At 63.6% G+C, this 56,640-nt stretch carries 52 protein-coding genes and 1 pseudogene (1 of these 53 running past the window's edge); 22 read left to right on the forward strand and 31 right to left on the reverse strand.

From position 1 onward, the window contains the following. Nucleotides 1-279: 279 nt before the first annotated feature. From ABIE56_RS04010 to ABIE56_RS04035, 6 genes and pseudogenes are all read left to right on the forward strand, one after another. Complete coding sequence (locus ABIE56_RS04010) at nt 280-1,185, forward strand: hypothetical protein (protein WP_429242538.1); 906 nt, start codon at nt 280-282, stop codon at nt 1,183-1,185. Between the two features lie 86 nt (nt 1,186-1,271). Next, entirely contained in the window at nt 1,272-3,092 is a 1,821-nt protein-coding gene (locus tag ABIE56_RS04015) for a family 43 glycosylhydrolase (RefSeq protein ID WP_429242539.1), read from the forward strand. A gap of 25 nt (nt 3,093-3,117) precedes the next feature. Then, the gene (acpA, locus tag ABIE56_RS04020; RefSeq protein WP_429242540.1) at nt 3,118-4,791 is read left to right on the forward strand and encodes an acid phosphatase; all 1,674 of its coding nucleotides are present in this window, start codon (nt 3,118-3,120) and stop codon (nt 4,789-4,791) included. 564 nt (nt 4,792-5,355) lie between these two features. Continuing rightward, nucleotides 5,356-5,490 (forward strand): annotated as a pseudogene (locus ABIE56_RS04025) (AAA family ATPase); the annotation flags it as partial. Nucleotides 5,491-5,736: 246 nt separating this feature from the next. Beyond that, the gene (locus ABIE56_RS04030) at nt 5,737-6,642 is read left to right on the forward strand and encodes an AAA family ATPase (protein ID WP_429242607.1); all 906 of its coding nucleotides are present in this window, start codon (nt 5,737-5,739) and stop codon (nt 6,640-6,642) included. Then, nucleotides 6,639-7,277 carry an HNH endonuclease gene (locus ABIE56_RS04035; protein WP_429242541.1) on the forward strand — a complete coding sequence of 213 codons (639 nt, stop codon included), beginning with the start codon at nt 6,639-6,641 and terminating at the stop codon, nt 7,275-7,277. Before ABIE56_RS04030 ends, ABIE56_RS04035 begins: the two co-directional genes overlap by 4 nt. Before the next feature lie 33 nt (nt 7,278-7,310). On the opposite strand, the gene ABIE56_RS04040 is transcribed toward ABIE56_RS04035, so the two are convergent. From ABIE56_RS04040 to ABIE56_RS04050, 3 genes are read right to left on the reverse strand one after another with little or no spacing between them, the layout of a single operon-like run. Continuing rightward, entirely contained in the window at nt 7,311-8,861 is a 1,551-nt protein-coding gene (locus ABIE56_RS04040; protein ID WP_429242542.1) for a DHA2 family efflux MFS transporter permease subunit, read from the reverse strand. A 3-nt stretch (nt 8,862-8,864) separates the two neighbouring features. After that, entirely contained in the window at nt 8,865-10,319 is a 1,455-nt protein-coding gene (locus ABIE56_RS04045) for an efflux RND transporter periplasmic adaptor subunit (RefSeq protein WP_429242543.1), read from the reverse strand. Beyond that, on the reverse strand, nt 10,316-11,836 hold the full coding sequence (locus ABIE56_RS04050; protein ID WP_429242544.1) for an efflux transporter outer membrane subunit: 1,521 nt from the start codon (nt 11,834-11,836) through the stop codon (nt 10,316-10,318). The genes ABIE56_RS04045 and ABIE56_RS04050 overlap by 4 nt, the downstream gene beginning before the upstream one ends. Nucleotides 11,837-11,942: 106 nt before the next feature. Here ABIE56_RS04050 and ABIE56_RS04055 point away from each other — a divergent pair, with 106 nt between their 5' ends. Further along, nucleotides 11,943-12,788, forward strand: coding sequence for an undecaprenyl-diphosphate phosphatase (locus tag ABIE56_RS04055; protein ID WP_429242545.1), 846 nt, complete (start codon nt 11,943-11,945; stop codon nt 12,786-12,788). 13 nt (nt 12,789-12,801) lie between these two features. Next, entirely contained in the window at nt 12,802-14,388 is a 1,587-nt protein-coding gene (locus tag ABIE56_RS04060) for a winged helix-turn-helix domain-containing protein (RefSeq protein WP_429242546.1), read from the forward strand. A 30-nt stretch (nt 14,389-14,418) separates the two neighbouring features. On the opposite strand, the gene ABIE56_RS04065 is transcribed toward ABIE56_RS04060, so the two are convergent. Then, on the reverse strand, nt 14,419-15,534 hold the full coding sequence (locus ABIE56_RS04065) for a serine hydrolase domain-containing protein (protein ID WP_429242547.1): 1,116 nt from the start codon (nt 15,532-15,534) through the stop codon (nt 14,419-14,421). An 88-nt stretch (nt 15,535-15,622) separates the two neighbouring features. Continuing rightward, nucleotides 15,623-16,606: a LysR family transcriptional regulator gene (locus ABIE56_RS04070; RefSeq protein ID WP_429242548.1), complete on the reverse strand. Its 984-nt coding sequence runs from the start codon at nt 16,604-16,606 to the stop codon at nt 15,623-15,625. A gap of 198 nt (nt 16,607-16,804) precedes the next feature. On the opposite strand from ABIE56_RS04070, the gene ABIE56_RS04075 reads away from it, so the two are divergent. The 6 genes from ABIE56_RS04075 (at nt 16,805) to ABIE56_RS04100 (ending at nt 25,558) form a co-directional block, all read left to right on the forward strand. After that, entirely contained in the window at nt 16,805-18,004 is a 1,200-nt protein-coding gene (locus ABIE56_RS04075; RefSeq protein ID WP_429242549.1) for an efflux RND transporter periplasmic adaptor subunit, read from the forward strand. A gap of 6 nt (nt 18,005-18,010) precedes the next feature. Next, nucleotides 18,011-21,199, forward strand: a complete 3,189-nt coding sequence (locus ABIE56_RS04080; protein WP_429242550.1) for an efflux RND transporter permease subunit — start codon at nt 18,011-18,013, stop codon at nt 21,197-21,199. A gap of 3 nt (nt 21,200-21,202) precedes the next feature. Further along, a complete protein-coding gene (locus ABIE56_RS04085; RefSeq protein WP_429242551.1) occupies nt 21,203-22,636 on the forward strand; it encodes an efflux transporter outer membrane subunit in 1,434 nt (477 codons plus the stop codon). After that, nucleotides 22,633-23,406 carry an SDR family NAD(P)-dependent oxidoreductase gene (locus ABIE56_RS04090; protein WP_429242552.1) on the forward strand — a complete coding sequence of 258 codons (774 nt, stop codon included), beginning with the start codon at nt 22,633-22,635 and terminating at the stop codon, nt 23,404-23,406. Before ABIE56_RS04085 ends, ABIE56_RS04090 begins: the two co-directional genes overlap by 4 nt. A 118-nt stretch (nt 23,407-23,524) precedes the next feature. Further along, the gene (locus tag ABIE56_RS04095; protein ID WP_429242553.1) at nt 23,525-24,364 is read left to right on the forward strand and encodes a class I SAM-dependent methyltransferase; all 840 of its coding nucleotides are present in this window, start codon (nt 23,525-23,527) and stop codon (nt 24,362-24,364) included. Nucleotides 24,365-24,850: 486 nt separating this feature from the next. Beyond that, nucleotides 24,851-25,558 carry a hypothetical protein gene (locus ABIE56_RS04100; protein WP_429242554.1) on the forward strand — a complete coding sequence of 236 codons (708 nt, stop codon included), beginning with the start codon at nt 24,851-24,853 and terminating at the stop codon, nt 25,556-25,558. Between the two features lie 66 nt (nt 25,559-25,624). Here ABIE56_RS04100 and ABIE56_RS04105 read toward each other — a convergent pair whose 3' ends face one another. The 9 genes from ABIE56_RS04105 to ABIE56_RS04145 form a co-directional block, all read right to left on the reverse strand. Beyond that, complete coding sequence (locus ABIE56_RS04105) at nt 25,625-26,791, reverse strand: AI-2E family transporter (protein WP_429242555.1); 1,167 nt, start codon at nt 26,789-26,791, stop codon at nt 25,625-25,627. Continuing rightward, the gene (locus tag ABIE56_RS04110) at nt 26,788-27,105 is read right to left on the reverse strand and encodes a hypothetical protein (RefSeq protein ID WP_429242556.1); all 318 of its coding nucleotides are present in this window, start codon (nt 27,103-27,105) and stop codon (nt 26,788-26,790) included. The genes ABIE56_RS04105 and ABIE56_RS04110 overlap by 4 nt, the downstream gene beginning before the upstream one ends. 4 nt (nt 27,106-27,109) lie before the next feature. After that, nucleotides 27,110-27,595, reverse strand: a complete 486-nt coding sequence (locus tag ABIE56_RS04115) for an ABC transporter ATP-binding protein (RefSeq protein WP_429242557.1) — start codon at nt 27,593-27,595, stop codon at nt 27,110-27,112. Between the two features lie 24 nt (nt 27,596-27,619). Then, a complete protein-coding gene (locus tag ABIE56_RS04120) occupies nt 27,620-28,042 on the reverse strand; it encodes a DUF883 family protein (protein WP_429242558.1) in 423 nt (140 codons plus the stop codon). Between the two features lie 164 nt (nt 28,043-28,206). Continuing rightward, on the reverse strand, nt 28,207-28,365 hold the full coding sequence (locus ABIE56_RS04125; protein WP_247331038.1) for a DUF1328 domain-containing protein: 159 nt from the start codon (nt 28,363-28,365) through the stop codon (nt 28,207-28,209). A 190-nt stretch (nt 28,366-28,555) separates the two neighbouring features. Further along, nucleotides 28,556-29,209, reverse strand: coding sequence for a YbhB/YbcL family Raf kinase inhibitor-like protein (locus ABIE56_RS04130; RefSeq protein WP_429242559.1), 654 nt, complete (start codon nt 29,207-29,209; stop codon nt 28,556-28,558). 75 nt (nt 29,210-29,284) lie between these two features. Continuing rightward, complete coding sequence (locus tag ABIE56_RS04135; RefSeq protein ID WP_429242560.1) at nt 29,285-30,286, reverse strand: YheT family hydrolase; 1,002 nt, start codon at nt 30,284-30,286, stop codon at nt 29,285-29,287. Further along, nucleotides 30,283-31,083, reverse strand: coding sequence for a lysophospholipid acyltransferase family protein (locus ABIE56_RS04140; protein WP_429242561.1), 801 nt, complete (start codon nt 31,081-31,083; stop codon nt 30,283-30,285). Before ABIE56_RS04140 ends, ABIE56_RS04135 begins: the two co-directional genes overlap by 4 nt. A 137-nt stretch (nt 31,084-31,220) precedes the next feature. Then, nucleotides 31,221-31,703 (reverse strand): Lrp/AsnC family transcriptional regulator, encoded by a 483-nt coding sequence (locus ABIE56_RS04145; RefSeq protein ID WP_429242562.1) that lies wholly within the window; start codon nt 31,701-31,703, stop codon nt 31,221-31,223. A 138-nt stretch (nt 31,704-31,841) separates the two neighbouring features. On the opposite strand from ABIE56_RS04145, the gene phhA reads away from it, so the two are divergent. Beyond that, nucleotides 31,842-32,729 (forward strand): phenylalanine 4-monooxygenase, encoded by an 888-nt coding sequence (gene phhA, locus ABIE56_RS04150; RefSeq protein ID WP_429242563.1) that lies wholly within the window; start codon nt 31,842-31,844, stop codon nt 32,727-32,729. 34 nt (nt 32,730-32,763) lie between these two features. Beyond that, on the forward strand, nt 32,764-33,048 hold the full coding sequence (locus ABIE56_RS04155; RefSeq protein WP_429242564.1) for a hypothetical protein: 285 nt from the start codon (nt 32,764-32,766) through the stop codon (nt 33,046-33,048). 255 nt (nt 33,049-33,303) lie between these two features. On the opposite strand, the gene ABIE56_RS04160 is transcribed toward ABIE56_RS04155, so the two are convergent. The 7 genes from ABIE56_RS04160 to ABIE56_RS04190 all read right to left on the reverse strand — a co-directional run bounded on the left by ABIE56_RS04160 (nt 33,304) and on the right by ABIE56_RS04190 (nt 38,808). Beyond that, a complete protein-coding gene (locus ABIE56_RS04160) occupies nt 33,304-34,011 on the reverse strand; it encodes an SGNH/GDSL hydrolase family protein (protein WP_429242565.1) in 708 nt (235 codons plus the stop codon). 18 nt (nt 34,012-34,029) lie between these two features. Further along, a complete protein-coding gene (locus tag ABIE56_RS04165; RefSeq protein ID WP_429242566.1) occupies nt 34,030-34,731 on the reverse strand; it encodes an RES family NAD+ phosphorylase in 702 nt (233 codons plus the stop codon). Then, nucleotides 34,728-35,129: an MbcA/ParS/Xre antitoxin family protein gene (locus ABIE56_RS04170; RefSeq protein WP_429242567.1), complete on the reverse strand. Its 402-nt coding sequence runs from the start codon at nt 35,127-35,129 to the stop codon at nt 34,728-34,730. Before ABIE56_RS04170 ends, ABIE56_RS04165 begins: the two co-directional genes overlap by 4 nt. Before the next feature lie 73 nt (nt 35,130-35,202). Further along, nucleotides 35,203-36,933, reverse strand: coding sequence for a DUF885 domain-containing protein (locus ABIE56_RS04175; protein ID WP_429242568.1), 1,731 nt, complete (start codon nt 36,931-36,933; stop codon nt 35,203-35,205). 158 nt (nt 36,934-37,091) lie between these two features. Then, nucleotides 37,092-37,796: a helix-turn-helix transcriptional regulator gene (locus ABIE56_RS04180; RefSeq protein ID WP_429242569.1), complete on the reverse strand. Its 705-nt coding sequence runs from the start codon at nt 37,794-37,796 to the stop codon at nt 37,092-37,094. A 72-nt stretch (nt 37,797-37,868) separates the two neighbouring features. Beyond that, nucleotides 37,869-38,507, reverse strand: a complete 639-nt coding sequence (locus ABIE56_RS04185; protein ID WP_429242570.1) for a glutathione S-transferase family protein — start codon at nt 38,505-38,507, stop codon at nt 37,869-37,871. Between the two features lie 115 nt (nt 38,508-38,622). After that, nucleotides 38,623-38,808 (reverse strand): hypothetical protein, encoded by a 186-nt coding sequence (locus ABIE56_RS04190; RefSeq protein ID WP_429242571.1) that lies wholly within the window; start codon nt 38,806-38,808, stop codon nt 38,623-38,625. Nucleotides 38,809-38,942: 134 nt separating this feature from the next. Here ABIE56_RS04190 and ABIE56_RS04195 point away from each other — a divergent pair, with 134 nt between their 5' ends. Beyond that, nucleotides 38,943-39,968: a class 1 fructose-bisphosphatase gene (locus tag ABIE56_RS04195; protein WP_429242572.1), complete on the forward strand. Its 1,026-nt coding sequence runs from the start codon at nt 38,943-38,945 to the stop codon at nt 39,966-39,968. A gap of 22 nt (nt 39,969-39,990) precedes the next feature. Then, nucleotides 39,991-40,917 carry a patatin-like phospholipase family protein gene (locus ABIE56_RS04200; protein ID WP_429242573.1) on the forward strand — a complete coding sequence of 309 codons (927 nt, stop codon included), beginning with the start codon at nt 39,991-39,993 and terminating at the stop codon, nt 40,915-40,917. On the opposite strand, the gene ABIE56_RS04205 is transcribed toward ABIE56_RS04200, so the two are convergent. The 4 genes from ABIE56_RS04205 to ABIE56_RS04220 all read right to left on the reverse strand — a co-directional run bounded on the left by ABIE56_RS04205 (nt 40,918) and on the right by ABIE56_RS04220 (nt 45,648). Continuing rightward, entirely contained in the window at nt 40,918-41,502 is a 585-nt protein-coding gene (locus ABIE56_RS04205; RefSeq protein ID WP_429242574.1) for a TetR/AcrR family transcriptional regulator, read from the reverse strand. It lies immediately after the preceding gene. A gap of 92 nt (nt 41,503-41,594) precedes the next feature. Next, nucleotides 41,595-42,896 (reverse strand): c-type cytochrome, encoded by a 1,302-nt coding sequence (locus ABIE56_RS04210; protein ID WP_429242575.1) that lies wholly within the window; start codon nt 42,894-42,896, stop codon nt 41,595-41,597. Beyond that, complete coding sequence (locus ABIE56_RS04215; protein WP_429242576.1) at nt 42,893-45,157, reverse strand: molybdopterin cofactor-binding domain-containing protein; 2,265 nt, start codon at nt 45,155-45,157, stop codon at nt 42,893-42,895. The genes ABIE56_RS04210 and ABIE56_RS04215 overlap by 4 nt, the downstream gene beginning before the upstream one ends. Next, on the reverse strand, nt 45,154-45,648 hold the full coding sequence (locus ABIE56_RS04220) for a (2Fe-2S)-binding protein (RefSeq protein WP_429242577.1): 495 nt from the start codon (nt 45,646-45,648) through the stop codon (nt 45,154-45,156). Before ABIE56_RS04220 ends, ABIE56_RS04215 begins: the two co-directional genes overlap by 4 nt. A 329-nt stretch (nt 45,649-45,977) precedes the next feature. Here ABIE56_RS04220 and ABIE56_RS04225 point away from each other — a divergent pair, with 329 nt between their 5' ends. Next, nucleotides 45,978-47,405, forward strand: coding sequence for a glycoside hydrolase family 19 protein (locus ABIE56_RS04225; protein ID WP_429242578.1), 1,428 nt, complete (start codon nt 45,978-45,980; stop codon nt 47,403-47,405). On the opposite strand, the gene ABIE56_RS04230 is transcribed toward ABIE56_RS04225, so the two are convergent. Continuing rightward, the gene (locus tag ABIE56_RS04230) at nt 47,402-48,391 is read right to left on the reverse strand and encodes a glycoside hydrolase family 43 protein (protein WP_429242579.1); all 990 of its coding nucleotides are present in this window, start codon (nt 48,389-48,391) and stop codon (nt 47,402-47,404) included. The genes ABIE56_RS04225 and ABIE56_RS04230 overlap by 4 nt on opposite strands. Nucleotides 48,392-48,505: 114 nt before the next feature. Beyond that, entirely contained in the window at nt 48,506-50,695 is a 2,190-nt protein-coding gene (locus ABIE56_RS04235; protein ID WP_429242580.1) for a TonB-dependent siderophore receptor, read from the reverse strand. A 106-nt stretch (nt 50,696-50,801) separates the two neighbouring features. Here ABIE56_RS04235 and ABIE56_RS04240 point away from each other — a divergent pair, with 106 nt between their 5' ends. The 3 genes from ABIE56_RS04240 to ABIE56_RS04250 are packed head-to-tail and all read left to right on the forward strand — an operon-like array spanning nt 50,802 to nt 52,926. Next, complete coding sequence (locus tag ABIE56_RS04240) at nt 50,802-51,119, forward strand: DUF3649 domain-containing protein (RefSeq protein ID WP_429242581.1); 318 nt, start codon at nt 50,802-50,804, stop codon at nt 51,117-51,119. Beyond that, nucleotides 51,116-52,663, forward strand: a complete 1,548-nt coding sequence (locus ABIE56_RS04245) for a PepSY-associated TM helix domain-containing protein (protein ID WP_429242582.1) — start codon at nt 51,116-51,118, stop codon at nt 52,661-52,663. The genes ABIE56_RS04240 and ABIE56_RS04245 overlap by 4 nt, the downstream gene beginning before the upstream one ends. After that, nucleotides 52,660-52,926: a DUF3325 domain-containing protein gene (locus ABIE56_RS04250; protein WP_429242583.1), complete on the forward strand. Its 267-nt coding sequence runs from the start codon at nt 52,660-52,662 to the stop codon at nt 52,924-52,926. Before ABIE56_RS04245 ends, ABIE56_RS04250 begins: the two co-directional genes overlap by 4 nt. Here the strand turns inward: ABIE56_RS04250 and ABIE56_RS04255 are convergent. The 4 genes from ABIE56_RS04255 to ABIE56_RS04270 form a co-directional block, all read right to left on the reverse strand. Beyond that, the gene (locus ABIE56_RS04255) at nt 52,907-53,947 is read right to left on the reverse strand and encodes an alpha/beta hydrolase (protein WP_429242584.1); all 1,041 of its coding nucleotides are present in this window, start codon (nt 53,945-53,947) and stop codon (nt 52,907-52,909) included. The two genes, ABIE56_RS04250 and ABIE56_RS04255, sit on opposite strands and share 20 nt — an antisense overlap. A 57-nt stretch (nt 53,948-54,004) precedes the next feature. Further along, complete coding sequence (locus ABIE56_RS04260) at nt 54,005-54,664, reverse strand: M24 family metallopeptidase (protein WP_429242585.1); 660 nt, start codon at nt 54,662-54,664, stop codon at nt 54,005-54,007. 155 nt (nt 54,665-54,819) lie between these two features. Beyond that, nucleotides 54,820-56,289 (reverse strand): FRG domain-containing protein, encoded by a 1,470-nt coding sequence (locus tag ABIE56_RS04265; protein ID WP_429242586.1) that lies wholly within the window; start codon nt 56,287-56,289, stop codon nt 54,820-54,822. A gap of 113 nt (nt 56,290-56,402) precedes the next feature. Continuing rightward, nucleotides 56,403-56,640 carry the final stretch of a CDP-glycerol glycerophosphotransferase family protein gene (locus ABIE56_RS04270; RefSeq protein WP_429242587.1) on the reverse strand. 866 nt of this gene lie beyond the right edge of the window, so the window shows 238 of its 1,104 coding nt (coding positions 867-1,104); the start codon falls outside the window, past its right edge — the gene reads right to left on this strand; it ends in the stop codon at nt 56,403-56,405.

Here is a 56,640-nt window from a genome sequence, read left to right on the forward strand (position 1 = left end):
TATAGCAATCGCTATGCCAGCGGCTCCGCGGCGGCGGGGCGGCCTGGACCAAGCCCCGGCATCATAGAACGGCTAAATGACATGTGCAGGGTTGCACCATCGTGGTGCATGGCTTTGGCCGGTGCACCATTCCGGCCGATCAAAGGACAAGAGGCCGGATCATTCTGGGCCGACACCTCCAGCCAGCCCCTTGGCCTTGCCGACCCGTCTCTGGCGCAGGAAGATGCGGGTGCCGACTGGCGAGGGGCGCCGGGGCCAACAGGGATAGGGGGAAAATCGATGTTCATCCATAACGCACGCGCCGCGGGCGCGCTTGCTCTGGCCATGGTGTGCCTGGCGGCATGCTCCGGGGCACCGTCGACGAAGGCACCGTCCTCAACGGCGGCCGCGGCAACCAGGCCCGCCGCGACGGCCGCACCAGCGCCCGGCACTACGGTGGCGACGCCCGCCACCGGCACGACCGCGGGCATCCACCTGCTCGACGCCCGACCAGCAAAAGACAAGGTCTTCTCGATCCATTCGCTTTGGATCACCAGCTGCAACTACGGTGTTTACACTGTCGGCGACACACCCGGCAGTACGCCGCCCATGGACCTGCTCCGCGCGGACCTGGCGGCATTGCCTGATGGGGCGGCCAGCAGTCATGACGTCCGGGTCGATCATTACGCCATGTACTACAACCCAGCGCGCAAGTTGAAGGCCGGTGGTATCGGCGCTGCGGCTGGCGTCATCGGCGCCATGATCGCCAGCGCCGCGGCCGACTTAAAAAAGGGTTCAAGCTGCGCCCATGAAAAGATGGATCAAGGCGGGTGGTACGGCCCTAGCGAACTGACGACGGACTATCCACCACTGATCATCGAGACCGCGGGCATGATCGACGGCAAGCCATTCAAGTCGCGCACGGTGTATTCACCCTCCATGGAGACCGGCCCCAAGATGAAGAGCAGCCAGAGCCTCGTGGAGTTCGAAGCCGCCGTACATAAGGCTGACAAGGATCTGTTCGCTGCAGCGGGACTGGGCCATGCGAGCACGGGTGCTGCAATGGCTTCCGCCGCAGCGCCACAACCGCCAGCCAGCAACCCTCCGCCGATCGTCCATGCCGACGCTCGGCCGGAGCCGGCGGCGAAGCTGGCAGCCGACGACGATAGCGGTTGGATCAATACCAACCCGGCCAGCGCGCATTGAACGATCACACGGCTAATCGCTAGCCACGCGCGGCGTAACGCGTATTACGCTGGCAGCATGGGGGTACCGCCGAACCGGGTTCCCTCATGCCCCGCTTACCGCTATTCCTCGCCCTGACCGTTGCCGCCGCGCCCGCGGTTACGCTTGCCGCGCAACATACCTACGCCAACCCCCTCGATATCGACTACCGCTACAGCTGGGAGCAGATGAACGAGGCGATCTCGTACCGTACCGGCGCGGATCCCGCGGTGGTGCGTTATGGGGATGCTTACTATCTGTTCCAGACCCTGGCCGATGGTTACTGGATGTCGAAGGACCTGGTGCACTGGGCCTTCGTGAAACCGGATCACTGGCCTTACGACGGTCATGTCGCTCCGGCCACGCTGGTGGCCGACGGCAAGCTGTTCCTCATGCAATCGGCCTTCGGCCCACGACCGATGATGGTGTCCACAGACCCCGCACACGGACGTTGGACATTCTGGACCCGCAGCCTGCCGTTTATCCCGGGTGCAACGCAGTACGACGAATCAGGGAAGGTTCCGGTGAAGGGAAAACTGCCGCCGGGGCCGTGGGATCCCGGCCTGTTCCAGGACGATGACGGGAAGGTCTATCTCTACTGGGGCTCATCGGACACGTTGCCGCTCTACGGCGCGCAACTCGATATGAACTTCGGCTCGAACGAAGGCGAAGGCAAGCGGCTCGCGTTCGTCACGACGCCCAAGGCGTTCATCTACCTCGATCCGGCGAACCATGGCTGGGAGCGATTCGGCCCGGACCATACGATGGGCGACAAGCCGGCGTATATCGAAGGCTCGTGGATGAACAAGCATGGCGGGCGTTACTACTTTCAGTACGGAGGCCCCGGCACCGAGTACAACGTATACGGCACCGGCGTGTACGTGGGCTCGTCACCGCTTGGCCCGTTTGAATACGCACCTTACAACCCTGTTGGCTACAAGCCCGGTGGTTTCGTGACGGGGGCTGGCCACGGCTCGACGTTTGATGATGCCTATGGAAATACGTGGAACACCGGTACCGCGTGGCTCGGCGTGAACTGGAAGTTCGAACGGCGCGTCGACATGTTTCCCGCGGGTTGGCATGACGATGGGCAGATGTGGGTGGATACGCGGTTCGGTGATTTCCCGCAGCGCATACCCGACCACAAGCTACGCGACGGCGAAAGCACGTTTACAGGATGGATGCTGCTCTCATATCGAAAGAAGGCGACGGTCTCTTCGGCACTGGACGGTCACCCTGCGTCGAATTTAACGGATGAAGATCCGCGTACGTTCTGGGTAGCGAAAGAGAACCGCGCAGGCGAATCGGTGGTACTCGATCTTGGCGGTACGCCGATCGTGCGGGCGGTGCAGGTCAATTACGCCGATTACGAATCGGGCCGCTATGGCGACGCGCCCGACCTGGTCACGCAATTCGTCCTGGAAGGTTCCGTCGATGGAAAGGCGTGGTCGACACTCGCGGATCTCTCCGCCTCCGATCGAGACCGACCCAACGCCTACATCGAACTAGAGAAGCCGGCACGCTTTCGCTTCATCCGATATGTACACAAGCATGTCGGTGCGAAGCATCTTGCGATTTCAGATATCCGCGTCTTCGGCAATGCCGATGGTCCCACCCCTGCGGCACCCACCGATGTGCGTGCGGTTCGTGGTGCGGATACCCGCGAGGCGACGATTTCGTGGAAGCCCGTGCCCGGCGCGGTGGGTTACAACATCCGTTGGGGTCTGGCGGCGGGTCGGCTGCATTCGACCTACCAGCGTTTTGCCGATCAGCCTACATCGTTTACCCTGCGTAGCTTGAACAGGGGCGTTCGCTACGTGGTGGTCGTTGAATCTTTCGACGAACACGGCGTTTCCGAACTTTCTCAAAGCGTGGAGCTTCCCCCTTGATGGCTCCACCCCACTGTGTAGAGCCATGACCAAGAAGCACGATAACGATACCCCTGATGCCGGCCGACGCCGCCTGCTGGGTGGCATGGCCACCACGGGCGCCATGCTCGCCCTGGGTGGCGCGGCAGAGGCGGCCACCGGCGTTACCAAGGGCGCTGTCGCGGCGCCCACGGGTGCCGCGCTGGATGGCTTGCTCGAGAAGCATATCCAGAACGTCGTCGTGATCTACGCCGAGAACCGCAGCTTCAATAATCTGTTCGCGAACTTTCCCGGCCTGCTGGAGCCCTTGAAAGACGTTCCCGCCGAGCGGCTGGTGCAACGCGACCGCGACGGCACGCCGTTCAAGACGCTGCCGCCGATCTGGGGAGGCATGGTCCCGCACGAACAGACCGTGGACCACCGCACATACAAGATCGCTGAAGGCGATATCACCGGGCTGCCTAATGCACCGTGGGCGCTGCATACCGGCGATGGCACACCGTTGCCGCATGGCGTGGTCACGCGCGACCTGGTCCACGCTTTCTACAACAACCAGCTGCAGATCAACGGCGGCAAGAACGATGGCTTCGTGGCATGGGGCGATAACGGTGCGCTGACCATGGGCCACTACGGCGATGCACCGGTGCACCTGCGCCTGTGGCGCCTCGCCGAACAGTTCACCCTGTGCGATCGCTTCTTCATGGGTGCGTTCGGTGGCTCGTTCCTGAATCACCAGTACCTGGTGGCCGCGCAGCCGCCATTCTACCCGGATGCGGACAAGAGCCCGGCCCAGTTCGCCATCGCGGTGACCGAAAGCGGCAGCGCCACCGATTACCGCCTGAAGATGGATGAGAAGTCGCCGAAAAGCGCGATGGATGGCAAGCCCAAGTTCGCGCATCACAACCAGCTCACGCCCGATTTCTACGCGGTGAATACCATTGGCCCGCCGTACTCGCCGGGCTTCAACGTGGATCGCAAGAACCCGTTGCTGGCCGATGCCAGCAGCCCGAACACACTGGTGCCGCAAAAGCACAAGCAGATCGGTGACGTGCTGTCGGCGAAGGGCGTGGACTGGGCATGGTACGGTGGCGGCTTCCAGGCCGCGCTGGATGGCAAGGGTGACAGTGACGACGGCACCTTCCCGTCCACGCCGAACTTCCAGCCGCACCACCAGCCGCTCAACTACTTTGTATCGCTGGCCCCCGGCACGGATGCGCGCGCGAAGCACCTGCGCGATGGCGGCGTTGGCGAATCGCCGAAGACGAACAAGTTCCTCGCCGATGTCGTGGCTGGCAAGCTGCCGAGCGTGGCCTACTACAAGCCGCAGGGCGACCTGAACATGCACGCCGGCTATTCGGACGTGGAAGCCGGTGACCGCCACATTGGCTCGATCGTGCACCAGCTGCAGAAGAGCCCGCAGTGGAAGAACATGCTCGTCATCATAACGTTCGATGAGAACGGCGGCTGGTGGGACCATGTCGCACCACCGAAGGGCGATCGCTGGGGCCCGGGCACGCGTATTCCCGCGCTCGTCGTGTCGCCGTTCGCGAAGAAGGGCCACGTCGAACACACCATCTACGACACCGGCTCGATCTCGCGCTTCCTTACCCGCCGCTTCAAGCTCGAGAAGCTGCCGGGCCTGCAGATGCGTGACGATGCGATGGTAAAGGCCGGCGGCCCGCCCCCGGGCGACCTGACCGAGACGCTCACGTTCGTCTAAGCGTTATCGTTTCGGTCCTTCGCGCTTTGGATGCTCACTCAAACGCCCGTTTCTCGGCGCGCCAAGAGCCATGTCTCGCAGTCGCCTTCACCGGCACTGGTGGTCAGAAGTGGCGTCAGAGCGAGGTAGAACAGAGATGCAAAGCGCGGTCACAGCAACACTAAAGGCGGGCTCGGCGCCAGATATTTCAACTCACGCCGCAAGCGATGCAGCGAGGCCGCAGACGGCGCCTTCGAGCATCTGCACTGACGCGCTGCGATTCTTGAGCGGGCGTCGCCCCAATCGCGGGCAATAAGCCTTGCTGCCCTCCTGCGAAGCAACAGTTGAGAGAGGTCGCCAGCGGCGCAGGTGTATGTAGTACACCTGCGACTAGATCCTCGCTCCCTTCTTCCTGCGACCGGAGGAACCATCTGCGTTACTCCTTGTCGCCCGAATGGTCTAGTTATACGATCGCCGGTCGAAGCAGAAGCCGATTCGTTGGGCCTAGAATTCCGTCGGCGGTCGGCCGTCTAAAGATCCGCGACCAGCACTGGTCGCAACGACCAACTAAAAGCCGGGGGCGACATGGATGCGACGACGTTTCAGCGTCTGCAATTATCTCATTGGAGGCAGTTCGGGGATGTCGACATAACCTTCCATCCCAGACTGACTGTTCTAACTGGCACAAACGGCGCTGGAAAAACCACTCTGCTTAACATCCTTAGCCAGCACTTTGGATGGACCAACCAACTTCTAAGTACGCCAGTACGAACTCGGCAGGGTCAGATCTCGTACTTGACAGGCGCTGAAACCTTTGTGCCCCTTGTCTCGGGAAGTCCGATAGGCGACTACCAACAAATCGGCACGTTACACTACACGACTGGATCACGCTCAGAGCTAATGGTGCCACGCGTTGGACACCTTCAGTATAACGTCCAGATCTATAATCAAACGCAGGTGGCGGGCTTGAACATTCCGTCACATCGAGCTATCGCTCAGTATCAAGTCGTCCCGCATATTCCGACGTCGGGCATTAGACCGCGGGAAGCGTTTACAAATTATCAGAACGAAGTGCGCAATAGATTCGGCGGTCAAATGGTCCTGAATTCGTCACCGCTGCATCGCATGAAGGAGGCATTGATTGCAATGGCCACCTTCGGCGCAGGCAACCGTCTAGTTCCTGGGGACAGAGAGCTGCTTCGTACCTACATCGGCTTCATTCGAGTTCTGCGCCGCCTTCTCCCGCCAAGCCTAGGATTCAGAAAACTAGAAATCAGGACTCCAGATGTGGTCCTCGTCACGAGTACTGGCGAGTTTCTAATCGATGCAGTATCTGGCGGAATCGGTGCTCTGATAGATCTCGGCTGGCAAATTCACACTTTCTCTCGAGATCAGGAACACTTTGTAGCGCTAATCGATGAACCTGAAAACCATCTTCATCCCTCGATGCAGAAATCGTTACTTTCGAGTCTCCTCAGAGCTTTCCCAAAAGTACAGTTCATCGTCTCGACACACAGCCCGTTCATCGTAACCTCTGTACGCGAATCGAATGTGTATGTCCTTTCTTACCACGCTGCGAACGATGAGGCATTCGGACTCCCGAAGAAGTATAGCGTCCGGGTCACCAAACTCGATCAAGTCAACAAGGCCGCATCGGCAAATGACATCCTACGCGATGTCCTTGGTGTCGATTCGACAATCCCGCTTTGGGCAAGTCTTGAGATAAAGAACATCGTTTCTCGATACCGGGGCCGTAAGATCGACGAAGAAGCATTCCGCTCCATGCAGCGCGACCTTCACGACGCAGGACTGGGACGATCGCTTGCTCAGGCTATTGATGATCTAATTCCGGACGAAGGGGACCCGTTGTGATCAAGCTAGACAAGGGTCCCGAACCAGACATCCTTCGCAAGAACGGTAAGAGATGGCTGGAAGAGATTGACACGGCGATTGCGCAGGGCGTCGATGCTAAGAAGAGTGTTCTTGGACGTTACAACCATACGTCGATCAAAGAAGCGCTCCTTGAGGAAACTTCGAGAAAATGTGCCTACTGTGAAAGCTATGTGCGCCATGTGACGTACGGCGACATTGAACACATTACGCCAAAGTCCGCGCGACCCGAGCTTCGCTTCGTCTGGCGAAACTTAACAATCGCGTGCGACGTGTGTAATACCAATAAGGCGTCGCACGAGGGAATGTTCGATCCGTACGATGAGGACCCATCTGATTGTTTTCAGTTCGAAGGGCCGTTCATATGGGGTGACCCGTCCCACCCTAGTGCGAGCGTGACTGAGCGCGTAATAGACCTTAACCGTCCAGACCTGATAGATCGCCGTATCGATCGGCTCAAGGAGCTCAGAAACCTGATTGAAGTTATTCTTTCGAAACCAGCGGAGTATCGCGACATCCTGCTGGCACAAGCTGAAAGAGAGGTGAGCAATTCAACTCAATACGCAGGTTTCGCGCAGGCTACGCTCCATCGAATTCTAGCCCGCATCAAGAAATGATTCCCATGTGCGCGTCGGGGCTCCCGAAAAACGCTAATGCCCCGGCGTGCCGCCGGACGCAAACGGTGGCTTTGCGAACCAAATGGCGACCATGGCCAGGCCGAAGATCAGGCCGAACAGCCAGAAGACATCGTTCACGGCGAGCGTGGCCGCCTGCATGTCGACGATACGGTTGAGCGCCGCGTTGGCCGTCGGTCCTTGCACGCCCAGTGTTTGCAGGCGATCGAGATACTCACCGGTGGTGCGGCTGCCTTCCACCACGTTTTCCGATAGCACGGCGTGGTGATACGTGGTGCGGTGTGAATACATCGTGGTACTTACCGCGGTCGCGATACTGCCGGCCAGGGTGCGGAAGAAGTTGGACAGGCCCGATGCGCTGGCGACTTCCTCATCGGGCAGGCCCGACAGGATGATCTGGTTTACCGGCACGAAGAACAGCGCGATACCCGCGCCCATGCACAAGCGTGGGATGGCCAGTTCGCTGTAGGGCGCGTTGGTGCTTAACGTCGACATGTAGAACGACGCGGCCGCGAACACCGCAAAGCCGATGGTGTTGAGCAGGCGCAGGTCGAACTTGTTCTGGAACACGCCCACGATCGGCGACAGGACGATGGCAAGAATACCGATGGGCGCCACGACAAAGCCCGCCCAGGTGGCGGTGTAACCGAGGACCTCCTGCACCCACATCGGCATGACCACGGTGCCGCCAAAGAACGCGAACATGCCCAGTGACAGGCACAGCACGCCGACGAAGAAGTTTCGTTTGCCAAGCAGGCGCAGCTCCACCACGGGGTGCTTGTGCATGAGCTCCCACGCGACCAGGAACGTCAGGCATACCAGCGACACGATAGCCAGCACCGTAATCGTGTTCGAGGTGAACCAGTCATCGTCGTTGCCGTTGTCGAGCATGAATTGCAGGCAGCCCACGCCGACGGCGAGCAGGAACAGGCCGACCGCGTCGATCGGCATCTTTGTGGTCTTCGATTCGCGGTCGCGCAGAAGGGCGTAGGTGACCACGACGGCGAAGATGCCGACCGGGATGTTGATAAAGAAGATCCACGACCAGTGGTAGTTGTCGGTGATCCAGCCGCCGAGGATCGGCCCGAACACGGGGGCAACGACCACGGTCATGGCCCACAGCGCCAACGCAATCGGCCGCTTCGCGACCGGGTAGTTATTCAGCAGCAGGGTCTGCGACAGTGGCACCATCGGCCCCGATACCGCACCCTGCAGCAGGCGGAACACGATCAGCATGGGCATGGAGGTTGAAAGGCCGCATAAGGCCGAGAAAACGACGAAGAGCATGACCGATATCATGAAGGTGCGTACTTCGCCGAACTGCCGCGCCACCCAGCCCGTCAGGGGTTGCATGACCGCGCTGGCCATGGAATACGCACTGATCGCCATCGTGCCTTCGTTGCTGCTGACACCCACGTTGCCGGCGATAGTGCGTACCGACACGTTGACGATGGAGATATCCAGCACCTCCATGAACGTGGCCAGCGCCACGCCCGCTGTCAGCAGCACCAGCGCGCCGCCGGTGAGCGGCGGCCGCGACCCGCCGTTACCTTCCTTCGCGGCCATCGATCAGCCGCCGCGCCTGGCCGGTACCGGCGTAGGCGTCGTATCCACCGTGTTCTCGCGGATGATCGCTTCGGCGTGCTGGTCGGCCTCACCCATTTCCTGCTCGTACACGTTGGTGGTGGCGAGCGGCTTGTTGCGTGGCGTATCCGACAACACGCGGCCGTCGCGATCATGCGTATCCACGTTCACATCCGTGGACAAACCGATACGCAACGGATGCTTGCGCAGGTCTTCCGGATCGATGGCGATACGAACCGGCAAGCGCTGGACCACCTTGATCCAGTTACCCGTGGCGTTCTCCGCGGGTAATAGTGAGAACGCACTGCCGGTGCCCGCGTTCAGGCCCACGACCTTGCCGTGGTAATCGATGTCCGAGTACATGTCGGTGCTGATCTTCACCGGCTGGCCAATGCGGATGTGCTCCAGCTGGGTTTCCTTGAAGTTCGCATCGATCCATAGATCGGCCAGTGGCACCACGGTCAGCAGATCCTGCCCCGGCTGGATGCGCTGGCCCACCTGCACCTGGCGCCGCGCGGCATAGCCCTCAATAGGCGACACAATGGCATTGCGCCCGTTGTTCACCCAGGCGTTGCGGAACTGCGAACGCGCCTGGATCACAGCCGGATAGTTTTCCACCGTGGTGCCGTCCACCTGGGCGTGGGCGGCCGCCGCTTCGCGTTCGGCGGCGTCGAGCGCTGCCTTCGCTTGCTGCATCTGGCGCTTGCCCGTATCGACTTCTTCGGCGGACACGGCGCGCCGCTCCAGTAGCGGGTGACGGCGGTTGTACTCATCGCGGGCCTGCTCATACTGCGCGCGGCGCTGCGGAATGGCGGCATCGGCCTGATTGGCCTGCTGCATCTTGGCCTGCGCCTCGCGGACGGCCTGTGCGAGCTGCCCTTCCGCGTTCATCAGGGCGACGTTGGCATCCACCGGATCGAGGCGGATCAGCACCTGGCCCTGGTGCACGCGATCGGTCTCTTCCACGTTTACCTCCACGACGGTGCCTGCGACACGCGAGGAGATGGTCACCATGTCGCCCTTCACGTACGCGTCATCAGTGGTTTCACGTTGTGAAAATACGAAGATGTAGAGCAACAGCCACGCCAGGCCGGCGAGGATAAACACGGCGGCGATGATCGAGAGAACGATGACCTTGCGGCGCTTCTTTTTCGGATCGTCCTGTTCGTCCTTCTTATCGTTTTCCTTCCTGTCACCGTCCTTGCCGTCTTTATCCTTGTCGTTCTGCTCCTTGTCATCCGCGCCTTTCTTCCTGGCGCTCTCGTCGTTCCCGTGCCCGTCCTTTTCGTCGCGCGAGTCATGCGCTTCATGCTCACCGGGGCCTGTGCCCGGCTCTGAAGCGTCTGCATATTTGTGCAGGTACTTGTAGCGATACTTGTAGGACAGTGGTGGCTGGGCACTCTCGCCGCCGTCGCGCGGGATCTCGTTCTCGGTCGTCATCGCGTGGCTTCCTTCGCGGCCGGGCCGGCCGGCAGCGCGGGCAGGTCATCGGCGTAGTAGCCGCCGCCCAGTGCGTGAATCAGGGATAGGTTGGCGGAGAGCATCTGGCTGGTGATCTGCAAGCGTGCGTCGCGTTGCTGATCGACCTGCATGTCGGCTCGCAGCCAGTCGCGGTCGTCGATCAGGCCCTTTGAACGCCGGTCGCCGGCCTTGCGTTGTTGTGCAATGGTGGCGTCGTACTGGCGATCCTGCTGGATGCGCCGCGCATCCAGCGCCTGCAATGTCGCAATGCCCTGGGCCACGTCACCCGCGGCCTGCACCACCGCCCCGTCGTACTGGGCTACGGCCGTATCCAGTTGCGCCTGTGCTGTATCCACCTGCGCGCGCAGCCTGCCGCCGCTGAAGATCGGCAGCTGGATGGAGGGGCCGATGCTGCCAAGCGCCAGATCGGTACGCGTTCCCGACCCAAGGTCGGGGTACGTGCGCAGGAAGGCGCCGAGCCCCATCAGGCTCACATCGGGGTAGTAGGCCTTGCGTGCCTGGTCGATATTTTTCGACGAGGCCTCGATCTGCCAACGCGCCGCAGCGATATCGGGCCGCCGCGCCAGCAAGCCGAGCTTCGCATCACCGGGAAGTTGCACATCGGGGGTAGGCAGCGGTAGGGGCTTCAGGTCACCCAGGTCGGCGGGCGACACGCCTGCCAGCGCGGCAAGCTGCACGACATCGAGCTGCGCCGCCCCCTCCAGCTGCGCGACATTTCCGCGCTGCTGCGCCAGCTGCACATCAGCCTGGTCCAGGTTGGTCGGGTCATCCAGCCCATGCTGTACGCGCAGTTCCACCAGCGAGCGGTAATCCTCCGTGCTGCGCACGGTATGGCGCGCCACGTCCAGCCGCGCTTGTTGGGCCTGCCAGTCCATGTACGTGTTCACGACGTTGTATTGCAGGGAGGTCGCTGCAGAGGCGCGCTCGGCTTCCGCGGCGCGTGCTTGCCCGACCGCCGCAGCGACAGCGTCCTTCTGCTTGCCCCACAGGTCCAGGTCCCAGGTGGCCAGCGCGCCTGCCGCCCCGCTGTTGCTCCAGCTATGCCCGGGGCTCAGTTCGATGCGCTGCGCGGTGCCCCCCGTGGCGCCTGGCGTTTCACCGCTCAACGTGACGTCGCTATAGCCGTGGGTTCCTGAAAGCAGGCCGCGCACCTGCGGGTTCAGCTCGGCCTTCGCCGAATCCACGGCACGCATGGCCGAGCGGTAACGCGCCTCCGCCTGTTCGAGGTTGGGCGAACCGCGCATGGCCAGTTCGACCACCCGATTCAGCTGCGGGTCACCGTATCGCTGCCACCACGCGGCGTCGGGCCAGCCGGCCTGCCCGGTGGGTAATCCGGCGAGCGGCACTTCCTCGCGTGGAGTAAACGCGGGCGGCCGCACGGGCGGCGCGCAGGCGCTGAGGCACAAGGCCGCGGCGAGGACGGCGGCGGGTAATCCGCCGGCCGGGCGCGGGCGCGGTTTACGAGAGGGCGCCATGGCAGGTCCGATTGGAATTTCTTGCGAACGGAGGGCCGGGGCCGGCCACTCTGTGTCCCAGTCGAAAATATCAGCGCCCCGCGTGGGCACGATGTGACGACCTGCCATGGTTGGCAGGCTAAGCTATGCCGCCGTCCCACTTTGGAATCACTGCGACGTGAATGATCTGATCAGCGCCATCCTCCTCGGCATCATCGAAGGAATCACTGAATTCCTACCCATCTCGAGCACAGGCCACCTGCTGATCGCCGAACGCTGGCTCGGCGCACGCTCAGACCTCTTCAATGTCGCGATCCAGGCGGGTGCAATCCTCGCCGTGACGTTCATCTACTGGCGCACGTTGTGGAGCTTCGTGCAGAACTGGCGCCGCCCGGAAACGCGCGATTACATTGCCAAGCTGGCCGTGGCGTTCCTCATCACCGCCGTGCTCGGTCTTATCGCCACCAAAATGGGCTTCAAGCTACCCGAGACGATCACCCCGATCGCGTGGGCGCTGATCGTCGGTGGCTTCTGGATGATCCTTGCCGAGCAGGTAGCCTCCAAGCGCCCCGACCAGGTGGCCATCACGTGGCGCGTCGCCATCCTCGTGGGCCTCGCGCAGATGGTTGCCGGCATCTTCCCCGGCACGTCGCGCTCGGCCGCCACCATCTTCATCGCCATGCTCGCCGGCACCAGCAACCGCGCGGCGGCTACCGAGTTCGCATTCCTGGTCGGCATCCCCACCATGTATGCAGCCACGGGCTATGAGCTGCTGAAGACGTTCCAGCACGGCGGTGCCGCCGGTGAAGACTGGACCGGGCTGGGTGTTGCGTTCGTCGTTTCCACGATCGTCGCCTTCGTCGCCGTGAAGTGGCTGCTCGGCTACATCCGTTCGCATCGCTTCACGCCTTTCGCGGTGTATCGCATTGCGCTCGGCGTTGCGCTGCTGCTGTTCCTGCCAGCCGGCGTCTGATCCGGGATAGCCCGTGGGCCGCTACCGCCTGCTCGATCTCGTCATCGACCTGGATCGCCAGAGTGTCGAGCGTGGCGGCGTACGGCTCGATGTTTCCGGGCTGAGCTTTCGCTTGCTGACCTGCCTTGTTGAACAGGGCGACCGCGTCGTCACGTTCGATGAGCTGATCGCCGCGGTATGGGCGCCGGCCGTGGTGAACGAGGAAACCATCACCCAGCGCGTGCGCCTGCTGCGGCAGGCGCTGGGTGATGATGCACGTGCGCCACGGTATATCCGTACCGTACGCAGCCGTGGCTACCAGCTCGGGGCGCACGCGGTACCCGACCTCGCCGAACACGGCACGCGGCGCTTCACTCTGTGGCCTGCACTCACCGCCGTGGGTGTGCTCGCCGCTGCCGCGTTTGGCGCCAGCTTTCTCGCACGCGAACAGAAGCCGGTACCGAGCGCGGAGCAACAGATCCTCGATCGCGCGCGGTGGTATGCACGCATGGGCCAGCGCGATAACAATGAACGTGCGCTGGCCCTGTACGACCGGGCATTGCACGAAGCACCCGATGATGTCGACGCCCTGTCAGGTGCCAGCCGCACCCGCGCAGCGCGCACGTGCCTCTATAACGGCAGCATCGATGATGCCCGCGATGCGCTGCGCATCGCCGGCCGCGCGGTTGCCGTAGGCCCGGATAACGCGCGCGCCTGGGCCGCGCTGGGCTACGCGCGCGATTGCCTGGGTGACATAGGCGGCGCCATCGCCGCGTACGAGGGCGCCGTGCGGCTGGACCCGGATGACGATGCCACACGTTCGTCGGCGGCGTACCTGTACCAGGAGCAAGGACGCCTGGCCGACGCGCTGCACGCCAACCTCGATATGCGTGGCGATCCATCGCGTGTGCGCTATCGCGATGTGCAGCTCGCGCGTGAGTACGAGCTACTTGGCTATGCTACGCAGGCGGGCCAGCGCTATAAACAGGTATTCGAACTGGCGCCGGACAATGTGTTCGGGAACATCGGCTGGCCCGCGTACCTGTTCGCACACGGTCGCTTCGACGAGGCCCGGGTGGCTATTGCCGAGGCACGCCGGCGTGATACGGCCCGGCCCGAGCTCCCGATCCTGGAAGGTGAACTTGCGTTACGCCGCGGAGACAGGCCGGCGGCAACCAACGCCTTCGCGGAAGCGCATGCGCTGCGGCCGGAAGCGTCCCTGCCCGAGACGCTTGCGTTGTTACATGCCGCCCAGCCGATCACGGGCGAGGCGTTGCAACAACGCATTGCTTCGATTCGCAAAGCGCTGGCCAGCGATCCGTGGCCGGCCAGCCGCTTCGAACTGGTGTGGTTACTGCAAGCATCCGGCGATCACCGTGGTGCGATCGCCGCGCTGGACGATGCCGTAGCGATGGGGTGGCGCGACGCGGGTTACCTCCGTGCGTCGCCCCTGTTCGCGCCGATCGCGGCCGATCCCGGCTTCCAGGATGTCATCGACAGTATTGAGCGGCGTACGCGTGCCGAGCGCGAGCGTGTGCTCGGGGCAAAGTGGTGCCCTGCCGATCTCCCCTGCGAACGGGAATCGCGCGCAGGCGCGTTCGTGCAGGACACCGTCCCGTAGCGACGCAACGGTGCACGCGCTTGCGCGCGATCAGCGCCTGGGCAATGCCTTAAGCACCACGTCACGGAAGAGCCCCTGCGACTGCGGATGCGCGAATCGCTCGTTGAATGCCTGGCTGGTGACGACCGCGACGACACCGCGCGACGGCACCACGAACACGTAATTGCCCCCGTTGCCACTCATCGCCCATACCGGCGTATCCACGCCATCGATGGTGAAGTGAAACCGCCACCACAGGTAGCCGTATTCCGCGTCTTCGCGCGCCTGGGCGTGCGGTGTAAGCATCGCTTTCACCCATGCGGCAGGTAGCACCTGCTTGCCCTGCCACTTGCCCCCACCCAGCGCCAGCTGCCCGAACTTCGCGAGGTCGCGCGAGCGGTAGCGCGTACCGCCGCCACCCATGCCGATGCCTTCGCTGGACGTGCTCCAGTGTGACTGGGTGATACCAAGCGGCGTTTCCAGGACCTCGCGGGCAAAGGTGGCCAGCGGTTCCTTCACCGCACGCTCTACCGCCGCCCCGGCCACGAAGGCGCCTGCCGTGCAGTAGGAGAACGCCCTTCCATACGGGGCATCCGCCGGGCGTTGCACCCAGGGTGCGTAACCACGCACCGGCAGGTTCAGCGCGAAGTCGAGCCAGCGGTCGGAAACATACATCCGCTCCTCATTGCCGGAGGAATACTGGTTATCGTCATCGCACTCCCAGATCGAGCTCATGGTGAGCAGGTCTTCCAGGGTGATCGTTGCCCGGCGGGCATCGGCCTTGTCGAGCTTCACGTCCGGGAAGAAGGCGTAGACCGGGGCATGCACATCCTTGATGGCCCCCCGCTGGATGGCCGCGCCGACCAGCATGGCGGTCAGGCTCTTGGTCGCCGAGCGCACGTCGTTCAACGCATCGGCCGAGCCGTCGTTGAAGTAACCCTCGTACACCAGCCGCCCGTGGTCAGCCACGACGACGCTGGTGATCTTCTTGTAGGTGCCGTCGGCCATCTTCGCGCCGAGGCTATCGAGGGTCGCGGTATCCCAGCCGAGGCGGGAGGCGTCGGCGACTGGCCAGCCATCGGGGCCGGGCTTGGGAGGGACGTAGGCGGCGGCCCAGGCCGGCGAGGCGGCCAGGGCAAGAAGAAGGCAGGCAAGGCAATGGCGCATGAAGGAGGCTCCGTGTGAGGAGCCTCCAGTACGCCGTCAGGCGTTCTGAAATGCCTGAAATCCGTATGAAGATTTATGAAGGCGGTGCTTAAGCGACCGCGGCGATGGCCGGCATCTTCTTCTTGCGCACGGCTTCCAGCTCGGCCTGCTGCTGCTCCACCAGGCGGCACTGCGGATCGCTGGTGCGCTGGAACAGCTCGCTGGTCCATTCGATGAAGGCCTGGACACGGGCCGACAGGTGGCGCTTCTGCGGGTACACGATCCACAGGTTGGAGCCGGTGGAGATCGTGTCGGTCATGATGATCTCGAGCATGCCCTTGGACAGCGCGCAGGCCGCCAGGCAGTGCGGCGCCTGGATGATGCCGAGGCCGGCGATAGCCGCCTGGATCACCGATTCACCGTCGTTGATCATCATGTGGGCATCCACATCCACCGCGACGCGGCCGCCCGGGGAATCGAACTGCCACTGCGAGGGCTTGCCGGTGGCCGGGTGCACGAAATTCACCGCGCGGTGGCTCTTCAGGTCCTCGATGGAACGCGGGATGCCGTGGCGGGCGAGGTACGCCGGTGACGCACACAGCACGTTGCTGAAGTGGCCGATCTTGCGGGCGATCAGGCTGGAATCGGCCAGTTCGCCCATGCGGATGGCGCAATCGAAGCCTTCCTCGTTCAGATCGAACGGGAAATCGCACATGGTCAGTTCGAGCCGGATATCCGGGTAGCGCTGCTCGAATTCCACGAGGTTTGGGATCAGCGCGGCGCGGCCCACAGCCGATGACGCGGCCACGCGCAACTTGCCCGCTGGCTTGGTCTTCGCATAGCCCAAAGCCTCGGTGGCTTCGGTCAGGTCCGCGAGAATCTCCTTGCATCTCGCATAGAACGCACTGCCATCGTCGGTCAATCGCAGCGAACGGGTCGAGCGGAAGAACAGCCGGGCACCCAGGCTTTCTTCCAGCCGGGAGATGGCGCGGCTGACCCCCGAAGGGGTCATTTCAAGGTGGGTAGCGGCGGCGGAGAAGCTCTTCGCTTCCACCACCCGGACAAACACGCTGATAGCGGAAAAGTCTTCCATCGCCAGCTCCGGTCTGAAGGTATTCGTGACTCAGCGTCACAGCCGCGATGATTGTAGACCCATTTTTAGCTTGACGCGCAAGACCTAAGTTACGCCCCCTGAGACGGACCGACTTGACCTCAACCAATGTTGAGGTCGGATCCTGCGCCGCCCGAACCTTTCGGCTCTCCCTTACACACACTCACCGGACTCCCCTCCATGAAGAAGAAAATCCTGTTCGGTTCGTCCGCCCTGGCGGTGGCTGTCGCCTCAGCCATCTGGCTCAGCTCGCCGACGACCCACGCCGCGGACAAGGCACCCGCCATGCCCGCCCCCGAGGTGACCGTCGCCCAGGTGCTCCTGCGCCCGGTCAGCGACAGCAACACCTTCACCGGCCGGATCCAGGCGGTGGATACGATCCAGATCCGCCCGCGGGTCAATGGCTATGTCGATACGGTGCACTTCCGCGAAGGAGCCGAGGTGAAGAAGGGCGACCTGCTCTTCACCATCGATCCGCGTCCGTACCGCGCCGAAAGTGACCGCCTGGCCGCCAACCTCGCCCAGGCCAAGGCCGAAGCGAAAAATGCCGATGCCAACGCCGCACGCGGCGCCAAGCTCGTGCAGCAGCACGCCGTATCGCAGGAAGAGGCCGACCGCCTCGACACCGCCGCGGCCAGCGCGCGCGCGCAGGTGGCCTCGGTGCAGGCCGCGCTCGATAACGCCCGCCTCAACCTGTCGTTCACCGAGGTGCGCGCCCCGGTCGATGGCAAGGTCAGCAACGCGCAGATCACCGCCGGCAACCTGGTGACCCCTTCCGACACGCTCACCAGCGTCGTCACCACCGATCCGATGTACGTGTACTTCGACGTGGACGAGCAGAGCTTCCTGAAACTTGACCGCCTGCGCCGCCAGAACGGCCACGCGCCGGAAGTGGACATGGGCCTGGCCGATGAACAGGGTTACCCGCACATCGGCAAGATCGATTTCATCGATAACCAGGTGAAGGCCGGCGCCGGCACGATCCGCCTGCGCGCGGTGTTTCCGAATGCCGATGGCGCATTCACCCCCGGCCTGTTCGCCCGCGTCGAACTGCGTAGCGGCAACGCGCAGCCGCGCGCACTGATCGACGATAAGGCGGTCGGTACCGACCTCGGCAACAAGTTCGTCTACGTGCTGGGCAAGGACAAGAAGGTGGAATACCGCCGCGTGTCCACCGGCGCGCTGGTCGATGGCCTGCGTGTGGTCGATAGCGGCCTGAACGCCGAAGACGTCGTGATCGTGAACGGCCTGCAGCGCGTGCGCCCCGGCGTGGAAGTGAACGCCAAGCGCGTGGCCATGGCCTCCCTGGTACCCGATAGCGGGCGCAACGTCGCCAGCCGCCCGGCCGGCGTCGATAGCGTCGCGCAGGCGAAGGACTGATCCACCATGAAAATCGCTCAATTCTTCGTAGAGCGCCCGATTTTAGCGGGCGTGCTATCGGTGCTCTTCCTGATCGCGGGCAGTATCGCCGTGTTCAAGCTGCCGATCAGCGAATACCCGGAAGTGGTGCCACCCACCGTCGTGGTGAAGGCGACCTACCCCGGCGCCAACCCCAAGACCATCGCCGAAACCGTTGCCACGCCACTGGAAGAACAGATCAACGGCGTGGAAGGCATGCTCTACACCTCCTCGCAGTCCACCAGCGATGGCGCGATGACGCTCACCGTCACATTCGCGCTGGGCACCGACCTGGATAACGCCCAGGTGCAGGTGCAGAACCGCGTGGCGCAGGCGCAGCCGCGCCTGCCCGAGGAAGTGCAGCGCCTGGGCGTGACGACGACCAAGAGCTCGCCCGACCTGACCATGGTCGTGCATCTCACGTCGCCGGATAACCGCTACGACATGCTCTACCTGTCGAACTACGCGCGTACGCACATCAAGGATCAGCTCGCCCGTCTCGACGGCGTGGGCGATGTGCAGCTGTTCGGCGCAGGCGAGTACAGCATGCGCATCTGGATGAACCCGGAGAAGCTGGCCATTCGCAACCTCACCACCGGCGACGTGGTGAATGCGATCCGCGAACAGAACATCGAAGTGGCCGCCGGTGCCCTGAACGCGCCCCCGGGCCCGAACAGCAACGCCTTCCAGGTGAACATCAACACCCGCGGCCGCCTGATCACGGAAGATGATTTCTCGAACATCATCATCCGCAGCGATGGCGCCTCGGTCACCCACCTGCGTGACGTGGCTCGCGTGGAACTGGGCTCGAACAACTACGCGCTGCGCAGCCTGCTCAACAACAAGGAAGCCGTCGCGATCCCCATCTTCCAGCGCCCGGGTTCGAACGCGATTGCGATTTCGGACGAAGTGCGTGCCGAGATGGCCACGCTGAAGAAGGAATTCCCGCAGGGCGTCGATTACTCCATTGTCTACGATCCCACCGTGTTCGTTCGCGGCTCGATCGAGGCCGTGGTGCATACGCTGTTCGAGGCGATCATCCTGGTCGTGCTCGTGGTGATCCTGTTCCTGCAGACCTGGCGTGCGTCGATCATCCCGCTCGTCGCGGTGCCGGTATCGCTGATCGGTACGTTCGCGGTGATGTATATCGCGGGCTTCTCACTCAACGCCCTGTCGCTGTTCGGCCTGGTGCTCGCCATCGGTATCGTGGTGGATGACGCGATCGTGGTGGTGGAAAACGTCGAACGACACATCGAGCATGGGCTCGAGCCGAAGATGGCCACGCGCCAGGCCATGACCGAAGTGACCGGCCCGATCGTCGCCACGGCCCTCGTGCTGTGCGCCGTGTTCGTGCCCGCCGCATTCATCAGCGGCCTGACCGGCCAGTTCTACCGCCAGTTCGCGCTCACCATCGCCATTTCCACGGTGATCTCGGCGTTCAACTCGCTCACGCTTTCCCCGGCGCTTGCCGCGATCCTGCTGAAGGGCCGCGATGAGCCGAAGGACAAGCTCACGGTGTGGATGGACCGCAGCCTCGGCTGGCTGTTCCGTCCCTTCAACCGCACGTTCGATCGCGCCTCGCACGGTTACGTCGGTGGCGTGAAGAAGATCCTGCGCTTCTCGGCCGTGGTGCTGGTGCTGTATGCCGGCCTGGTGGGCCTGGGCGTGCTCGGCTTTGCCAAGACGCCCACCGGCTTCGTGCCGACCCAGGACAAGCAGTACCTGGTGTCGTTCGCACAGCTGCCGGATGCAGCCTCGCTCGACCGTACCGAAGGCGTCATCCGTCGCATGGGTGATATCGCGCTGAAGGACCCGGGCGTCGAAAGCGCCGTGCAGTTCCCCGGCCTGTCGATCAACGGCTTCACCAACAGCACCAATGCCGGCATCGTGTTCGTCACGCTGAAGCCGTTCGAAGAGCGCCGCTCGAAGGACCTTTCGGCCGAAGCGATCGCTGCCCGCCTTAACGGCCAGTTCGCCTCGATCCAGGATGCGTATATCGCGATCTTCCCGCCCCCGCCGGTGAACGGCCTGGGCACGATCGGCGGTTTCCGCATGCAGATCGAAGATCGCGGCGACATGGGTTTCGAAGAGCTGTACAAGCAGACCCAGGGCGTGATCGCACAGAGCCAGAAGACGCCTGAGCTGGCCCACTTGTTCACCAGCTACCAGGTGAGCGTGCCGCAGTACGATGCCGACATCGACCGTGAAAAGGCGAAGTCGGAAGGCATCGACCTGGGCGATGTGTTCCAGACCATGGCCGCGTACCTCGGCTCGCTCTACGTGAACGACTTCAACCGCTTTGGCCGTACCTACCAGGTGAACGTCTCCGCCGAGCCGGGCTTCCGCCACGAACCGTCGGATGTGGCCAACCTGAAGACACGTAACGCCGTGGGCGATCTGGTGCCGCTGGGGTCGTTCCTCACCGTGCGCCAAAGCAACGGCCCGGATCGCGTGCAGCACTACAACGGTTACCCCACGGCCGAGATCAACGGCGGCGCCGCACCGGGCTACAGCACCGGCCAGGCCCAGGCGGCCATGGAGAAGCTGGTCCAGAACAGCCTGCCCAACGGCATGACCTACGAGTGGACCGAGCTGACCTATCAGCAGATCCTCGCCGGCAACACCGCCGTACTCGTGTTCCCGCTCTCCGTGCTGCTGGTGTTCCTGGTGCTGGCCTCGCTGTATGAAAGCCTGAGCCTGCCGCTGGCCGTGATCCTGATCGTGCCGATGGTGCTGCTGTCCGCGATCACCGGCGTGATCCTGACCGGCGGTGACAACAACATCTTCACCCAGATCGGCCTGATCGTGCTGGTGGGCCTGGCCTGCAAGAACGCCATCCTGATCGTGGAGTTCGCCCGCGAAGCCGAGATCGAAGGCATGAACCGTGTCGACGCCGTGCTCGAGGCTGCCCGCCTCCGCCTGCGCCCGATCCTCATGACTTCGTTCGCCTTCATCATGGGCGTGGTGCCGCTGGTGACCTCGCATGGCGCGGGTGCAGAAATGCGCCATGCCATGGGCGTGGCGGTGTTTGCCGGCATGCTTGGCGTCACCTTCTTCGGCCTGATCTTCACCCCGCTCTTCTATGTGCTGATCCGCGCGTGGAACGAACGCTCCGAGGCGAAGCGTGCTGCTCGCCGCGAGCGTCGCCTCCTCGAAAACGCGGCTCGTGAGGTCTGATCCATGAAAACGATTCTCCGATCCACGGCGTTATTCGCCGCCCTCGTCCTCGCTGGCTGTGCCAGCGTGGGCCCGGATTACCACGCACCGAAAGAACACCCGGTCACGCTGCAGGGCGTCGATGCCACGCAGCAGACCACGGCCAACTTCCAGGCGCAGTGGTGGAAGCAGTTTGGTGACCCCACGCTGGATAGCCTTATCCAGCGCGCGGCCACCAACGCACCGGACCTCAAGATCGCCCTTGCCCGCCTGAACCAGGCGCGCGCGGCGCTCGGTACGGCCAAGTCGCAGCAGATCCCTGATGTGGAAACGGGTGTGTCGTACACCCGCAGCCGCGAACAGCAGCCGGGTTTCACCGACCAGCGCGTTACCACCACGGCGTACCAGGCCGGCTTCGATGCCTCCTGGGAGCTGGATCTGTTCGGCGGCATCCGCCGTTCGGTAGAAGCCGCGCGGGCCGATGCGGCCGCCGGCGAAGCATCGGTGCAGGATGCGCAGGTCACGTTGTTCGCCGAAGTGGCGCGCAACTACTTCGACCTGCGTGGCACACAGCTGCGTATCGATGTCGCCAAGCGCGATATCGCTAACCAGCAGGACTCGCTAAAGGTGATCCAGGCGCGTGTTGAGGTCGGCACGGGCGCCGAGCAGGACCTGGCGAGCGCGAAGGCACGCCTGGCATCCGTGGAAGCGCAGTTGCCCGTGCTGGAAACCCAGGCATCCGCGGATCAGTTCCGTATCGCGGTGCTGCTGGGTGCGCGTCCGGGTGAGCTCGATATCGACCTGTCACCGGCGACGTTCAAACCAATTGATGTCAGCATCGCGATCGGCGGCGCGGACGATGTATTGCAGCGCCGTCCGGATATCCGCATCGCCGAGCGTGAACTCGCTGCTGCGAACGCCCGCATTGGCGTCGCCAAGGCGGACTGGTTCCCGCACATCTCGCTGGGCGGCTTCATCGGTTTCCTCGCCGGTCGCAGCAATGATTTCGGCGGCGCCGATTCGCGCGCGTTCTCGCTGGCCCCGAGCATCTCCTGGCAGGGCCTGAACGTGCAGCGCGTGGCCTCGGGCGTGAAGGGTGCGAAAGCCCGCGCCGAGGAAGCGCATGCCAACTACGACCGCACGGTGCTCACCGCGCTGGAAGATGTCGACAATTCGCTGGTCGGCTTCAACCAGCAGCGCGAGCGGGTGGAGAAGCTGCTCGTGCAGGCGAAGGAAAGCCGCCGCGCGGCGGAGCTCGCCAAGCTTCGCTACGACGCGGGCCGCACCGACTACCTCGAACTGCTCGATGCCGAGCGCACCCAGCTCTCGGCGGAAGATCAGTTGGCGGAAGCCGAGGCGGCCATCAACGTGCGCGCCGTGCAGCTGTACAAGGCACTGGGCGGTGGCTGGGAAGCCTGTGGCAACACCGCGTGTAGCGAGGTTGCAAAGGTGCCATGACCAGCGCGAAGGTTCATCGCCTGCCGGTACGGGCGAAGCGGCCGACCACGGTCGCCATGGACCCGCCGCTCACCCAGCGCATTGCGCTGGTGAGCGGCGCCAGCCGCGGGATCGGCCTGGAAGTCGCCAAGCAGCTCGCCGCCCTCGGCGTCACCGTGTTCATGGGCATGCGGGAACCTTCCAAGGGCGACAAGGCCCTGAAGGCGGTACGCGAGCTCGGTGGTGACGCGTACGCGATCAAGCTGGATGTCACCAAACCGCGTGATATCGAGGCGGCCATCGCGCATATCGAAGGCCGCTTCGGCCGGCTCGATATCCTGGTGAACAACGCCGGCGGGTATTACGACCATAGCGGCAAATCGGCCGACAACGATCTCACCAACATCCGCGGCGCCCTGGATGTCAACCTCCTTGGCGCGTGGTCGCTCACTGCGGCTGCACTACCGCTGATGCGCCGGCACGGCTACGGCCGCGTCGTGAACGTGTCCAGCGAGTGCGCGGTCCATGCCATGTGCGGGGAGAAAGCCCCCGCGTATCGCATCTCCAAGGCCGCGTTGAACGCCTACACCCAGGTCATCGCGAAGGAAATGCAGGGTAGCGGCATCCTGATCAACGCCGTCTGCCCCGGCTGGACCGCCACCGACCTCGGCGGCGCCGGTGGCCGCCCCGTGGCGGAAAGTGCCGAAGGTGTCGTCTGGGCCGCCTTGGTCAGCGAACACGAAGCCGGCACCGGCGACTTCTACCGGGACCGCGCACGTATCGCCTGGTAACCCAGGCGATACCCCTTTTGTAGGAGCGCGCTCGCGCGCGATGCACCCCGCCTCTCGCTCCCATCGCCCGCAAGCGCGCTCCTACAACCTCGCGTCGCTTTAACGGTACTCACGCTCCATGAGCGTGAATCCGTCCCCCGCGCGTGGGTTACTTGGCGATACCACGGTGCGCGATTACAGCGAGAAGCTCCGCCGCTTCAATGCGTTCGCGGCGCCCGAGTTGCGTCGGGCCATCGCGAGCCTCGGGCTGACACCCGGCTTGCGCGTGCTCGATGCCGGGTGCGGCACCGGCGAAGCGCTCGGCTGGTTCGCTGAACATGTCAGGCCGGGTGGCACGGTGGCCGGCATGGACCTCGCCCTGCCCCACGTGGCGGCCGCCAGCACGAGGGGCGATGCGGTGCATGCCGACATGCTTCGGCCACCGTTCGCCGATGCCACGTTCGATCTCGTCTGGTCGGTGAACGTGGTGAACCACCTTCACTCACCGGTCGAGGGCGTGCGCACGCTTGCCGCCTTGCTTCGGCCCGGCGGCCGCATCGCGCTCGGGCAGAGCTCCTTCCTTCCAGACATGTGCTTCGCCTGGGATGCGCGGCTTGAGCGTGTGGTCAATGAAGCCGTGCGTGCGTACTACCGCGACAAGTACCTCGTGGATGAGCGTGGACTTACTGCCGTGCGTGCGAATGTCGGCCTGCTGCGTGCGGCCGGGCTACAAGACGTTCAAGTGCGCACATACACCATGGATCGCATCGCGCCGTTACGCCCCGAGGATGCACGCTACATCGGCGAGACGTTGTTTCGTGATTCTTGGGGTGGGCGGCTCCGGCCTTACCTGGATGCCGCTGACTTCACCGAGATGGAAAATCTCTGCAACCCGGCGCATGAGGCGTTCGCGCTGACCCGGCCGGATTTCCATTTCCTGCAGACCTTCACGCTCGCCGTGGCGTCGACGCCGTTTTAGGTAAGAGCGCGCTTGCGCGCGATCACACGTGGGTGCGGGCGTGGATATTGTCTCTCGGTTTAGATTCGCAATGCACATTCGGCAAGCCTCTGCCTGGCTATTGATCTGCGGTCATTTCATCACGTGACGCCGCCATTGCGCATCTCGAAAAGGCGCAACATGCTGTTCTCGCGGCTGGATTTCTTGCCGCTTCGTGAATCCTTAAACCGTCTTCATGGAGAGAAGCTAATGCGCCAGAGTAAGTCTGCAACTCCAACGATGTATCGACATTTTCAGCGACTCGCTGGCGAACTGCCACCGTTGCAAGGAATCGACCGACGCTCCTTCCAGCCGCGGGACGGCTCGGGGGCGCACCACGGGTCGGCCAACCTGGAACCGGCCATCCTGAATTTGCCCAATGAACCGTCAGTGCCGTATGTCCATGGAGCACAGCCCGGCGTTACTTGGTCACCCATCCTTGATCTTGATGAGTAGAAAGGCGACCTGGTGATCGACGTACCACCTTCTGCGTTGACGCCCGAAGGGCACTTTCTATCGGTCGAGGTTGTTATTAATAGTTTTGAGATCTGGCCCCTCATCAGTAAAGCGATCACGTTTGATACCATCGCTTGGGGAGCGCGCGCAGTCGTAAAACGAAACGATTTGATACCGCTCATAGGTAAGGGGGATAACTCTCTGTCAGTCCGCGTCTTCGTACACACGACAGACCGTCCCCCAACGGATGCTGATACAAACACAAGCGGCCTCGTCTGCCGGCTGTACAATCCCGAGGGTCTCTCGTGGAGTGCGCCCGTCATCACTCGTGGACTGAACGCAAAGGGTGAATTTGATATCGGTCAACTGATATGGGATGCAGGGGCCACGTTGTGGCCATTGTCCTTTGCTTATGACGGCGGCTGGGTGAACCATCCGGACATCGATCAGGACCCGGACACCCTCGTAAGTATCCACGGTGCATATAGCGGAACCCGGAACTCGACATCGGGTTCGGGCTATGACTTCGTTCATTGCTGGAATGTGGCATCCGACGGCGCTGAACTCACGTTCTACAATGTACTTGATCACCTCGGCGAGACCGTAAGCATGCAAGCAGAATTCACCCGGAATGGCCGTCGCTACCACACGGCCTGGGGCGAACCCTTCCGCCTGACTTACAGCGGGCCGGGTAAAGCGCTGCCGCGGCATCATCGCTAGAAGTGTCTGTTATGCCTGTTGGGCCTTGAACGCCATGGCCCGACAGGCGTGCAGAGGAGCGATGCGTCAGCGCGAGATGATATGCGCGAACCATTCCCAGCCGCGGAGCTTCGCGGTGATGAGCTTCACACAGGTGAGCATGGGCACGGCAAGGATCGCGCCGGGGATACCCCAGATCCAGCCCCAGATGAGCAGCCACAGCAGAATGGCCACCGGCGAGAGGCGCGAGCGGCGACCCTGCAGCATTGGCGTGATCATGTTGCCCTCGACCGCAGTGATGCCGGCGAAGGTAGCGGCCGGCAACAGCGCGGGGCCAAGCTCCTGGAAGTGGAGTGCGCCGACCACGGCAAGCACCGTGGTGGTGCTGATCGCGCCGACGTAAGGGATGAAGTTGGCCACGGTGGCGAAACAACCCCAAAGCAGCGGATCCGGCACGCCGTACAGGTACAGCATGGCCGAAGTCACCAAGCCCAGCGTCACGTTGATCGCGGCGGTGAGCAGCAGGTAACTCGAAACTTCCACCTGGATACTGCGAACAATGCTGACCGTATGTCGCTTGTACGCAAACGTCGGCGATATCTCGACGGCTCGCCTGAGGATCTCATCGCCGTATACCAGGAAGAAGAACACCAGCAGCGCAACGGTGAGTACGCTCGCGATGATCTTGGGCGCGGTCGCGACAATGTCCCATGCGGTAAACGCAAAGGTGTTCGGCTGTTGCGCGGCGCGTGTCACCGCACCGCCAACCAGTGTCTGCGTGGCGCGACTCGCCGCCTCGATCTGCTGGGTCATCGGCTTGATCTTCGGCGCAAAAGCGCGCATCGCGGCCGGGGCTTCATGGAACCAGTTCAACGCGGGCGTGGATAACGTGCCAACGGCGGTGACCATGCCCGTGCCCAGCAGCGCCATCACGACGACGGCAGCTAACCAGCGCGGAATGCGCCAACGGGCGGCGGCGGCGACGATCGGGTTGAGGGCGAGACCGATGAAGCCAGCGAGGACCAGCGGCACCAGCAGCGACTTGGTGATGGCCACCGTATACAACAACGCCAGCATGATCAGCCCGGTGAGGCCTATGCGGATGGCGCGCAGGTGCCGCGAGATCCGCCGTACGTTATGGCTACCACCGGGTTTGCGGCGTGCGGGGCGCGCGGGTGTGGCCAGGGTGGATACAGCAACGCCGGGCGCCACGGAAGATACGGGCGCAGGGAGAGGGTTGGGCGACTCGTTCACGTTGCCTCGTCGGCGGCGTCGGCCGCATCACCGGCCATTTCGCCCAGGAAGCTGCCGGCGGCGATGGACACGATCTTGCCGACGATATCGGCTGTGCCACCCGCTACGAGGTTGCTGACGCCCGGCAGGCCGAGCGGATTGACCTTGACGCTGCTGAGCAGGAAACCGGACCCGGCAGCAAGGCCGAGGACGGTCAGTGGATGTTCGTAGCCACGGGCGATGAGTGCCGCGGCCGGCTCGACAGTTTCAGCGCGCGCGGCGACCACGCGCGCCCGCGCCTCGGTCACCTTCGCCATGCTGCTGAAAATACCCATCGTCTCAATCCCTCTCGCGGAGTTCGCCTTCGGCCTTGCCCTGCACCGCGGCCTGCTTTGCCAGCGTGGCCAGTTCGGCGCGGGTGGCCGGCAGGGTAAGCCAGCGCATGGCGTGGCGGAAGACCAGAATGGCCAGCAGCAGGAAAATGACCTGGAGCCCCGCCAGCGCGGCCAGCGCCCATGCCCATGAACCGAACCACTGGGCGAGCGCCCAACCCACCAGGGCCAGGAGGGTGAAGCCCAGGCCGACGGCAAACGTAATCGCCGCCAGGCCCATGAACAGCATCAGGACAATGCCGCTACGCGCAAGGCCAAGTTCCGCGCCGGCCAGCTTTAGCTGGGCGGCGAAGAGGTTCTTCATGCCCTTGCCCAGGCGGCGCAGGTCATCGACCCAAGGCGGCATGGACAGCGACGGTCCGCCCGCCGGCGCGTCATCACCTGGCGGCGGGTTATCCATCCTGTCCGGCCCTGAGGATCCGTCTTCAAGCATGCATCATCCCCTGGGCGTGCCCGGTCAGTTGCGCAGGATGCGGCCAGCGAGCCAACCCGCCGCCACGGCCAGCGCGATGGACTGCACAGGCTTCTCGCGCACGTATTCGCGGGCGACATCCAGCCAGTCGTTGGCCTTGTCCACGGCATCGTCATACGCCTCCTTGCCACGCAGCTTGGCCTCTTCGGCCTTCTCGGCGGCACGGGTGGCACCATGGGCAGCGCGGTCGGTGGCGTTATGCAGGCTTGATTCGACACGGTCCGCCGTGCGGTCCACCGCATCCTTGGTCCGGTCAGCGGCGCGATCCACCGCATCGCGGGTGCGGTCGACGGCATCGGTGGTGGCCTGCTTCACCCGTTCGGCGCGCTCTTCAATGCGCGCGGCAGCCGTCACGGTGTTCGCGGCGGCGGTTGCGGCGTTGGCGACGTGGTCCTCGGGCTTGGTCATGGCTATCTCCGGGTTTCAGGCGTTGGGGTGGGGAGCTTAGGGGGCGTTAGGTGATGTGGAGGTGGTCGCGGGTGGGTTATCGCGCGCAAGCGCGCTCCTACAGCGGCCGCGGCACGCCGACCGCCGGTGTGAGCGGACGGCCGCAGCCGGGCCGTTGGCCGAGACTACACGCTGCGGCCGCGGAAGAACGAAATGATGGCCAGGATCAGGAAGATGATGAACAGGATCTTCGCGATGCCTGCGGCCGTACCCGCGATACCGCCGAAACCGAAGATGGCCGCGATGATGGCGATGACCAGGAAAACCAAGGCGTAGTGCAGCATTGTCGTTCCTCCCTTGAGGGTTTGCCGTTCCATTTAGGCGCGGCCTCCGCGCAGGGGGTGTGAAGCAAAACGCCCCGCCACACCATCCATTCATCTAACCCCGGCAGCTATGGGAGCGCGCTTGCGCGCGATGGGGCTTGTGGCAGGCACCCATCGCGCGCGAGCGCGCTCCTACGGGTTCACGCAGAAATCACGCGTGGACTTTGGGGTTCAGTGAATAAGTGCCGGTAATCACCGCCTCATCCACCACGTGACCCTTGATCACGTCGCGCAATTCGGCCAGGTTGAAGCCGTTCTCCAGCTCGACCGTTTCCACATCCAGCGCATACACGTGGTAGTGGTAATGGTGCCGGATCGAGTCGTTCCACGGCGGGCACGGGCCGTCGTAGCCGTGGTAGTGGCCTTCCATGTCCGCATCGCCCTTGAACCATTCGGTGTAGCTGTTCAGGCCTTGCACCGAACCCGGGGGGCCGATCAGGTCATGCTTGATCTTCCCGTTGCCCTTGCCGCGCGGGACGATGCCCTCGCCACACGCGCCTTCGGCCAGTTCACGGCATTCCAGCGGGATATTGGCCATGAGCCAGTGCACGAACTCCACGCGCGCCAGGTTGCGCGGCACCTCACGACCTTCGACGTTCACGTCATCCGCCTTCGAGGGCACGTTGGTATCGATCACCGCGATGACGAACGACTTCGCCTTGTCGGAGACCTCGGTCCAGGCCAGGTGAGGGGTGGCGTTGCCGCCGGGCTTGATCGGCGGCGTTTCGCCCTTGGCCGGGCCCATGAAGGCGTTCTTTTCCGGAACCGGCTTGCCGTTCTCGATGCTGTCGCTCTTAAGTCGCATGCTGCTCTCCTTCTACTTCTTATAGGTAAGGCGGTAGATCTCGCCCAGCGTGGCACCGCCGATGCGAAGGCAAGGTCAGCGGGCGATGGCGTCGAAGCGGGCGGCGATGTAATCGTCGGTGAAGCTGGTCATGCCGAAATCACGGATGAAACCGCAATGGCCGCCGTAGTTCGCAATATCAAGCTCGACATTGGCCGGCAGGTCGAGTTGATCGAACGCCGCGACCGGGATGACCGGATCATCCCGCGAGGTAAGGATGGTGGCGGGGATATGCAGCCCCTTCAGCCGATCACCGGCGACGGAATAGCCATCCAGGTAACCTTCAAGCGATCCGAAGTCGGTATGGCGCAGTACCAGCGAGCGCGTCAGGTCGCGCATGTTCTGGTTGAGCTCATCCAGCTCGAAATAGGTCTGTTGCGGGAACGCCTGCTGCTTCTGGCGCAACGAGCGGCGCCACTTGCGCATGAAGTACGCCTGGTAGATCCACGGCGCATCGCTTTCCAGCGAGAACAGGCCTTCGGCCGGATCGATGATCGGGCACACGGCCAGCACGTAATCCAGCGGCACCGCCTCGCGGGTGGCCAGCATGGCGGCGCGCAGGGCGAAGTTGCCGCCGAGCGAGAACCCCGCCAGGCCCACGGCCTTCGCCGGGAACATGCGGCAGATTTCGCCCAGCGCCACGACCACTTCGTCGATGCGGCACGAATGGAACAGCGCTTCATTCAGGCCATGGCTGTCGCCGTGGTCGCGGAAGTTCAGGCGAAAGATGTCCCAGCCATCCTTGAGCAGGCGGCTGCCGGTCTGCAGCACGTAGGTCGAATCGACGCTGCCTTCCCAGCCGTGGAACAGGATGGCCAGGCCCCGCGACTCGCGGCCGGTGGCCTGGGCGGTGTAGCGCCCGCTCAGGCGGTCGCCGTGGCCCACATCCACCAGCACCTCGCGGGCTTCTTCCTGGACCTGGTGCGCGCGCTTGGGCAGCAGCCACCGGCGGATGCCGCTGGACGAGAGCATGGTCTGGATATGGCCGCTGCGCAGCGGCCACGGCGGGTGGAAATCGGCGCCCGTTGGCAGGCTCATGCCGGCGTATCGGTATCCAGCGCCAGCGCGATGCGCTCGCGGGCCGTCTCGGCCATGCGCCGACGGCCGTCGGCGGACACGGCCACGGGTTCGAGAAAGTGCACTTCCACATCCAGCGGCGGGCCACCGAGCAACCGCACGATGTTGCCCACGAAGCTTTCGTGCTCGCGGAACCCGGCATCGATCACCCGCCGGCCATGCCTGGCAAAGCGCAGGGCGACGGGCTGGACCGGAACATCGGCATCGAGCGCGGCCTGGAAGATACGCGCGTGGAACACACGGAGCACGCCGTTGTGGCCCGTGCCGCCTTCGGGAAACACCGCGACCGAGCGGCCCGCCTTAAGGCGCTCGACCATGACCGCCATGACGGAAGCCAACGAGTGGTTGTTGCCGCGGCGGTGGAAAATGGTACCGCCCTTCGCAGCCATCCAGCCGACCAGCGGCCAGCGGGCGATCTCGGCCTTGGCGACAAAGCAGGCGGCGCGCTGGGAATGGAGCAGCACGATATCCAGCCACGAGGTGTGGTTGGCCACGAACAGCACGGCATCGGGCAGCGGCGTACCTTTGCGGTAGACGCTAAAGCCGAATATCCGCAGCAACCACGTCGACCACAGGCGGATGGCCCGGTGCGCCAGCGGCTCCCGGCCGTTTTTCATCACGGCCGTGGACCAGCTCAGGATGAATGCGCAGATGAAAATCGCAAAAACGATGTGCGCGATAACCAGCGGCACGCGCCACAGGTAGCGCAACGGGCGCATGCGGTCGCGTGGGGCGGGATTGGCGGTGGCAGCTTCCATGGAGCGCACAAGATTAACGACGCGGCGACGCCGCCGCTAGAGCGATCTTAATTTCTTCTTAAATGACGTGTATTTGTAGGAGCGCGCTTGCGCGCGATCGGGGTCCTGGCGAGTACCTATCGCGCGCAAGCGCGCTCCTACAGGGGCCTTGCGTTGGCCAGGGGCAGGGCTGTGCTGGCCTTGACGGTGCGCAGGACGAAGCTGGTGTTCACGTCGGCCACCCCGGCCGCATTGAGCAGGCGATCGAGCAGGAAGGCCGAGAAGCCGTCCAGGTCGGCCACGTACACCTGGAGCAGGTAATCCATGTCCCCGGTCAGCGCGTGACACGCCACGACTTCGTCCCAGTCGGCCACCGTGGCGGAAAAGGCGGCCACGGCCTCGCTCTCGTGCCGGGAGAGCTGGACGCGAACAAATGCCTGCAGGCCCAGGCCGATCGCCCGCGGCTCCAGCCGGGCACCGTATCCGGCGATCACCCCATCGGCCTCCAGCTTTTGCACACGGCGCAGGCACGCGGAGGGCGAAAGGTTCACCTCGGTGGCCAACTCGGCATTGCTGATGCGGCCGTTGGCCTGGAGCGTGGCCAGGATGCGCAGGTCGGTACGGTCGAGGTTGCCTTGCATGGAAATGTCGCCAGATCGATCCAGTACGCAAGATGATTGCACACTTAACGCCGCACCGTGCAACAACACAAGCCTCTTGCGCCGGATTGGCCGTAAGCTGTTGTCTTACCCACTGCAACAGCCCCAAGGAGGCCCGCCATGGACACCCCCCGTCGCGTCGAACACCAACAGACCGACCGCGGATACGTGCCCGTCTACGCGACCGGCATCGTGGAGCAGCCGTGGGCCAATTATTCGAAGACCGACCACGAGGTCTGGGACACCCTGTACAAGCGCCAGCGCGAATTGCTGCCGGCCTACGCCTGCAAGGAGTTCCTGGAAGGTGTCGAGCGGTTTGGCTTTGGCGAGGGCGGTATCCCCCGCTTTGACGACCTGAACAAGGTACTTGCCGAGGCTACCGGCTGGCAGATCGTGGCCGTGGAAGGCCTGCTGCCGGATGAGGTGTTCTTCGACCACCTGGCCAATCGCCGCTTCCCCGTGAGCTGGTGGATCCGCCGCCCGGATCAGCTGGATTACCTGTCCGAGCCGGATCTGTTCCACGACCTGTTCGGCCACGTGCCGCTCCTGCTGAACCCGGTGTTCGCCGATTACATGCAGGCCTATGGCAAGGGCGGCATGAAGGCACACGCCATCGGGCCGGAAGCGCTGATGAACCTCACGCGCCTGTACTGGTACACGGTGGAATTCGGCCTGATCAACACGGCCGAGGGCATGCGCATCTACGGCGCGGGCATCGTCAGCTCCAAGGGCGAATCCATCTACTCCATTGATTCCAAAGCCCCCAACCGCATCGGGTTCGGCCTGGAGCGGGTGATGAACACCAAGTACCGGATCGATACGTACCAGCAGACCTACTTTGTGATCGATAGCTTTGACCAGCTGTTCGATGCCACCCGGCCGGACTTTACCCCGATCTACGAAAAGCTCTCGCACGGCTCTGCCGTGGCGGCCGCCGCCGTGCTGGAAACGGACAAGGTGTTCCAGCGCGGTACCCGTGAGGGCTTCGCTTCCGGCGAAGACAACTGAAACTCAACGGCGGCCTAACGAACCGCCCCCTACGATGGAACCATCCAAGGTCGAACAGGGTGGGTCCATCGTGGTTGTCTTCGATATTCCGTTTGAGTCGGTCGGGCCGGGCCTCTGGCTGCTGCAGAAGAACGAAGCCGAATATGGCGAGTTCTGCTCGCGTGATGATGCGCTTGAGTGCGCCCTCAACGAGGCAAAGCGCCTCGAGGCACGCAATGCACTGTCGGATATCGTGTTGAACATCGAAGGCAATGACGGCGTGTGGCGTGCATTCGACACGTCCATCCGGCCCTATGCGGGGCGCATGCGCGATAGCTAAAGCCGTTCGGAACATGGAGCAAGCGACGACGGGTCGGCGAAAGCCGGCCCGTTATTTTTTTGTCAGACAAAAAACCCAGGAAAAATAAAACCCCGGCAGCCAGGGGAGGAGCTGCCGGGGTCGCGTCGGGTCCAGGCTATCAGGGGAAATAGCGGGACCCGGGACAATCGTGCGGTTCGAAAACCACCGTTTGCCAACAGGTCGCCTCTCGGCGATCGAATACTTAGATAAGGCCGGAGCCGTGAAGTTCCCGTACTACTTCGTGGCTTCGTTTGGGCTCTGTTTAACTTGGGCCGCCATCGCGTGGTCGGCGAGCCATGGCTTCACCTGCGCCACCCACAGCGCGTAGCCCTTCGGGTTCATATGCAGGCCATCCTCGATGAAGAGGTCGGCCTTCGGCTGGCCGTTTGCGTCGACCATGGCTGGGGCGACATCCAGGAATGCCACGCCCTTTTCCTTCATGGCCTGGTCGCGCACGAGCTGGTTCGCGAGATCGATCTGCGGCAGCAGGTTGACGCGGGCAATGCTGGGCTTGATCGAAATGAAAGCGATGGGAACTTGCGGATCGTAGGAACGCACTTTCGCCACGAACGCCGTGAAGTCGTCGCGCACCTGTTCCGGGGTATCGCCGTTCTGCAGGTCGTTGTCGCCGGCATACACCACAATGGCGGCCGGATGGTATGGCCTGACGATGCGATCGGCGAACGCCGTGCTGTCATCCAGGTCGGAGCCACCAAAGCCGCGATTGATCACTTTGTAACCAGGGAAATCGGTATCGAGCGTCTTCCAGAAGCGGATGGACGAACTACCGATGAAGAGCACCGCATGCTGCGGCGGCGGTGCGGCCTTGTCCGATGCCTCGAAGGCCTGGATATCGGGTTCCCACTTAGCGTGGTCATTTTCCTTGGCGGCGGCGCCGAAGGCGAGGAACAGCAGGGTGAGGAGGATCGTCAGGCGTTTCATGCCCCGACCGTAACCCGATTAGGGTTCGCGGGACAAACCCTGGCGCTCCACTGGCGTCACCTTCAGCACCGCCTCGATGCGCGAACCGTTCCACCGGTAAATGAAGTGTTCTGCCTGTGTGCACGGGGCGACGACATCCGGATAAAAGGCGGCAACGCATTCACCACCCGCATGGCGCGCACTGTCGTACACGATGCCGTTGGAGCCGGCGTCGCGCAGTTCCCGGGCAAGCTTGACGCTGGCCGCGTAGGAATCCGGATCGTGTTCGGCCGGCCATCCGCCGCGGATGTCGTGGAAGCGACCCGCGATGGACGTGCGATAGCAGCGCACCTGTACATCGGTGGGCGGTTCTTTCGTGGCGGCCATGAAGGCCTCGCGGTGGAACACCGTTTCCTCGATGGCGGTGGCAACCGTATGCGCCGCGTAAAACACACCCCAATGCCCATCGGAGAAACGGCTGCCATCGGGTGAGATATGGGCGAAGGCGGCCATGACCGGGCTCGTGCCGGGGCCGGCGATGCGACGTTCTGGCGGGACGAGGCTGAGCGCGCCTATTTCATCGCGCAGGCGGGGGTTGGTCAGCGATTCGATCTGCATCACCGCGTCGATATCTTTCGGATCGGCGATGCGATCGAACAGGCCGACGGGCGGGAAGCGGCTGGAAACAATGCGGTACGCGTGGCTCCAGCGGATGCGGCGGAGCGGTGGCGCGGCGCTCATCCGTTCCAGCCGCGCTGGGCGTCCAGGTACTGGCGGACGACGTAGAGGTCGGCGACGTTGCCGGAGAGCATGCGATCCAGCGCCGAACGGCCACCGAACAGCGCGGCGTCATTGGGCTTGCGCACCCAGGCATCGGCCTGGGAAGGATCGGGGAAGAGGATCTGCAAGTCTTTCCAGATTCCGAGCAGGTAGCTGATCCGCTCGATGACATCGCGCGAAGGCGAGCCTTCCTGCTGTTTCTTCCACTTGAAGTAGGTGGACTCGGGCGGGTCGCCCAGCAGCGTGCGCTGCTCGGCACCCTTCAGCTTCCAGTGATCGGCCAGGCTGAAAAACGCCCGGAGGGCTGGCCCGCCAAGGTCGCCGCCAGGGGTCGGTTCGGTTCGGATGGCTGGACGCATCTCAACTTCACCTGTGGAGTTGAGATGCAGTGTACTACATTCGTGGAGTTCTTGGTGTAGGAGCGTGCGAGGTTTAGCCCTTCCGTGCGGCAATCCACGCATCCACGTGCTTCTCCAGCACCGGCATGGGCACGCTGCCCATCGCCAGCACCATGTCGTGGAAGGCGCGCAGGTCGAATTTCTCGCCCAGTTGCTTTTCCGCTCGCTCACGTAGCTCGCGGATCTTCAGGTAACCCAGCTCGTACGACAGGGCCTGGCCGGGCCAGCTGATGTAGCGGTCCACCTCGTTCACGATTTCGCGCTGGCTAAGCGCCGTGTTCTCGGTCAGGTAATCGATCGCCTGCTGGCGGGTCCAGCCCAGGTGATGGATGCCGGTATCGACCACCAGGCGGCAAGCACGCCACATCTGATAAGTGAGGTAACCGAAGCGCTCATAGGGCGTGTGGTAAATGCCCATCTCTTCGCCCAGGTACTCCGAGTACAGTGCCCAGCCTTCGCCGTAGGCGGAGATGTAGCCATCGCGGCGGAAGGCGGGCAGGCCCTGCTGCTCGGCGGAGAGCGCTAGCTGCAGCGCATGGCCCGGCATGGATTCATGCAAGGTGAGCGCGGGCATGTTGAACAGCGGGCGCGACGGCAAGTCATAGGTATTCACCAGGTACACATCCGCGCCACCGCGACCGGAGGTGTAGTACGGGGCGATATCCGCCGGCACCGGCTTGATCGCAAAGCGCTGGCGCGGCAACAGCCCAAAGTACTTCGACAGGTCGCCATCCACCTGCTTGGCCACCCACGCGGTACGCATCAGCAGCTCGTCGGGCGTCTTCGCATAGAACTGCGGATCGGTGCGCAGGAAGTGCAGGAACGCCGGAAAATCGCCCTTGAAGTCGGTTTCCTTCATCACCTCGAGCATGCGCTCGTGGATGCTCGCCACCTCGCGCAGGCCAATGGCGTGGATCTGGTCGGGCGTGAGGTCCAGCGTCGTGTATTCGCGGATCTGTTGCAGGTAATACGCCTTGCCATCCGGCATCGCTTCGGCAGCCAGCGTCGGCCGCGCCTTGGGCAGGTATTCCTTGCGGAAGAAAGTGAGCAGCTTGCCGTAGGCGGGAATCACGCCCTTCGCGATCGCATCGCGGGCCTGCGCACGCAGGGCATCGGCGTCCCTCGCCGGCAGCGTGGCGGGCATGTGCTTGAACGGTTCGTACAGCGCACTGTCTTCGGGGTTCTTCAGTTCCGCGACGGCCGCGATGGAGACGTCGCGGCCATCCAGCACTGCGCGCGGTACGGTAAAGCCGCGGGCCAGGCCCAGGCGCATGTTCGCGATTTCCTGGTCCATCCAGCCGGGGATCTGCTTCAGGCGCGCCACGTAGGCGTTGTAGTCATCGCGCGTGCGCAGGTCATCGCCATGCATCACGTAGCTCACATCGGACCAGAACGCCGAATCGCTGTTGAACGGCATCTGCCACTGGCCGAAGCGCTGGGCGGCGGCCAGGTTGTAGACCTGCTCGCGGTATACCTCGAAATCGATGCGCGCTTCGTCACTCAGTTGGTTCTTGTCGATACGGTCCAGCTGCGCCAGCACGTCGTTCCAGTAGGCCAGGCGCTTGGCCTGGCTCGCCGCATCGACCGTATCCAGCCGGCCATCGCCCGGCTGTGCCTCGCCCGAGGTGAGGATGCCGGCCTGCCCGTTACGCCACGACCATTCCTTCTCGTAAATGGACTTGAAGGCGTCATCGGCCTGCTGGCTGGCGTGGGCGGCACCGGCGAAGAGGCCGGCGAAGGCGATGGCGCGGATCCAGGGGGTCATGCGGCTTCCAATGGGGACGTGGAAAGGCCTGATGATCGCATGCTGGCGAAGCGATGACCCCTGCCGTTTGTAGGAGTGCGCTTGCGCGCGATGGGGGCATGGCATCGCCGCTTCGTTGGCTTTTCGCGCGCAAGCGCGCACCTACAGGGGGGCGGTTCTTATTCCAGGCCGCCGTAGTATCCGCGGATGGTTTCAAGGAAGGTTTTCAGGTCACGGCCTGGCACATCCTTGAACGTCTCGCCGGATTCGCGCAGGGTTTCGATGCGATCGGGGCGGAAGTTGCGGAAGTCGTCGCGGTGCCGGCACCACGCCGTCAGGGTCCATGCACCGCCCCAGAAGGACAAGCACAGCGGCTCCACCTCGCGGGTACTGGCACGGCCCTGTGCATCGCGGTACTCCAGGCAGAGCACGTGCCGCTGCAGCACCGCTTCGTGCAACCGATCAAGCAACTGCGCGATCCGGTTCTGCTCCGGGTCACGCCAGATCGGCGCGAAGATCTTCGATTGCGCCGCGCGTTCGCGCAGATCCGGCGGCAACACGGCCTCGATCTTGATCAGCGCCGCCTGGGCCTGGCGGGCCAGGCGTTCGCCGGCAAAGGCACGTACAAATCGCGTACCGGCAACAAGGGCTTCCAGTTCGTCGGCCGAAAACATCAGCGGAGGGATATCCGAGCCCTTGCGCAGCAGATAGCCAACCCCGGCTTCGCCTTCGATGGGGACGCCGGAGAGCTGCAAATCGGCCACGTCGCGGTAAACCGTGCGTAGCGAGACCTCCAGGGTTTCGGCCAGCTGCCGCGCGGGCAGCGCCGTACGCCGCCCGCGCAGGGCGTTGATGATGAGGAACAGGCGATCGGCGCGGCGCATGGGCCCATCATCGCTTTCCGCGCGGCGCGCGGGAAGCGATGGAAGTCACGGCGCCGGCCCATGTCCCCGGCCTCAGGCCGCCGCCCGCTGCTGGGCGCGGGCCAGCGCCTCGTCCTGCACGGCCGCCCGGATGATGGCCGGGCGTACTTTCAGGCGGGCCACGTAGGCCTCGAACACAGGGCGTCGCGCCACCAGCCCGAAAGACATCGTGTAGTCGAGAGCATTGGCCCACAGGATGTCCGCGGCGGTGAAGCGATCACCAAGCAGCCACGGCCCTACCTGCAGCTGGGCCTCGACAAGCCCAAGCACCGTGTCGTGATCGCCATAGGGGCACGTGCCGGCCGGCGGCACCGCATTGTTCATGTACTTGTCCAGCACGGCCGGCTCGAAGCACGAACCGTAGAACGCCAGCCAGCGCAGATAGGGCCCGCGCAGCGGATCGCCCAGGCCAGGCGCCAGCCCCGCCTGCGGGAACAGGTCGGCCAGGTAATTGAAGATGGCCGGGCGCTCGGTCACCAGCTGCCCGTGGTGCGAAATGGCCGGCACCTTTCCCATGGGGTTCACCTTGAGGTACCCGGCCTGGCGCTGTTCACCGGCGGCGAGGTTGAGCACATGCATGTCGTACTGAGCCCCCAGCTCTTCCAGCAGCATGAGCGTGCTGGTCGAGCGGCTCTGCGGGCCGTGGTGGAAAACGATGCGGCTGGTATTCATTCCCTTCCCTCGTGTCTCAAAGTTGCCTGCGGTATGTAGGAGCGGGGGGGGGGGGGGGGGGGGGGGGGGGGGGGGGGGGGGGCCCCCCCCCCCCCCCCCCCCCGCTCCTACAGGTTCATTTCGATGTCAGGTAGCGACCTGGGCGCCAGGTGCTCCGGCGAGCTGTGGCGGGCTGACGAGCGGCCGGCGCGGCCTTGCCACCCGGGCGATCCGGTGCGAAGCGGTACTGGCCATCCATCAGCAGCCCGCGCTGGCCAACCGGGGCGTATAGCTCGGCAATACGTTCGAGAAAGCGGTTCATGGCTGCGCACTCCCCAGTGCTTCGGTAGGGGAGAGTCTGCGCGGGGGCTGCTGACAACGTACTGTCAGCAGCCCCCTCTGGCGCCATTCACGCAGCACCCGGACAATGCGTACTTTCGCGCCCGGGCCCTTGTGATGACGAAACCGATTTCATTGATCCAGTTCCTGATCGAAGAGAAGCGAGCTGGCCACGTTTACAGCGAGCTGAGCCTGCTGATCGAAGTGGTGGCGCGCGCCTGCAAGCGCATCTCCGTGGCCACCGGCAAGGGCGCCCTTGGTGGCGTGCTGGGTAACGCCGGCTCGGATAACGTGCAGGGCGAGGCGCAGAAAAAGCTGGATGTGATCTCCAACGAGATCCTGCTCGAGGCCAACGCCTGGGGTGGCCACCTGGCCGCGTGCGCCTCCGAAGAGATGGAAGACCCGCAGCCGATCCCCGATGCGTATCCCAAGGGCCACCACCTGCTCCTGTTCGATCCGCTGGATGGCTCCTCGAACATCGACGTGAACGTGTCGGTGGGCACCATCTTCTCGGTGCTGCGCTGCCCCGATGGCGTCACCGAACCCACCACCGAAGACTTCCTCCAGCCGGGCACGGCGCAGGTCGCCGCGGGCTACGTGGTGTATGGCCCGTGCACGCTGCTGGTGCTCACCTTCGGCCATGGCGTGCACGAGTTCACCCTGGATCGCGAGCACGGCAGCTTCGTGCTGACCAAGCGCGGCATCACCATCCCCGCCGAAACGGGCGAGTTCGCCATCAATATGTCCAACCAGCGCCATTGGGAAGCCCCGATGCAGCGCTACATTGGCGAACTGCTGGCCGGCACCACGGGCCCGCGCGGCCGTGACTTCAACATGCGTTGGGTGGCATCCATGGTGGCCGATGTCCACCGCATCATTACCCGGGGTGGCGTGTTCTTTTACCCACTGGACGCGAAAATCACCGCCAAGGGCGGCACCGGCAAGCTGCGCCTGATGTACGAGGCCAACCCCATGGCCTTCATCATTGAACAGGCCGGCGGCGCGGCCACCACGGGGCGCGAGCGGATCATGGAGCTCCAGCCCACGGGCCTGCACCAGCGTGTCCCGGTGTTCCTCGGCTCGAAGCACGAGATCGAAATCGCCACGCGTTACCACCTCGAAGCCGACCAGACCCGCGGCTGAACCCTCCCGAGATACCGACGACATGATGTCCCGCCGCCTTAGCCTGATCCCGCTCCTGCTGGCCTGCCTGCTCACGGGCTGCTTTGGCGGCGGCGCCACCAAGCCCGACCAGCGCCCCGACACTGCGGTGCCGGTGCTGGCCGCCAAACCACGCATCGGCCTGGCCCTGGGTGGCGGTGCCGCGAAGGGCTTCGCGCACATCGGCGTCATCAAGATGCTGGAGGCCAGCGGCATCCACGTGGATGTCGTCTCGGGCACCAGTGCGGGCAGCGTCGTCGGTGCGCTCTACGCCAGTGGCATGGATGCCTTCCAGCTGCAGGAAACCGCCTTCTCGCTCGATGAAGGCCGGATCCGCGATGTGCGCTTCTTCTCCGGCGGTATGGTCCAGGGCCAGAAGCTGCAGGATTACGTGAACGAACTGGTGAAGCAGCAGCCGATCGAAAAGCTGCATACGCCGTTCGCCGCCGTGGCCACCGTGCTGGAGACAGGCGACCGTGCCATCTTCGTGCGGGGCAATACTGGCCAGGCCGTGCGCGCTTCCAGCAGCATTCCGGGCGTGTTCGAGCCGGTGGAGATCAACGGCAAGCATTTCGTCGATGGCGGCGTGGTGAGCCCGGTCCCCGTGGACGCGGCGCGCCAGCTTGGTGCGGATATCGTGATCGCGGTGGATATCTCCGCCCGGCCCGATGGCACCAACCCCGCCAACATGGTCGGCATCGTGGGCCAGTCCATTACGATCATGGGCCGTAAGCTCGCCGAACAGGAACTGGGCCGCGCCGATATCGTGATCCGCCCGAAGGTCGGCCAGATCGGCCCCACGGATTTCGACCAGAAGAACATCGCCATCCTGGAAGGCGAGCGCGCCGCCCTTGCGGCCATGCCGGCGATCAAGGCGAAGATCGCGGAAAAGACGGCTGCCATGGGCAAGCCGCCCGTGCCAGCGAAGTAATCAGCCGGCTTCGATGAGCGCCAGCGCGGACTGGCGCCCCACCGAGAGCATGTCATCGGACATGGCGCCATCGGCCACCGCCCGCGCCAGCGCGAGCGAACCCACCATCGAGGCCAATACGGCGGTCGCCAGCGTGCGCCGACGCTTGCCACGCACTGATTCAGGCAATGTGGACGCGATCAGCTCCAGCATGCCGCCGACGCCTTCGGTGAACACGGCCCGTGTCTCCTCGGGACGCCGCGCCAGCTCGCTCGCGAGCGATGCGGCGACGCAGCCGTTCGCCGGGTTATCGCGGTGGTCGGCAGACAGGTAGTCGTTCACCAGTGCGCGGTAACGCTCGCCACGGGAGGTGGCCACGCGATCGGCCATGCGCTGGGTGGCCTCGGCCACGCCACTGGCGACGCATTCACGGACCAGATCCTCCTTGGAGGGGAAATGGTTATAGAACCCGCCCTGGGTCAGCCCCACGTCGCCCATCAGGCTGACGACGCCAACCGCATCGATCCCGTCGGCGCGAAACCGCTCCGACGCTGCTTCGACAATCCGCTGTCGTGTCAGCTCCTTATGGCCCTTCTCATAACGCATGCCCGTAGCCCTGTCACGAGTGCTTGCCCCACTCGGCGGGCATTGTAGCTAATCCTTGCACATTGAAATGTCGCAAGGACCGATGACTTCTTTCACATGGCGCGCCGGCGCGCGACCTCCTCCGGCGTGACCTGGCCCTGCTTCCCGCCGAAATGGCCGATCACGTAGTTCGCCAGGGCGGCCACTTCCGCATCGCTATACGCATGACCGAAGGCAGGCATATACACGTCGCTCTCGCCAATACGCATCTTCACGCCTTGCAGAATGGCCTGCGTGACGTTGGCACCCTTGGGGTCATTCACCCCGCGGGTTCCTGCGAGGCTGGCATAGCGGGTCTGCTGGCCGGCGCCGTTCCACTGGTGACAACTCGCGCACGCGCCTTCGAACAGGTGCAGGCCCATGGCGTTGGCACCGGCATCGGCGCCAGGTGCTGCCTCGCTGGAGGCCACCATCGCCTGTGCCCTGGGATCGACGACGATCGGATCCTTGCCTTCGCGCGCGGGAACCGTTCGCAGCCAGCTCACCAGCGCGGCCGTATCTTCGGGCGTAAGGAATTGCAGGCTATGCGCCACGGCTTCACCCATGGGGCCCGAGGCCGACGCGTGACCATCGGCATGGCCGGTACGCAGGTACTGCGCCAGCGCGTCATCGGACCACTGGCCGACGCCGTGCACGCCGTCAGAGGTGATGTTGTAAGCACGCCAGCCCTGTAGCACCTCGCCCGCCAATGCGTCGCCTTGCTTCATACCAAAGCCAACGTTGCGCGGCGTGTGGCACTCGCCGCAATGGCCCAGGGCGCCGGCAAGATACGCACCGGCGTTCCACGCCGGCGGCCTGGCCGGATCCGGCTCGAAACGGTGACTGCGGAAGAACGCGGCATTCCAGAACGCCATGGCCCAGCGCTGGTTGTACGGGAACCCAAGATCGTTAGGCCGGTTTTCCTGGTGCACTTTCGGCTGCGTGAATAGCCACGCCTTGATCGCCAGCACGTCGGCCCGGCTGAGTTCGGTGTACGACGTGTACGGGAACGCGGGGTAGAGGTGCTTCCCGTCGTTGCGGATGCCTTCGCGTACCGCCCGTACGAACTCGTCGTCGGTCCACGTGCCGATGCCTGTCTCCGGGTCGGCGGTGATATTGGAGGAATAGATGGTGCCGAAAGGTAGCTTGAACGCGACGCCGCCAGCGAATGGCTTACCGCCCTCGGCCACGGTGTGGCACGCCACGCAATCAGCCGCGCGCGCCAGGTAGGCACCACGCGCCACCGCGTCGGCGCCAGACGGTGCGCCCACGATGGCGGGAGCAGTGCCATCGGCCGTATCCGGACGTGTACGCCACAAGAACACCGCCGCACCGACGACGATAAGCACCAGCAGGATAATCAGCACGCGTTTCATGCCACGCCCTCCCCGCGGTTACCTGTGTCGGCAACCTGCTTCAGTGCATCGGGTTGCGCCAGCGAGGTGTGGGCGACGGGCATCTGGTGCAGGCGAATGCCCGTCGCTGCGAAGATGGCATTCGCCAGGGCAGGTGCCGTGATCGCCGTGCCCACTTCGCCGATGCCGCCCGGCGCTTCGTCGCTCTGCACCTGGTGCACCTCGACCAGCGGTGTCTCGTTGATGCGGAGGTTGCGGTAATCGTGGAAGTTGCTCTGCTGGATCGCCCCATGCTCGAGGGTGATACCGCTGTAAAGCGCGGCGCTGAGGCCGAACAGCACACCGCCTTCGATCTGCGCTTTCACCGAACTGGGGTTGATGGTGATGCCGTTATCGATGGCCGCCACGGCGCGCCGTAGCTTTACGATGCCCTGTGGCGTGACTTCAACCTCCACTGCGAGGCACACATGGCTGCCGAACGGGGAACCGACGGCAATGCCGCGCCCACAACGCGCGGGCAGCGCACTTCCCCAGCCGATCTTCGATGCCACGAGGTCCAGCACACCGAGGGGTCGCGAACCGGGAGCCATGATCGCCCGGCGGTAAGCGACGGGATCCTTGCCGGCTGCATGCGCGAGTTCATCGATGAAGCTTTCGACGACCCACAGGTTGTGCGTTGGGCCCACGCCACGCCACCAGCCGACCACGAGGCCGGGCGGCATATCGTGGCGCACCCATTCCACCAGCACGTTATCCATCACATAGGGCAGGTCGGCCGCGGATTCGATGGCATCGCTATCCATGCCATCCTTGCCCATGCCGCCGGGCAGCCAGCGGCCGAGCACCGTCCCGCTGGTGATCCTGTGGTGCCAGCCAACAGGTTTGCCACCGTCGCCCAGCGTGGCCGAGATGCGGTCGAAGTACAGCGGGCGAACGCGGTCGTGGCGTATGTCCTCTTCGCGGCTCCAGATCACCTTGAGCGGGTAGGCCACCTGTTTTGCGAAGGCGACGGCCTGCTCCACCTGGTCTGTCTCGAGCCGCCGGCCAAAGCCGCCGCCGAGGAAATGGTTGTGCAACGTCACGGCTTCGGCCGGGATGCCGCAGAGGCGGGCGGCTTCGGCGACGACGCGCGTGGGAACCTGGGTGCCGGTCCACACTTCGCACTTGCCTGGCGTTACGTGCACCGTTGCATTGAGCGGCTCCATGGGTGCATGAGCGAGCATGGGAGTGATGAACTCAGCTTCTACCCGCTTGCCGCCCGCAGGTGCATCGCCTTTCGGCTTGCGGCCCACCAACGCCGGACCATGCTGCGAGCTACGCTTCAGCGCATCGATCAGACCCTGCGTATCCAGGTTGGCGTTGACACCGGGTTTCCAGGTGATCTGCAGCGCCTCGAGCCCGCGTGATGCGATCCAGTAGTTATTGCCGACAACGGCAACAGCGTTATCCAGCTTGATGATGTCGAGCACGCCGGGAATCGCGCGGGCCGCCGTTTCATCGACGGCGCCCAGCGTACCCGCCAACTCAGGACTGGTGCGAACCGCGGCGAACTTCATCCCTGGTACGTTGACGTCGATACCGAACAGGGTGGCGCCATTCACCTTGTCGGGTGAGTCTACGCGGCGCAGCGGCTTTCCAATCAGGGTGAAATCCTTGCGCTCCTTCAGCTTGACGCCAGCCGGTTGCGGCAGCTTGCCCGCCGCATTGGCGACGGCGCCAAAACCAAGGGTTCGGCCTGAGGGCGCGTGGGTGATCACGCCTCGCGCCACACTGCACGCGGCGGCCTCCACATGCCACTGCGCGGCCGCGGCGGCGATCAGCATCTCACGTGCGACAGCACCAGCCTCGCGCAATACCTGCCATTGGCCGCGTGTGCTGGTGGAGCCACCCGTGATCTGGCCGCCACCGAGCAGGGCCTGTCCATACAATGCATCGTTGGGTGGCGAGTGCTCGATCGTGACCTGGTCCAGGCCAACGCCGAGTTCCTCCGCCAGCATCATGGCGATACCGGTGTAAATGGCCTGGCCCATTTCCACGGTGGGCATGACCAGGCGCACCTTGCCGTCAGCGTCCACGCGTATGAAAGCATTGGGTACGAAAGGCGGATTCCCGTCGGCGGCAGCAGCGGCGCTATCGGCATCCTGGCGCCTGGCGGACATGCCGGCGACGGCGGGCCCCATGCCCGCGGTCCAGAGAAAAGCGACGGCCAGGCCCATGCCCGCGCCTTTCAGCACCGCGCGGCGACCGGGATCGATACCGTCGTGATCACATCGCGCGCTCATGCCGGGCTCCCGTCGACGATGACCTGCAGGCCGGCCGGCGTCCCCGTGGCGGCCTGGTGGATCGCTTCGCGAATGCGCACATAGGTGCCACAGCGGCAGATGTTGCCCGACATCGCGGCATCAATATCGGCATCGCTCGGATGGGGCGTGCGTGCGAGGAGTGCGGCGGCCGACATGATCTGGCCGGATTGGCAATAGCCACACTGCACCACATCGAGCGCCAGCCATGCCTGCTGCACTTTCGTGCCTTCGGGCGTTGCCCCGATGCCTTCGATGGTCGTCACGGCACGGTCGCCCACCGCCGATACAGCCAACTGACAGGAGCGGACCGGTTTGCCGTCAAGGTGGACGGTGCATGCGCCACACTGCGCGATGCCACAGCCGAACTTGGTCCCGGTCAAGCCAACGATATCGCGCAGTACCCACAGCAGGGGCATGTCGGGCGGGACGTCCACCTGCCGGTCTTCCCCGTTCACACGAAGCACGATCATGCGCAACTCCTCCTGGCGGCCACAGGCGGGGCTGCGGCGTGAGCTGGGGTACGTGTCGGAAAGAGCTTACGCCGATCCGGGCGCAACGGAACGCTGATCCGGGTGGTTCGCCGACATCGCGAATGTTCATCGTTCCGCATCATCCGCCTTGCCGCTTGCACATCCTTGTGGTGCGTTTCGCGAACGAAACCACCGGTTCCCTCAGTTGTATCGGTTCACGTGCAGGTGGACGCGGCCTTTAGGACTTCGCCCGATAGGCCACGTGTCGTCGCCCCACTACGTTGTCGTCGTGCCGTGAGGCACAACCTACCGAAACGCAAGGAGGCTCCATGAAGCGCTATATACGCAACGCCATAACGCCCGCTGTTCTGATCATCGCCTTTTCCCACACGCAGGCAGCCCGCGCCCTCGACTACGACTCCGCATACGCTTATCCCGCAGGCTGTGTCGTAAGCTGGAAGGCGCAGGTGTTCAAAGCCAAGTGGTGGACTGGCCCGGGCCACACGCCTGACGAGGTCGCCAACGCGGCTAATCCCTGGGACACCTCCTGGGAAATCGCCGCGCAGGGAACGCCCACCGGGTGCCCGAACGAACAAGCCGTTCCGCCTGAACCGGCTCCCGGCGATCCCGGTGAACCACGCCAGGTTCTGCTCAGCACGCTGCTGGCCGACGAAAGCAGGCTGGCTGCCGCGTTCCCGATGATGGAACCGGTGCGCCGTTCCATTCGCACGCTGGATAACGCATCCGTCGAAGCCGTGCAGCCCATGCGGAAACACAACCCTGCCAACGTTCGCCGTGTGGAGGCGATCGTGGATGCGGCAAAGTTCGACTACCTGTTTCCGCTGCGCGCACCGGAATACAGCTACAACAACTTCCTCAAGGGTATGGCGAAGTTTCCGGCCGTGTGTGGCGACTACGCCACGCCCGACGAATCAGAAGCCATCTGCAGGAAGACACTTGCCACGATGTTCGCGCATGTTGCCCAGGAAACCGGTGCCCACGAAGCGTGGCGGCCCGAGCCGGAATATCGCCAGGGGCTCGTTTACGTGCGCGAGATGGGCATGACCGAACAATCCGACAGTTACAACGGCGGCTGTGGCGACGTGAACTGGGCGACTGAAGCGTGGCCATGCGGCAAGTGGGCCGACGGGCGGTTCAAGAGCTATTTCGGTCGTGGAGCAAAACAGCTGTCGTACCACTTCAACTACGGCCCGTTCTCCGACGCCATGTTCGGCGATGCGACGGTGCTGCTCGACGCGCCCGAACGCGTGGCCGATACCTGGCTCAACCTCGCAAGCGCGGTGTTCTTCTACGCGTACCCGCAGCCACCCAAGCCATCCATGCTGCACATCATCGATGGCACGTGGCAGCCGAACGCGGCAGATATCGCCGATGGCCGCCTGCCCGGCTTCGGCGTGACCACCATGGTGATCAACGGCGGCGTGGAATGCGGCGGCACCGGCCCCGAGCACGCCGCATCGGCCAACCGCATCAGCTATTACCGCGCCTTTGCGGCCACGCTGGGCGTGCCGGTTGATGAGCGCGAAACGCTGGGCTGCCGCAACATGAAGGAGTTCACCGAAGCCAGCGCCGCCGCCCTGCCCATCTACTGGGAAAACAACTGGACGACGACGCCTGGCTGCAAGCTGGTGGGTTACCAGACGGCCTTCTCGGCACTCAAGTCAGGGGATTACCTGCGGTGTGTACGCAAGGCCTTCCCCGAGGTCGAGATTGTCGATGACGTAAGCCGCGATTAGCGTAGCGGCTTGGCAGTCACGCCATCGAAGGTCATCTTGACCGGGAGGATCTTCCCATCCTTGTCGAACTCCATCTTGTCGATGGAGACGACCCGATGATTGCCATTGGTGTCACCCAGCGGATGGCGGTGATACACGATGTACCAGCTGTCATCCTTCGCCACGTGGAAAACGGAGTGGTGGCCGGCGCCGGTCGCCACTTCCGGATCACGCTCGAGGATCTTGCCGATACGCTTGAACGGGCCCGTCGGTGAATCGCCTATCGCGTAGGCCACGCAGTAGTCCGGTCCGGTCCAGCCACCTTCGGACCACATGAAGTAGTACTTACCGTTGCGCTTGAACATCAACGGGCCTTCCACGTACTCCTTGGCAGGGGTGATCTCCTTGTACACCGTGCCATCGGCCATCGGCTCGACGCCGGTGAAATCCGGCTTCAACTTGACGATGTTGGCGTGCTTCCAGCCGCCGTAGATCAGGTACCAGGTGCCGTCATCGTCGTGGAAGGTGAACTGGTCGATCGGCTGCGCGCCGTTGTAGAACGCACCCACCAGCGGCTTGCCCAGCAGATCCTTGTACGGGCCATCGGGCTTATCCGCCACGGCCACGCCGATACCGCCGACTTCCTTGTCGCTCTTGATATCGTTGGCGCCAAAGAAGAAATAGTACTTGCCGTTGTTCTTCACCACGGAAGGTGCCCACAAGGCCTTCTTCGCCCAGGGAATATCGGCGATCGCCAGTACGTTGGGGTGTTTGGTCCAGTGGACCAGGTCGGGCGACGAGAACGCGTCGAAGCCGGTCTGCTTCGCGTATTCGAGCGAGGTAGTGGGGTAAATCCAGTACGTATTGTCGAAGATCGCGGCTTCCGGGTCCGCATACCAGCCAGGGAACACGGGGTTGCCCGAGTGGCCGGGCGGCGGCGCCGCGAGTGCTGCGGTGGACGCCAGCGCGCCGATCAGCGCGAAACCCAAGGCCTTGCGAATCCCCATGTCGATCTCCCCGCTCATTTGTAGGACAAACCCCGATCCTAACCCGACCGTGAGGCTCTGTGTAGGAGCGCGCTTGCGCACGATCGCGCGCAAGCGCGCTCCTACATGGCGCAATCAGAAGCGATAGGTGGCGCTGCCGACAACGCTACGGCGCGGGCCGTAGAAGCAATCGCCGCGGGCCAGGCAACTTGCGCTGTAGGCCTGGTCGGTGAGGTTCGCAGCGTTCACCGAGAAGCGCCACGGGCCCTGCGTCCACGCCACCATGGCATCGAACAGCGTCTTCTTCGGGACAGTCAGCGTGCCGGTCTCGTCATGGTTCACGCCAATGTAGCGCACACCGGCACCGAAGCTCAGGCCATCACTATCGGCATCGTTCACGTGATACACGGCCCACGCGGATGCCTGGTGCTTCGGCAGTCCGGCAACGATGGTGCCGTCGCTCGGGCGTGCCTTGGTCCAGGTATAGGTGCCAATCAGATCCACGTGGTTGGCGAATCGCGTGGAGCCCTCCAGCTCCACGCCACGGGTGCGCGCACGGCCGGCCTGAATCTGGTTCAGCGGATTGACCGGGTCCGGCGCCAAACGGTTCTCTTCCCGCAGATCGTAGTAAGTGGCGGTGATGAGTGTCGGGCTACCAACCGGCTGGTACTTCACGCCCGCCTCGTACTGCTTGCCACGCAATGGCTCGTACGGCCGGTTGTAGAAGTCCAGGCTATCCAGCGGCTGGAACGATTCGGTATAGCTCACGTAGGGCACGATGCCATTATCAAAGCGGTACATCAGGCCATAGCGTGCGGTGGTGGCGTTATCCACCGAGCGGTCGTCACCCGTGGTGAGCGTGGCACGGTCATGCCGGAAGCCCACGGTGCCGATCCAGTGCTCTCCCCAGTTGATCTGGTCCTGCACGTACAGGCCGGTCTGCTTCGATTGGCTGTTGGCGATCGGGAAGACATCCGGCGCCACGAAACCGTTGCCATACACCGGGTCGTACAGATTGAACGGCGTGGCGTCGTAACCGTTGCCCTGGCGGCTATCGGTATGTGAGCGGCCCATATCCAGGCCCATCAGCACGCGGTGCTGCATACCAAGGAAATCGAAGTCGGCCTGCACGTGCGTATCGGTGACAAGGCGCTTGTGCCGGTCCTGCGAGATATAGCTGTAGCGGCCCACGGTGCTGGCCGTGTCGTCCAGGAACGGATACACGGGATTCGAGTACACATCCGGGTACAACGTGCGGTAATCGACATCGTCATGCGAGTAACGCAGGTTCGTCTCGAACTTCCAGGTGTCATTGAAGCGGTGTTCGAAGAACGAGCTGATCGAGCGCTGCTGCGTGTCGTAGCGATCGAAACCCGGCTCGCTGACGAAGCGGCTGGTGGGGATTCGGCCGTTCGGATTCGGCAGCAGCGTGCCTTCGTGCGGCAGGAAATTCAGCGACGTGCCGTTATGGTCGAACTGCAGGTTGGCCAACAGCGTCCAGCGGGTGTTCTCATCCGGCTGCCAGGTGATGGAGGGCGCGATGCCCTTGCGGTCATCGGGCACATGATCGATCTGCGAGTTCGCGTCGCGGTAAACGCCGATCAGCCGGTAAGCCCAATGGCCGGCCTCATCCAGCGGGCCGGTGAAATCGAAACCGACCTGCTTGCGCGCGTTGTTCCCGACCTGCAGCTGCACCTCGTGCGCGGCATCGAATTGCGGGCGCTTGGAGGCAAGGGCGATGAGGCCACCCGTGGTGCCCTGGCCATACAGCACCGAGGATGGGCCGCGAACGATCTCCAGGTGATCCAGGAAGTACGGCTCGGTGCGCGCGTACGCGTAACCAAAGGCCTGGCGCAGGCCATCCAGGTACTGCACGAACGAGGTGCCGCGCAGGAAGGCGTCGTCTCCGCGGCTATCTACACCGTAGGCATCGGCGCGCACGCCCGCCGAGTAACGCAGCGCGTCCTGCACCGTCAGAATGCCCTGGTCGCGCATCTGGGTGCTGGAGATGACCGAGATGGCCTGCGGCGTCTCGATGATCGGTGTGTCGGTCTTGGTCGCCGAGGTGGCATCGCCGCGGGTGTAGCCGGTATCGAGTGTGGTGCCCTGCACCGAGACGGCATCGAGCTGCACGGCCTTGTCGCGCTTCTGCTGGGCCTGGTCGTCCGCCGCGGACGATGCACCGTCGGTGGCGTGGGCCAGCAGGGGGAGCAGCGCGCCAGTCAGCAGCGCGGGCAGTAATTTCTTTCGAAGGATCATGGGGTTTCCCTGGGCCAGCGGGACGGGGATGCCCAGCGCCGGCTCGTATTTGCGAATGAATCTCATTAATATATTCGCCCACCACCGGCGTTCGTGCAATATTGCGAATGACACGCATTGCCGATTAACCCGTCCCAGCGCGGCGGCGGCCGCCTGCCCTGAAGAGAGTTCCATGCCCCGTTCCACCCCCACCGGCGCGGCCGAATCGCGCCTTGCCCACGCCCTGGATGTGGTTTCCCGCACCGTCCTGGCTGCCGCCGGCGGCTACGTGGCCGCCGCGCTGACCACGGCCGGGCTGGCCCGCTGGTTGCCGTTGCCCCGGGTCGAGGCCGTCATGGCCGGCATGTTGGGCTCGTTTGCGATCTACGCGACGGTCGCGATCTTTGCATTTGCCGTGGTCCGCGCGTCCCGCGCGTGGTTCTGGACCAGCGTCTACTGCGTGCCGCTTGCCGCGGCGCTTTACCTGTCCATGCACGGGGGTGGCGCATGAACGGCGGGCTGCGGCAATCCATGGCGTGGCTGCATACCTGGGTCGGCCTGCTTTTGGGCTGGCTGCTGTTCCTGGTGTTCCTCACCGGCACCGCCGCGTATTTCCAGGATGAGATCACCCGCTGGATGCAGCCCGAAGTACAGGGGCAGCGCCATATCGAGGCCGGCGCCGAGGGCGCTATCGCTTATATGCAGCAGCACGCGGCGGATGCAGAACAGTGGTCCATCGAGTTGCCCGGGCCGCGCGCCGTGGCCACGACAGCGTTCTGGAAGGAGAAGGGCGAGACCTTTGCGCAGTGGCGCGATCACGCGTTCCTCGTGGATGGGCAGGGCCACAAGGTAGACGCCCGCGACACGCTCGGCGGCTGGCGGCTGTACCGCATGCACTTCGATCTGTACTACCTGCCGGTGCTATGGGCACGCTGGGCCGTGGGCCTGGCGGCCATGTTCATGCTGGTGGCCATCATCAGCGGCGTCATCACGCACAAGAAGATCTTTTCGGACTTCTTCACCCTGCGCTTCGGCAAGGGACAGCGCTCGTGGCTGGATGGGCACAACCTGAGCGCGGTGCTCGCGCTGCCCTTCCATCTCATGATCACGTACACGGGGCTGGTCACCCTTGCCGCCCAGTACATGCCGTGGGGCGTCGCCGCGGCGTATGACAACCGGGCCGCTTACTACGCCGATGCGTTCGGTGCGGATGAGTCCCCCAAACGCTCCGGCACGGCGGTACCGATGGCCTCGATCACCGCCATGATCCAGAAAGCCCGTGACACCTGGCACGGTGCCGAGCCCGGCTACATCTTCGTGCCCGTCCCCGGTGATGCAAACGCGGTGGTGAAGCTCACCCGCGCCACCGGCGAGGGCATGGATACGCGCGGCGAGACGCTGACCTTCGATGCCAGGACCGGCGTGATGCATGCGCGCCCACCGGCGCGCGGTGGGGCACGCGAGACCGAGAGCGTGATGGTGGGCCTGCACGCGGGCCGCTACGCACCGCTGCTGCTGCGCTGGTTCTACTTCCTTTGCGGACTGGCGGGGACGGCCATGGTCGCCACCGGCCTGGTCCTGTGGACCGCCAAGCGCCGGCTCCAGTTGCCCGACCCGGAGCGACCCTACTTCGGCTTCCGCCTGGTCGAGCGCCTGAACGTAGCGACCATCGCCGGCCTGCCGTTCGGCATCGCCTGCTACTTCCTCGCCAACCGCCTGCTGCCGGTCGAGATGGCGCAGCGCCCCAGCTGGGAAACGAATTGGCTGTTCATCGGTTGGGGCGCGCTATGCGTCGTCGCCACCCTGCGGCCGGTGAAGCGTGCATGGGTGGAAACCCTGTCCGTCGCCGCCGCCGGCTTCCTCGCCGTGCCCGTGGTCGACATGATGACGACGAACCGCGGCCTGTTCGCCAGCCTGTGGCGCGGTGACGTGCTGTTTGCCAGCTTTGACCTGATGATGCTCGTGTTTGCCGGCCTGCTGGGCTTCTGCGCGTGGAAGGTGCACAACCGCAAGGAGGTGGTGCGGGTCCGCCGGAAGAAGGAGGCCGTCGCATGATGTTCCTGTGCGTCGTCACCGCGCTGCTCGGCTTCGCCGCGCTCAGCATGGGCATGTCGCGGCACCAGCGCGATGTACTCGGCAAGGCGCTGCCTGCTTCAAAGACGAAGCTCGTGAGGATCGCGGGTTGGGCCTTGCTCACCGCATCGTGGGCCGCCGCCATCACCAGCGATGGCGCCGCGTTGGGCTCGGTGTACTGGATCGGCGCACTGACGTTCGGTGCGCTGATCGTGGCCTTCTCGGTTACCCGCCTGTCGCGCTGAGCGGTGTGCGCTTGCCCACGAGCGACCAGAGGATGCCGCGGGTGATGATCATGGGAAACACGGTGAGGTGATCCTCGCCGGGCACGGTATCGATCGTCACGCTGAGATTGGGGTAATGCTTTGTCTGTAGCTCGGCCACGAAACGCCGGTTATCGCCGATCATGTCGGTTTCGTCATTGAAGCGGTGATCGTTCTTGTTCTTGCTGAGCGTTTCGAACCCACCCAGCAACACCAGCACCCTGGCCGGCAGATCCTTACGCGAGGCCAGCGCTTCGCGCATGCGCGTGAACTCCACACCGTGGTCGAACTGTAGCGACGGGCTGCCAAGGATATAGTCGTGGAACATACCCGGATCGTGGATCAGGATGTCGTAGCCAAGCAGGCCGCCGTAGGAATGGCCCACATAGATGCCGCGTGACATATCCGCGCGATACGTGGATGCGACGAGCGGGAAGACGTCGTCCTTGATGAACTGGCGGTAGCCTTCCGCCTCGCCGTGCAGGACCGGGCGCCCCGGCATGTCGGATGTAAGGCCGGACGGCCCTCGTTTCGTCGGCGTGTAGTCGCGGCGGCGGCTGTACACGGGCGTGTCGCCCATGGCGTAGGAGAGGCCGACCAGGATGAAATCCTCCGTGCCATCGCCGTGATCTCCCAGCCGGCGCGCGATACTGCGGATCAAAGGGAAGGCGTAGTTCGCGTCGGTGACATACATCACCGGGTACGACCGTTCCGGGTGGTCAGCGTAGCCAGGCGGCAGGCTGACGTAGATCTGGTAGTCGCGATCGAGATTCCGCGCGTGCACGGTGCGCACTTCCGTATCGTCGAGAACGTAACGCTGCACGGCATCGACCCTCACACCGCTCACGGTCGATGCAGAAACAGGAACCGGGGTTGAGGCGAGCGAAGCCGTGGCCGTGGCCGTGGCCGTGGCCGTGGCGGGCGCGTGGGCCTGCGGTGCCTGCGAACAGCCGGCCAGGAGAACAGATACCGCCAACGCGGCGCCCCAAGTGCGACGGACCATCCGGTGTCATTCCCTGTGCATGCTGGACAGGCATTGACGCATAGATGGCCGCGCGAGTCACGCCATCAACAGGTCTTCGTAGAACGCGCCGATCGGAAGCACCGGGTGCGCGATCTGGATCTCCAGGATCCACAGGCCAGGAACCGGCGTGGCATCGAAGTCACCGAGGTTTCCCGCCTTGTGTACCGCGTGGGGGTAATCGCCGACACGGTGGCCCTTGGTCTCGTGGTTGAGGCGCCAGCCAAGCGATTCGGCCTGCTCGGTCACGTAGTCGTATAGCGCGATACCGGTGACGCCCTCGCGCCAGCGGGCCTCGCCACGGCGGAACAGCTCCCGCGCGGCCTCGGCGCACGCATGCATGACGCCGTCATTACCAACGACGAACGTATCGCCGACGTCACCTTCGTGGCCTTCGAATACAGGCCCCAGGTCGACGAAGAAGATGTCGTTCTCAGCGAGCACCGTGTCCGGAACAGAGCGTTGGCGGAACGTCTTTAGAGTATTGGCGCCGAAGCGAATGATACTCGGGTGCCAGATTCGATCCACGCCTCCGACTGCAAGACGTTCGCGCACTACTACCGCAGCGTCATGCTCCGTCATCCCGGGTGAAAGTCGACCGGCAATATCGCGCAGCGCATTCCAGGATCGCTCTCGAGCTTCCGCCATTCGTGACGTCAAGAACAATGGGCCTACGTTCTGCGCGGTAGCGTTAACCATTTGAAGAATTTTCCAAGTTGAGACATTCAAGCGGGGATCGCAGTAGTTTAGCTCTCGCCCTACAAAAGACCGAAGAATGTGCTGTTCGGGTTCTGCTCAGCTCGAGGTTTTAACAAAAGCTTTCGACTCAATATGCCATTACGCACAACATGTTTCTACGGAATTCCGAAGGCGGTCAACTCCGAAGGATTGAATACAAAATGATCACGTTTTAACGCAATTTGACTTGGGATCACTTGTTCCGCAAATAGGTCCACAAATTTCGAAAACTCAAACATCAGATAGGGTGCATGAGTTAGTTTGAGCGAGTCGTTGGCCGTAAGCTCTTCATTCGGATCTACCAATTTTTGACGCCAGCTGGCGGCTAATGCGGACATCAGGCTCACCCCAGAGCAGTACCCAAGTGACCCAATATTCGCCCCGTTCCCGAAATCGACCTTAACCGCATCTGCGAACCAATTCTCAAGATGGCGATCCCGGCTCGGGTATCGAACATCTAACATGTCAATTACAAGCTCAGTCGTGACCGCCATTGCGGACACCACCTGCTTGTTTGTGTATGGGAGGTGTCGCATTCCATTCCAGACTGACCTCAACGCCGCATCGCTCTCTTCATTCGCAAGTTCATCGTCGAGTGTCACTTGCCAATCGATAGGCTTGCTTCTTGCATCTCGATCCTGTCGAAGAACCGCGGAAATAGCGGTTTCCATCTGGGATCGTAGCGACGGGGATCCTGGCGACCGACGAAGTGCGAGCCTACGGCTGAACGAGAATCCCACTGGGAATTCCTGTGGCTCGATATTCCGCCAAGGTGCCAGTGAATCTTCAGACCAGTCGTCCAGACGCTGGAGATTCTCGGTAAAGCACTCCGGCATGTAAGGCGTACGTGAATCGACATTGTAAATAATGAAAGGAAGCGTCCCCTCTTCCGCCATTTTGCGAAGAAACGCATTTGATTCCCGCGTACGTTCAATAAGAAAGAGCTCATCCAGTCGATGTTCGAGCGGACTCTTATGTTTCGGGTAGATATCCTCACGCCTTGGATAGGCCGGAGGTCCGCTCCAAGGGAATACGATTCGGTCCATGTCGAAGAACGTGTACCAATTGTGGTTGGCAAAGACAAAATGTCCCCGCTGAGCCTTCAGTCGCCAGAGGTTCGCAACATCGACCGAGACCGTCTGCATTTCCCTTTCGGTGCCTCTGTTGTAAGAGGACTGGAACTGATTTAGCTCTTTCGTATTGAGGCAATAGATAACCGAGTTTCCTTCACCGGGAGGCGTGTCGGTATCGGATGCGAAAAAGCCGGCAACGCCTGGCTCCGTTGTGAAATCGATATACGCGGTGGGAATGCCGTAATGCTGCAGGACCGCGAACAGCTGGTCCACGTTTTCGGGCTGGGCCAGGTATGCGATTTCGGGGATCTTGCACATCCAGTTGAGGATTGCGTTTATGCGCTTCTTGTATGTCGCGTGATTCAATTCACCCGTTACGAGTCGACGTTCAAGACTTGATGCCGGCTTCCAATCTCGCAATTGGCCGCGGAACCAGTCGTACTCCCCTGTCTCGCGCATCGCATTGGCAATCTCGATCGCATGCTCGACATCACGAGCTTGAATTGTCTTCATCGTAATTTCCTTGATACCCGCCGCACGTCACGTATGGAGATCGACATGATCCGTTCTAGAGATACTCATCAGATGGATATCGGCTGCGATAGCTCGACGTTTAGCCCGAATGCTTAATAGCGATGTGTGTTTTCGGCATTCCCAGGCAACAACTGGGCCGAAGCCTTCAAGGCTTTGATGCGTCGAATCAAGTTAAGAGGCTTCCGGCGTAGGTTGCCGAACGCACCGCGCTGGAACGCGGCGACGGCGTCCAGCACGCGCTCGCTCGCATGGCCATCATGCGACGGATGGATGCAATCCGCGTGCGCCTTGATGGCGGCCATCAACTCGGGCGGGTGGCTGAGTGCGCGA

Origin of the sequence: Luteibacter sp. 621 (genome assembly GCF_050435445.1) — a bacterium.
Taxonomy (GTDB): domain Bacteria; phylum Pseudomonadota; class Gammaproteobacteria; order Xanthomonadales; family Rhodanobacteraceae; genus Luteibacter.

Bases quoted from the DNA above. Each gene is read 5' to 3' on its own strand.
- ABIE56_RS04165 (WP_429242566.1), bottom strand. From the start codon at position 34,731: ATGAGCGCCGCGCCACCGCTCCGCCGCATCCGCTGGAGCCACGCGTAC.
- phhA (WP_429242563.1), top strand. From the start codon at position 31,842: ATGGACACCCCCCGTCGCGTCGAACACCAACAGACCGACCGCGGATAC.
- ABIE56_RS04255 (WP_429242584.1), bottom strand. From the start codon at position 53,947: ATGGTCCGTCGCACTTGGGGCGCCGCGTTGGCGGTATCTGTTCTCCTG.
- ABIE56_RS04195 (WP_429242572.1), top strand. From the start codon at position 38,943: ATGACGAAACCGATTTCATTGATCCAGTTCCTGATCGAAGAGAAGCGA.
- ABIE56_RS04170 (WP_429242567.1), bottom strand. From the start codon at position 35,129: ATGCGTCCAGCCATCCGAACCGAACCGACCCCTGGCGGCGACCTTGGC.
- ABIE56_RS04200 (WP_429242573.1), top strand. From the start codon at position 39,991: ATGATGTCCCGCCGCCTTAGCCTGATCCCGCTCCTGCTGGCCTGCCTG.
- ABIE56_RS04265 (WP_429242586.1), bottom strand. From the start codon at position 56,289: ATGAAGACAATTCAAGCTCGTGATGTCGAGCATGCGATCGAGATTGCC.
- ABIE56_RS04250 (WP_429242583.1), top strand. From the start codon at position 52,660: ATGATGTTCCTGTGCGTCGTCACCGCGCTGCTCGGCTTCGCCGCGCTC.
- ABIE56_RS04225 (WP_429242578.1), top strand. From the start codon at position 45,978: ATGAAGCGCTATATACGCAACGCCATAACGCCCGCTGTTCTGATCATC.
- ABIE56_RS04040 (WP_429242542.1), bottom strand. From the start codon at position 8,861: ATGGCCGCGAAGGAAGGTAACGGCGGGTCGCGGCCGCCGCTCACCGGC.
- ABIE56_RS04155 (WP_429242564.1), top strand. From the start codon at position 32,764: ATGGAACCATCCAAGGTCGAACAGGGTGGGTCCATCGTGGTTGTCTTC.
- ABIE56_RS04015 (WP_429242539.1), top strand. From the start codon at position 1,272: ATGCCCCGCTTACCGCTATTCCTCGCCCTGACCGTTGCCGCCGCGCCC.
- ABIE56_RS04135 (WP_429242560.1), bottom strand. From the start codon at position 30,286: ATGAGCCTGCCAACGGGCGCCGATTTCCACCCGCCGTGGCCGCTGCGC.
- ABIE56_RS04010 (WP_429242538.1), top strand. From the start codon at position 280: ATGTTCATCCATAACGCACGCGCCGCGGGCGCGCTTGCTCTGGCCATG.
- ABIE56_RS04140 (WP_429242561.1), bottom strand. From the start codon at position 31,083: ATGGAAGCTGCCACCGCCAATCCCGCCCCACGCGACCGCATGCGCCCG.
- ABIE56_RS04120 (WP_429242558.1), bottom strand. From the start codon at position 28,042: ATGACCAAGCCCGAGGACCACGTCGCCAACGCCGCAACCGCCGCCGCG.
- ABIE56_RS04130 (WP_429242559.1), bottom strand. From the start codon at position 29,209: ATGCGACTTAAGAGCGACAGCATCGAGAACGGCAAGCCGGTTCCGGAA.
- ABIE56_RS04075 (WP_429242549.1), top strand. From the start codon at position 16,805: ATGAAGAAGAAAATCCTGTTCGGTTCGTCCGCCCTGGCGGTGGCTGTC.
- ABIE56_RS04050 (WP_429242544.1), bottom strand. From the start codon at position 11,836: ATGGCGCCCTCTCGTAAACCGCGCCCGCGCCCGGCCGGCGGATTACCC.
- ABIE56_RS04080 (WP_429242550.1), top strand. From the start codon at position 18,011: ATGAAAATCGCTCAATTCTTCGTAGAGCGCCCGATTTTAGCGGGCGTG.
- ABIE56_RS04235 (WP_429242580.1), bottom strand. From the start codon at position 50,695: ATGAGATTCATTCGCAAATACGAGCCGGCGCTGGGCATCCCCGTCCCG.
- ABIE56_RS04110 (WP_429242556.1), bottom strand. From the start codon at position 27,105: ATGGGTATTTTCAGCAGCATGGCGAAGGTGACCGAGGCGCGGGCGCGC.
- ABIE56_RS04210 (WP_429242575.1), bottom strand. From the start codon at position 42,896: ATGAAACGCGTGCTGATTATCCTGCTGGTGCTTATCGTCGTCGGTGCG.
- ABIE56_RS04095 (WP_429242553.1), top strand. From the start codon at position 23,525: ATGAGCGTGAATCCGTCCCCCGCGCGTGGGTTACTTGGCGATACCACG.
- ABIE56_RS04045 (WP_429242543.1), bottom strand. From the start codon at position 10,319: ATGACGACCGAGAACGAGATCCCGCGCGACGGCGGCGAGAGTGCCCAG.
- ABIE56_RS04215 (WP_429242576.1), bottom strand. From the start codon at position 45,157: ATGAGCGCGCGATGTGATCACGACGGTATCGATCCCGGTCGCCGCGCG.
- ABIE56_RS04220 (WP_429242577.1), bottom strand. From the start codon at position 45,648: ATGATCGTGCTTCGTGTGAACGGGGAAGACCGGCAGGTGGACGTCCCG.
- ABIE56_RS04065 (WP_429242547.1), bottom strand. From the start codon at position 15,534: ATGCGCCATTGCCTTGCCTGCCTTCTTCTTGCCCTGGCCGCCTCGCCG.
- ABIE56_RS04190 (WP_429242571.1), bottom strand. From the start codon at position 38,808: ATGAACCGCTTTCTCGAACGTATTGCCGAGCTATACGCCCCGGTTGGC.
- ABIE56_RS04180 (WP_429242569.1), bottom strand. From the start codon at position 37,796: ATGCGCCGCGCCGATCGCCTGTTCCTCATCATCAACGCCCTGCGCGGG.
- ABIE56_RS04205 (WP_429242574.1), bottom strand. From the start codon at position 41,502: ATGCGTTATGAGAAGGGCCATAAGGAGCTGACACGACAGCGGATTGTC.
- ABIE56_RS04260 (WP_429242585.1), bottom strand. From the start codon at position 54,664: ATGGTTAACGCTACCGCGCAGAACGTAGGCCCATTGTTCTTGACGTCA.
- ABIE56_RS04245 (WP_429242582.1), top strand. From the start codon at position 51,116: ATGAACGGCGGGCTGCGGCAATCCATGGCGTGGCTGCATACCTGGGTC.
- ABIE56_RS04125 (WP_247331038.1), bottom strand. From the start codon at position 28,365: ATGCTGCACTACGCCTTGGTTTTCCTGGTCATCGCCATCATCGCGGCC.
- ABIE56_RS04160 (WP_429242565.1), bottom strand. From the start codon at position 34,011: ATGAAACGCCTGACGATCCTCCTCACCCTGCTGTTCCTCGCCTTCGGC.
- acpA (WP_429242540.1), top strand. From the start codon at position 3,118: ATGACCAAGAAGCACGATAACGATACCCCTGATGCCGGCCGACGCCGC.
- ABIE56_RS04070 (WP_429242548.1), bottom strand. From the start codon at position 16,606: ATGGAAGACTTTTCCGCTATCAGCGTGTTTGTCCGGGTGGTGGAAGCG.
- ABIE56_RS04085 (WP_429242551.1), top strand. From the start codon at position 21,203: ATGAAAACGATTCTCCGATCCACGGCGTTATTCGCCGCCCTCGTCCTC.
- ABIE56_RS04145 (WP_429242562.1), bottom strand. From the start codon at position 31,703: ATGCAAGGCAACCTCGACCGTACCGACCTGCGCATCCTGGCCACGCTC.
- ABIE56_RS04115 (WP_429242557.1), bottom strand. From the start codon at position 27,595: ATGCTTGAAGACGGATCCTCAGGGCCGGACAGGATGGATAACCCGCCG.
- ABIE56_RS04055 (WP_429242545.1), top strand. From the start codon at position 11,943: ATGGTTGGCAGGCTAAGCTATGCCGCCGTCCCACTTTGGAATCACTGC.
- ABIE56_RS04175 (WP_429242568.1), bottom strand. From the start codon at position 36,933: ATGACCCCCTGGATCCGCGCCATCGCCTTCGCCGGCCTCTTCGCCGGT.
- ABIE56_RS04240 (WP_429242581.1), top strand. From the start codon at position 50,802: ATGCCCCGTTCCACCCCCACCGGCGCGGCCGAATCGCGCCTTGCCCAC.
- ABIE56_RS04230 (WP_429242579.1), bottom strand. From the start codon at position 48,391: ATGGGGATTCGCAAGGCCTTGGGTTTCGCGCTGATCGGCGCGCTGGCG.
- ABIE56_RS04185 (WP_429242570.1), bottom strand. From the start codon at position 38,507: ATGAATACCAGCCGCATCGTTTTCCACCACGGCCCGCAGAGCCGCTCG.
- ABIE56_RS04090 (WP_429242552.1), top strand. From the start codon at position 22,633: ATGACCAGCGCGAAGGTTCATCGCCTGCCGGTACGGGCGAAGCGGCCG.